This is a genomic window from Gordonia oryzae (assembly GCF_003797185.1).
GTDB lineage: Bacteria > Actinomycetota > Actinomycetes > Mycobacteriales > Mycobacteriaceae > Gordonia > Gordonia oryzae.
Map to the genome: position 1 here is coordinate 230,285 of NZ_RKMH01000001.1, position 57,671 is coordinate 287,955.

At 67.0% G+C, this 57,671-nt stretch carries 51 protein-coding genes and 1 tRNA gene (2 of these 52 running past the window's edge); 31 read left to right on the plus strand and 21 right to left on the minus strand.

The annotated features are described in order from the left end of the window. The 5 genes from sufD to EF294_RS01115 form a co-directional block, all read left to right on the plus strand. A protein-coding gene (gene sufD / locus EF294_RS01095) for a Fe-S cluster assembly protein SufD (protein ID WP_123925171.1) crosses the window boundary here: on the plus strand, window positions 1-767 show its 3' portion. The gene continues 406 nt to the left of window position 1, outside the view; the window shows 767 of its 1,173 coding nt (coding positions 407-1,173); its start codon lies beyond the left edge, outside the window; its stop codon occupies window positions 765-767. Window positions 768-840: 73 nt separating this feature from the next. Continuing rightward, window positions 841-1,614 (plus strand): Fe-S cluster assembly ATPase SufC, encoded by a 774-nt coding sequence (gene sufC, locus EF294_RS01100; RefSeq protein ID WP_123925172.1) that lies wholly within the window; start codon window positions 841-843, stop codon window positions 1,612-1,614. Window positions 1,615-1,651: 37 nt separating this feature from the next. Next, window positions 1,652-2,959 (plus strand): cysteine desulfurase, encoded by a 1,308-nt coding sequence (locus tag EF294_RS01105; protein WP_123925173.1) that lies wholly within the window; start codon window positions 1,652-1,654, stop codon window positions 2,957-2,959. Further along, window positions 2,959-3,441, plus strand: coding sequence for a Fe-S cluster assembly sulfur transfer protein SufU (gene sufU, locus EF294_RS01110; RefSeq protein WP_123925174.1), 483 nt, complete (start codon window positions 2,959-2,961; stop codon window positions 3,439-3,441). The genes EF294_RS01105 and sufU overlap by 1 nt, the downstream gene beginning before the upstream one ends. Then, window positions 3,438-3,827, plus strand: coding sequence for a metal-sulfur cluster assembly factor (locus EF294_RS01115; RefSeq protein WP_123925175.1), 390 nt, complete (start codon window positions 3,438-3,440; stop codon window positions 3,825-3,827). Before sufU ends, EF294_RS01115 begins: the two co-directional genes overlap by 4 nt. Before the next feature lie 554 nt (window positions 3,828-4,381). Here EF294_RS01115 and EF294_RS01125 read toward each other — a convergent pair. Continuing rightward, window positions 4,382-5,533 (minus strand): lycopene cyclase family protein, encoded by a 1,152-nt coding sequence (locus EF294_RS01125; RefSeq protein ID WP_123925176.1) that lies wholly within the window; start codon window positions 5,531-5,533, stop codon window positions 4,382-4,384. A gap of 48 nt (window positions 5,534-5,581) precedes the next feature. Continuing rightward, on the minus strand, window positions 5,582-6,370 hold the full coding sequence (locus EF294_RS01130) for an SDR family oxidoreductase (protein ID WP_123925177.1): 789 nt from the start codon (window positions 6,368-6,370) through the stop codon (window positions 5,582-5,584). 440 nt (window positions 6,371-6,810) lie between these two features. On the opposite strand from EF294_RS01130, the gene EF294_RS01135 reads away from it, so the two are divergent. After that, the gene (locus EF294_RS01135; RefSeq protein WP_123925178.1) at window positions 6,811-8,439 is read left to right on the plus strand and encodes an ABC-F family ATP-binding cassette domain-containing protein; all 1,629 of its coding nucleotides are present in this window, start codon (window positions 6,811-6,813) and stop codon (window positions 8,437-8,439) included. Window positions 8,440-8,481: 42 nt separating this feature from the next. Here the strand turns inward: EF294_RS01135 and EF294_RS01140 are convergent, their stop codons facing one another. The 7 genes from EF294_RS01140 to EF294_RS01170 all read right to left on the minus strand — a co-directional run bounded on the left by EF294_RS01140 (window position 8,482) and on the right by EF294_RS01170 (window position 18,173). Next, window positions 8,482-10,029: an acyl-CoA synthetase gene (locus EF294_RS01140; protein WP_123925179.1), complete on the minus strand. Its 1,548-nt coding sequence runs from the start codon at window positions 10,027-10,029 to the stop codon at window positions 8,482-8,484. Window positions 10,030-10,927: 898 nt separating this feature from the next. After that, the gene (locus EF294_RS01145) at window positions 10,928-11,962 is read right to left on the minus strand and encodes a 3-oxoacyl-ACP synthase III family protein (RefSeq protein ID WP_123925180.1); all 1,035 of its coding nucleotides are present in this window, start codon (window positions 11,960-11,962) and stop codon (window positions 10,928-10,930) included. Further along, window positions 11,959-12,624: an SRPBCC family protein gene (locus EF294_RS01150; protein WP_123925181.1), complete on the minus strand. Its 666-nt coding sequence runs from the start codon at window positions 12,622-12,624 to the stop codon at window positions 11,959-11,961. The genes EF294_RS01145 and EF294_RS01150 overlap by 4 nt, the downstream gene beginning before the upstream one ends. Further along, window positions 12,621-13,025, minus strand: a complete 405-nt coding sequence (locus tag EF294_RS21735; RefSeq protein ID WP_246007596.1) for a hypothetical protein — start codon at window positions 13,023-13,025, stop codon at window positions 12,621-12,623. The genes EF294_RS01150 and EF294_RS21735 overlap by 4 nt, the downstream gene beginning before the upstream one ends. A 5-nt stretch (window positions 13,026-13,030) precedes the next feature. Beyond that, window positions 13,031-14,677, minus strand: a complete 1,647-nt coding sequence (locus tag EF294_RS01160; RefSeq protein ID WP_185090892.1) for a GMC oxidoreductase — start codon at window positions 14,675-14,677, stop codon at window positions 13,031-13,033. A gap of 61 nt (window positions 14,678-14,738) precedes the next feature. Continuing rightward, window positions 14,739-15,341 carry a TetR/AcrR family transcriptional regulator gene (locus tag EF294_RS01165; protein WP_123925182.1) on the minus strand — a complete coding sequence of 201 codons (603 nt, stop codon included), beginning with the start codon at window positions 15,339-15,341 and terminating at the stop codon, window positions 14,739-14,741. 30 nt (window positions 15,342-15,371) lie between these two features. Beyond that, window positions 15,372-18,173 carry an aconitate hydratase gene (locus EF294_RS01170; RefSeq protein ID WP_123925183.1) on the minus strand — a complete coding sequence of 934 codons (2,802 nt, stop codon included), beginning with the start codon at window positions 18,171-18,173 and terminating at the stop codon, window positions 15,372-15,374. Window positions 18,174-18,595: 422 nt separating this feature from the next. Here EF294_RS01170 and EF294_RS01175 point away from each other — a divergent pair, with 422 nt between their 5' ends. From EF294_RS01175 to EF294_RS01210, 8 genes are all read left to right on the plus strand, one after another. Then, the gene (locus EF294_RS01175) at window positions 18,596-19,270 is read left to right on the plus strand and encodes an Rv1476 family membrane protein (protein WP_185090893.1); all 675 of its coding nucleotides are present in this window, start codon (window positions 18,596-18,598) and stop codon (window positions 19,268-19,270) included. Window positions 19,271-19,653: 383 nt separating this feature from the next. Continuing rightward, on the plus strand, window positions 19,654-21,183 hold the full coding sequence (locus EF294_RS01180) for an NlpC/P60 family protein (RefSeq protein WP_123925185.1): 1,530 nt from the start codon (window positions 19,654-19,656) through the stop codon (window positions 21,181-21,183). Between the two features lie 156 nt (window positions 21,184-21,339). After that, on the plus strand, window positions 21,340-22,575 hold the full coding sequence (locus tag EF294_RS01185) for an AAA family ATPase (RefSeq protein ID WP_123925186.1): 1,236 nt from the start codon (window positions 21,340-21,342) through the stop codon (window positions 22,573-22,575). Next, window positions 22,562-23,494 (plus strand): DUF58 domain-containing protein, encoded by a 933-nt coding sequence (locus EF294_RS01190; protein ID WP_123925187.1) that lies wholly within the window; start codon window positions 22,562-22,564, stop codon window positions 23,492-23,494. Before EF294_RS01185 ends, EF294_RS01190 begins: the two co-directional genes overlap by 14 nt. A gap of 7 nt (window positions 23,495-23,501) precedes the next feature. After that, on the plus strand, window positions 23,502-24,479 hold the full coding sequence (locus tag EF294_RS01195; RefSeq protein WP_123925188.1) for a VWA domain-containing protein: 978 nt from the start codon (window positions 23,502-23,504) through the stop codon (window positions 24,477-24,479). Between the two features lie 91 nt (window positions 24,480-24,570). Next, complete coding sequence (gene fabG1, locus EF294_RS01200) at window positions 24,571-25,314, plus strand: 3-oxoacyl-ACP reductase FabG1 (RefSeq protein ID WP_123925189.1); 744 nt, start codon at window positions 24,571-24,573, stop codon at window positions 25,312-25,314. Between the two features lie 73 nt (window positions 25,315-25,387). After that, window positions 25,388-26,221 (plus strand): NADH-dependent enoyl-ACP reductase InhA, encoded by an 834-nt coding sequence (inhA, locus tag EF294_RS01205; RefSeq protein WP_123925190.1) that lies wholly within the window; start codon window positions 25,388-25,390, stop codon window positions 26,219-26,221. Between the two features lie 4 nt (window positions 26,222-26,225). Beyond that, complete coding sequence (locus EF294_RS01210; RefSeq protein ID WP_425459382.1) at window positions 26,226-27,395, plus strand: ferrochelatase; 1,170 nt, start codon at window positions 26,226-26,228, stop codon at window positions 27,393-27,395. A 51-nt stretch (window positions 27,396-27,446) separates the two neighbouring features. Here EF294_RS01210 and EF294_RS01215 read toward each other — a convergent pair whose 3' ends face one another. Beyond that, window positions 27,447-28,241, minus strand: coding sequence for a hypothetical protein (locus EF294_RS01215; protein WP_123925191.1), 795 nt, complete (start codon window positions 28,239-28,241; stop codon window positions 27,447-27,449). A gap of 79 nt (window positions 28,242-28,320) precedes the next feature. Between EF294_RS01215 and EF294_RS01220 the strand changes: the two genes are divergently transcribed. The 3 genes from EF294_RS01220 to EF294_RS01230 all read left to right on the plus strand — a co-directional run bounded on the left by EF294_RS01220 (window position 28,321) and on the right by EF294_RS01230 (window position 30,906). After that, window positions 28,321-29,160 carry a DUF3097 domain-containing protein gene (locus EF294_RS01220; protein WP_123925192.1) on the plus strand — a complete coding sequence of 280 codons (840 nt, stop codon included), beginning with the start codon at window positions 28,321-28,323 and terminating at the stop codon, window positions 29,158-29,160. Between the two features lie 76 nt (window positions 29,161-29,236). Next, complete coding sequence (locus tag EF294_RS01225; protein WP_123925193.1) at window positions 29,237-29,665, plus strand: NfeD family protein; 429 nt, start codon at window positions 29,237-29,239, stop codon at window positions 29,663-29,665. Continuing rightward, window positions 29,653-30,906 carry an SPFH domain-containing protein gene (locus EF294_RS01230; RefSeq protein ID WP_123925328.1) on the plus strand — a complete coding sequence of 418 codons (1,254 nt, stop codon included), beginning with the start codon at window positions 29,653-29,655 and terminating at the stop codon, window positions 30,904-30,906. Before EF294_RS01225 ends, EF294_RS01230 begins: the two co-directional genes overlap by 13 nt. A 37-nt stretch (window positions 30,907-30,943) precedes the next feature. Here EF294_RS01230 and EF294_RS01235 read toward each other — a convergent pair whose 3' ends face one another. The 4 genes from EF294_RS01235 to EF294_RS01250 form a co-directional block, all read right to left on the minus strand. Beyond that, window positions 30,944-32,461, minus strand: coding sequence for an alpha/beta hydrolase (locus EF294_RS01235; protein WP_123925194.1), 1,518 nt, complete (start codon window positions 32,459-32,461; stop codon window positions 30,944-30,946). Between the two features lie 123 nt (window positions 32,462-32,584). Then, window positions 32,585-33,145, minus strand: coding sequence for a hypothetical protein (locus EF294_RS01240; protein ID WP_123925195.1), 561 nt, complete (start codon window positions 33,143-33,145; stop codon window positions 32,585-32,587). Beyond that, window positions 33,142-33,738: a hypothetical protein gene (locus tag EF294_RS01245; protein ID WP_123925196.1), complete on the minus strand. Its 597-nt coding sequence runs from the start codon at window positions 33,736-33,738 to the stop codon at window positions 33,142-33,144. The genes EF294_RS01240 and EF294_RS01245 overlap by 4 nt, the downstream gene beginning before the upstream one ends. 121 nt (window positions 33,739-33,859) lie before the next feature. Then, window positions 33,860-34,525, minus strand: a complete 666-nt coding sequence (locus EF294_RS01250; protein WP_246007597.1) for a TVP38/TMEM64 family protein — start codon at window positions 34,523-34,525, stop codon at window positions 33,860-33,862. Window positions 34,526-34,800: 275 nt separating this feature from the next. Here EF294_RS01250 and EF294_RS01255 point away from each other — a divergent pair, with 275 nt between their 5' ends. From EF294_RS01255 to EF294_RS01270, 4 genes are all read left to right on the plus strand, one after another. Continuing rightward, window positions 34,801-36,738 carry a methylmalonyl-CoA mutase family protein gene (locus tag EF294_RS01255; protein WP_123925198.1) on the plus strand — a complete coding sequence of 646 codons (1,938 nt, stop codon included), beginning with the start codon at window positions 34,801-34,803 and terminating at the stop codon, window positions 36,736-36,738. Further along, window positions 36,735-38,999, plus strand: a complete 2,265-nt coding sequence (scpA, locus tag EF294_RS01260; protein ID WP_123925199.1) for a methylmalonyl-CoA mutase — start codon at window positions 36,735-36,737, stop codon at window positions 38,997-38,999. Before EF294_RS01255 ends, scpA begins: the two co-directional genes overlap by 4 nt. Continuing rightward, window positions 38,996-40,012, plus strand: coding sequence for a methylmalonyl Co-A mutase-associated GTPase MeaB (gene meaB / locus EF294_RS01265; RefSeq protein ID WP_123925200.1), 1,017 nt, complete (start codon window positions 38,996-38,998; stop codon window positions 40,010-40,012). Before scpA ends, meaB begins: the two co-directional genes overlap by 4 nt. Before the next feature lie 264 nt (window positions 40,013-40,276). Beyond that, a complete protein-coding gene (locus EF294_RS01270; protein ID WP_123925201.1) occupies window positions 40,277-40,639 on the plus strand; it encodes a hypothetical protein in 363 nt (120 codons plus the stop codon). Between the two features lie 183 nt (window positions 40,640-40,822). Here the strand turns inward: EF294_RS01270 and EF294_RS01275 are convergent, their stop codons facing one another. Next, window positions 40,823-41,776, minus strand: coding sequence for an LLM class F420-dependent oxidoreductase (locus EF294_RS01275; RefSeq protein ID WP_123925202.1), 954 nt, complete (start codon window positions 41,774-41,776; stop codon window positions 40,823-40,825). A gap of 10 nt (window positions 41,777-41,786) precedes the next feature. Further along, window positions 41,787-42,830 (minus strand): nucleoside hydrolase, encoded by a 1,044-nt coding sequence (locus tag EF294_RS01280; RefSeq protein WP_123925203.1) that lies wholly within the window; start codon window positions 42,828-42,830, stop codon window positions 41,787-41,789. Window positions 42,831-43,295: 465 nt separating this feature from the next. On the opposite strand from EF294_RS01280, the gene EF294_RS21740 reads away from it, so the two are divergent. Beyond that, window positions 43,296-43,829 carry a mechanosensitive ion channel family protein gene (locus EF294_RS21740; RefSeq protein ID WP_246007598.1) on the plus strand — a complete coding sequence of 178 codons (534 nt, stop codon included), beginning with the start codon at window positions 43,296-43,298 and terminating at the stop codon, window positions 43,827-43,829. Here EF294_RS21740 and EF294_RS01290 read toward each other — a convergent pair. Further along, window positions 43,811-43,896: transfer RNA gene (locus EF294_RS01290), tRNA-Leu, on the minus strand. The genes EF294_RS21740 and EF294_RS01290 overlap by 19 nt on opposite strands. Window positions 43,897-43,993: 97 nt before the next feature. Between EF294_RS01290 and EF294_RS01295 the strand changes: the two genes are divergently transcribed. Further along, window positions 43,994-45,340, plus strand: a complete 1,347-nt coding sequence (locus EF294_RS01295) for a M20/M25/M40 family metallo-hydrolase (protein ID WP_123925204.1) — start codon at window positions 43,994-43,996, stop codon at window positions 45,338-45,340. Between the two features lie 54 nt (window positions 45,341-45,394). Next, window positions 45,395-45,940: a YbhB/YbcL family Raf kinase inhibitor-like protein gene (locus tag EF294_RS01300; protein WP_123925205.1), complete on the plus strand. Its 546-nt coding sequence runs from the start codon at window positions 45,395-45,397 to the stop codon at window positions 45,938-45,940. A gap of 70 nt (window positions 45,941-46,010) precedes the next feature. Here EF294_RS01300 and EF294_RS01305 read toward each other — a convergent pair whose 3' ends face one another. From EF294_RS01305 to EF294_RS01315, 3 genes are read right to left on the minus strand one after another with little or no spacing between them, the layout of a single operon-like run. After that, complete coding sequence (locus EF294_RS01305) at window positions 46,011-47,114, minus strand: quinone-dependent dihydroorotate dehydrogenase (protein ID WP_123925206.1); 1,104 nt, start codon at window positions 47,112-47,114, stop codon at window positions 46,011-46,013. Beyond that, window positions 47,108-47,476: a DUF5703 family protein gene (locus tag EF294_RS01310; RefSeq protein WP_123925207.1), complete on the minus strand. Its 369-nt coding sequence runs from the start codon at window positions 47,474-47,476 to the stop codon at window positions 47,108-47,110. The genes EF294_RS01305 and EF294_RS01310 overlap by 7 nt, the downstream gene beginning before the upstream one ends. Then, on the minus strand, window positions 47,473-48,633 hold the full coding sequence (locus EF294_RS01315) for a YncE family protein (protein WP_246007599.1): 1,161 nt from the start codon (window positions 48,631-48,633) through the stop codon (window positions 47,473-47,475). The genes EF294_RS01310 and EF294_RS01315 overlap by 4 nt, the downstream gene beginning before the upstream one ends. Window positions 48,634-48,744: 111 nt before the next feature. On the opposite strand from EF294_RS01315, the gene EF294_RS01320 reads away from it, so the two are divergent. The 6 genes from EF294_RS01320 (at window position 48,745) to EF294_RS01345 (ending at window position 53,895) form a co-directional block, all read left to right on the plus strand. Then, window positions 48,745-49,587 carry an undecaprenyl-diphosphate phosphatase gene (locus EF294_RS01320; protein WP_123925209.1) on the plus strand — a complete coding sequence of 281 codons (843 nt, stop codon included), beginning with the start codon at window positions 48,745-48,747 and terminating at the stop codon, window positions 49,585-49,587. Between the two features lie 116 nt (window positions 49,588-49,703). Continuing rightward, a complete protein-coding gene (locus tag EF294_RS01325) occupies window positions 49,704-50,483 on the plus strand; it encodes an MSMEG_4193 family putative phosphomutase (protein ID WP_123925210.1) in 780 nt (259 codons plus the stop codon). A 27-nt stretch (window positions 50,484-50,510) separates the two neighbouring features. After that, window positions 50,511-51,224, plus strand: coding sequence for a DUF3090 domain-containing protein (locus EF294_RS01330; protein WP_123925211.1), 714 nt, complete (start codon window positions 50,511-50,513; stop codon window positions 51,222-51,224). Window positions 51,225-51,293: 69 nt separating this feature from the next. Then, window positions 51,294-52,163 (plus strand): SCO1664 family protein, encoded by an 870-nt coding sequence (locus EF294_RS01335; protein ID WP_246007600.1) that lies wholly within the window; start codon window positions 51,294-51,296, stop codon window positions 52,161-52,163. A 111-nt stretch (window positions 52,164-52,274) separates the two neighbouring features. After that, the gene (gene mshC / locus EF294_RS01340; protein WP_123925213.1) at window positions 52,275-53,516 is read left to right on the plus strand and encodes a cysteine--1-D-myo-inosityl 2-amino-2-deoxy-alpha-D-glucopyranoside ligase; all 1,242 of its coding nucleotides are present in this window, start codon (window positions 52,275-52,277) and stop codon (window positions 53,514-53,516) included. 70 nt (window positions 53,517-53,586) lie between these two features. Further along, complete coding sequence (locus EF294_RS01345) at window positions 53,587-53,895, plus strand: hypothetical protein (protein ID WP_123925214.1); 309 nt, start codon at window positions 53,587-53,589, stop codon at window positions 53,893-53,895. Window positions 53,896-53,898: 3 nt separating this feature from the next. On the opposite strand, the gene EF294_RS01350 is transcribed toward EF294_RS01345, so the two are convergent. Then, window positions 53,899-54,780, minus strand: a complete 882-nt coding sequence (locus tag EF294_RS01350) for a PAC2 family protein (protein ID WP_123925215.1) — start codon at window positions 54,778-54,780, stop codon at window positions 53,899-53,901. Window positions 54,781-54,830: 50 nt separating this feature from the next. On the opposite strand from EF294_RS01350, the gene metH reads away from it, so the two are divergent. Then, window positions 54,831-57,671, plus strand: partial view of a methionine synthase gene (gene metH, locus EF294_RS01355; protein WP_123925216.1) — the 5' portion only. The gene runs 771 nt beyond the window's last position; only the first 2,841 of its 3,612 coding nucleotides appear in the window; its start codon is at window positions 54,831-54,833; its stop codon lies beyond the right edge, outside the window.

Consider the following 57,671-nt stretch of genomic DNA (forward strand, 5'->3'; position numbering starts at 1 on the left):
TGCAGATTCGGCTCGAACCGTTCGCGCGTGCCGTCGTCGTCCTCGATCAGAAGGGGGGCGGAACGTACGCGGAGAATGTCGAGTTCGTCGTCGGCGACTCTGCTGCACTGACCGTCGTCAACGTTCATGACTGGGCGCACGACGCCGTGCATGTGGCCGCCCACCACCTACGGGTGGGACGTGACGCCACGGTTCGCCACTTTGCGATCAGCCTGGGCGGCAACCTCGTTCGCCTGTCCCCGGTGGTGCACTACGACGCGCCCGGCGGCGACGTCGAGTTGTGGGGTCTGTACTTCGCCGACGCCGGCCAGCACCTCGAACAGCGTCTGCTCGTCGATCACAGCCAGCCCAACTGCCGTTCCCATGTGGTGTACAAGGGCGCGCTGCAAGGGGATGCGACCGATCGGGCGCGGGAGGCGCACACGGTGTGGATCGGCGACGTGCTGATTCGCCCCGAGGCCGAGGGCACCGACACCTTCGAGTTGAACCGCAATCTGGTGCTCACCGACGGCGCGCGCGCCGACTCGGTACCGAACTTGGAGATCGAGACCGGAGAGATCGTTGGCGCCGGACACGCAAGTGCCACCGGCCGATTCGATGACGAGCAACTGTTCTATCTGCAGGCCCGCGGCATTCCCGAGGACCAGGCCCGACGGCTGGTCATCCGCGGATTCTTCGGCGAGATCATCGCCAAGATCGCGGTTCCCGAGCTCCGTGAACGACTCGAAGCGGCTATCGAGGCCGAACTCGAGATCGCCGGCGCCTGACCCGCCGACGCAGAAGCCTCGCACCGGACACTCAGCCCACACGCACCCACAGACACCCAACAAGGAATCAATCGTGAGCACACTGGAAATCCGTGACCTGCACGTCGACGTCGCCCAGAGCGATTCCGACGCCGAACCCATCCACATCCTCAAGGGTGTCGATCTGACCGTCAGTTCGGGTGAGACGCACGCGATCATGGGACCCAACGGATCCGGAAAGTCGACGCTGTCCTACGCCATCGCCGGGCACCCGAAGTACCAGGTGACCCAGGGTTCGATCGCCCTCGATGGCGAGGATGTCCTGCAGATGAGCGTCGACGAACGCGCGCGCGCCGGACTGTTCCTGGCGATGCAATACCCGGTCGAGGTGCCCGGCGTGTCGATGTCGAACTTCCTGCGGACCGCGGTGACCGCGGTGCGCGGTGAGGCCCCCAAGCTGCGCCACTGGGTCAAGGAGACGAAGGAGGCGATGACCGCCCTGGACATCGATCCGTCCTTCTCCGAACGCAGTGTCAACGAGGGCTTCTCCGGTGGCGAGAAGAAGCGCCATGAGATCCTTCAACTCGACCTGCTCAAGCCGAAGTTCGCGATCCTCGACGAGACCGACTCCGGCCTGGATGTCGACGCGTTGCGCGTGGTCAGCGAAGGCGTGAACCGTTACAAGGAGTCCGAGAACGGCGGTATCCTGCTGATCACGCACTACACCCGAATCCTGCGCTACATCACGCCCGATCACGTCCACGTGTTCGTCGGGGGACGCATCGTCGAGTCCGCGGGCCCGGAACTCGCCGACGAACTCGAGGACAACGGCTATGTCCGTTTCACCTCGGCGGCTGCGAGCCGCTGACCCGGTGCACGACGCCGGGTCTGTGAAAGGAGCACTCGTGACTCTCTCCGCAGACGCCGTCGAGACCGGGACCACCGGCCTCGACATCGCCGCGGTGCGTGCGGATTTCCCCATCCTGGCGCGCAACGTCCGCGACGACAAACCGCTGGTGTACCTCGACTCCGGGGCCACCTCGCAACGGCCACTGCAGGTTCTCGACGCCGAGCGTGAGTTCCTGACGACCCGCAACGCCGCGGTCCACCGCGGTGCGCACCAGCTCGCCGAGGAGGCGACCGACGCCTACGAGGCGGCACGGGAGACCATTGCCGGTTTCGTTGGCGCCGCACCCGACGAGATCGTGTTCACCAAGAACGCCACCGAGGCACTGAATCTGGTGACCTACACCCTCGGCGACGACCGCAGCGCAGCGATCCTGGGTGGCCGCGCACTCGGTGAGGGTGACACCGTCGTCGTCACCGAGCTCGAACACCACGCGAATCTCGTTCCCTGGCAAGAACTCTGCCGACGCACCGGTGCCACCCTGAAGTGGTACGGGGTCACCGGCGGGGATTCTGCCGATGCGGGCCGGATCGATCTGGACTCACTGGACCTCGACGAGACCGTCAAGGTGGTGGCGTTCACCCATCAGTCCAACGTGACCGGTGCGGTCGCCGACGTCGCCGAACTGGTGCGCCGGGCGCGTGCGGTCGGCGCGTTGGTGGTCCTCGACGCCTGCCAGTCGGTGCCGCACATGCCGGTCGACTTCACCGCACTCGACGTCGATTTCGCGGCCTTCTCCGGGCACAAGATGTTCGGACCGTCCGGTGTCGGTGTGCTCTACGGCAAGCAGGCGCTGTTGAATGCGCTGCCGCCCTTCCTGACCGGTGGTTCGATGATCGAGACCGTGTCGATGGAGGTGTCGACGTACGCGCCCGCACCGCAACGGTTCGAGGCCGGGGTACCGATGACCTCACAGGTCGTCGGACTCGGCGCGGCGGTCGACTATCTCCGGGGGCTGGGCATGAACGCCGTTGCCGCGCACGAACACTCACTGGTCGAGCGGGCGCTGTCGCAACTCGGCGAGATCGGTGGCCTACGCATCCTCGGCCCAACCACCACCACCGACCGCGGGGGAGCGGTGTCGTTCGTCGTCGACGGAATCCACGCCCACGATCTCGGGCAGATCCTCGACGACGAGGGAGTAGCAATCCGTGTCGGTCACCACTGCGCGTGGCCGCTGCACAAGCGCTTCGGTGTGGCGGCAACCGCACGCGCGTCGTTCGCGGCATACAACACCCTCGACGAGGTCGACGCGCTCGTCGCAGCGATTCGCAAGGCGCAGAACTTCTTCGGGGTGAACAGCTGATGCGCATGGAGCAGATGTATCAGGACGTGATCCTCGATCACTACAAACATCCGCACGGCCGTGGTCTGCGCGAGCCGTTCGGCGCCGAGGTCGCCCACGTCAACCCGACATGCGGGGACGAGGTGACCTTGCGGGTCGCTCTGAGCGACGACGGCACCACCGTCGCCGATGTCTCCTACGACGGACAGGGCTGTTCGATCTCCCAGGCCTCGACGTCGGTGCTCTACGACCAGATAGTCGGGCTGCAGGTGGACCAGGCGCTGGCCACCGTCGACTCGTTCTCCTCGATGATGACCTCGCGTGGCAAGGACGACGGCGATGAGGACGTCATCGGCGACGGCATTGCCTTTGCCGGGGTGAGCAAGTACCCGGCGCGGGTCAAGTGCGCCCTCCTGGGATGGCTGGCGTTCAAGGACGCATTGGCACGATCGGTCGAGGTACTGGAATCGCAGCCAGCATCACAAGGAGCGGAGTCAGCATGAGCATCAATCCCGACGCGGCTGATGTCGAGATCACAGCCGGTGACCCGGCGCCGACCGGCCCGAGTACGTCGCTGCCGCAATTCGACGACGTCGAAGAGGCCATGCGCGATGTCGTCGACCCCGAATTGGGGATCAACGTCGTCGATCTCGGACTCGTCTACGGCATCGAGATCACCGACGACGCCGTCGCGAAACTGGACATGACGCTGACGTCGGCGGCGTGTCCGCTCACCGATGTGATCGAGGATCAGACCCGCGGGGCGCTGGTCAACAGCGGATTGTGCACCGAGGTCGAGATCAACTGGGTCTGGCTGCCGCCGTGGGGCCCGGACAAGATCACCGACGACGGCCGCGAGCAACTGCGCGCCCTCGGGTTCACCGTCTAGGGTGTGTCTCCCAATTCCCTGTGCGGGTCTTGGCGGCCCGATTGCGCCCTGGCCGCGTTGTCGTCGGTCACGATAGCTGCCGCTATCGCTTCCTCCTCCGTTTTGCCGGAACGCAATCGTTCGCGCCAATCCCTCGCAGAAGAATTGGGAGAGACACCCTAGCGGCCGGTGCCCGGACCGGACGGCGATGAGTCCGCATCCACCGAACCCGAGGGACACTTTCGACGGGTACGGCGGTGGCGTCCGCTGCGTCGCGCTGGGCAAAGTGTTCGGTGACGCACTTGGCCTGGCGATGCCACCAGTTGACGAGACCGCGTTGCGCTGTTTCGGGGGTGCGCGGTGTCAGTGGCGCTCTGTACACGCCGCCCGGTCGGTCCTTCTTCGACGGCCTCGACGAACATGCGCTCCTCGCGCGGGCGCGCACTGTGGCCACTGGGTTGTTCGACCGGCTGGCGCCGACCACGCCGACCATCACGGCTAGCATTCTTGGGCGTCCTGACACGCCCGACGAACGGGGAACCGAGGACTCGCGAGAACCAGGACGGTCACGCCAATCAGATGCGGCCGGTCATCGTTCGTCGTACGAGGGTGGTACGGGTGGGCTGATCGAGTGCCGCGAAGACCCGGCGCATCGCGGTAAGGGTGCCCCGAAGGTCGGCGCGTTCGCTCAGATAGCTGCGCTGTGACTCGATCGGCAACGCGAGAAATGCGTCGAAGAACCGGACGGTTTGCACGGGGTCGAGACCCAGCAGCACCGCGGCCCCGCGCAGGCGCAGACGCCACACCTGCTGTGCACGCCACGGCCACAACACTGCCGAGGCGTCTTCGTCGTCGGCGACCGCCCGTGCTGCGGTGTCGGCCCACCGCAGCGCGGTCGCCACGCCGTATCCGGTGGTCGGATTCATGAATCCGCCTGCGGCGCCGAACCGCAGCGGCTCGAGCCGCCACGGGGTGGGTGAGGAGATGAGCACCGGGAACGACACCCGCTCGCGGTGGCGTGCGCGGTCGCCGGTGATGCCGTGGCCGGCCAGCCGGATGGTGAGGCGGTCGGCGAGTTCGGCGACCGGAAGGGCAGGGCGGCCGATCAGACAGGTCTCCTCGAGGAGGATCGCGTCGTCGCCGACGGGTACGGCATAGAGGAACGACGGCGCAGCACCGCGGGGGCACCACGGCGAACCGTGTCGTGGCGCTCGCCAGTCCATGAGGACCGCCTCGGCGCCGTCGAGGACTGGCGCCGCCTCCTCGCGACCGAGCACGATTCCGAACGCCGTCTGGCGCGGGGCCGCCCGGGCCGACGGGCCGTCGGCTGCCGCGCCGCGACAATCGAATACCGTCCCGGCGCGATGGACGGTTCCCTCGTCGGTGATGACCCGATCTGGGGCGACGTGCCGCGCCCGGGCCTCGACGACGTTGACACCGTCGAGGTGCAGGCGGCGTTGCAGCCCGACCGTGTCGAAGACGCTGTAGCCGCGTGGGATGTGACGCCGGTGGACCGCATGGGCGGCCACCGACGCCGTCCGTGCGGCGATCACCGAGTCGTCGAGCCATGCCGGCACCTCGTCGGTCCACGCCGCATATGTCGCGGTCCAGCGTCGTTCGATGCGCGAATCGATCAGCGTCACCGGCACGCCGTGATGGGCGAGCCGATGGGCCAGGGCGCGGCCGGAAGGTCCGGCACCGACCACGATCGCCGCTTGGCCGCTCACCCCAGCCCGCCTCGCCCAAGCACTCTCACACCCGTGCCCGTGCAGCGTTCACACGGTGCCGGTGGCCATGAGGCCACCGTCGATCCGCAGGGTCTCGCCGGTGATCCACGACGAGCCGTCGCCGGCCAGGAACGCCGCCGCGGCGGCGATGTCCTCGGTTTCCCCGAGACGACCGAGTGGGTACCGTGCGACCGCCTTGGCCTCGTTGTCGCCGCTGATGAGCACGTCGGCGAACTTGGTCCGGACGATGGCGGGGGCGATGGCGTTGACCCGGATGCCCGCGGGTCCGAGTTCCCAGGCGAGTTCCTCGGTCAACCTGATCAGCGCCGCCTTGGACGCGCCGTAAGCGGCGATCACGCCGGTCGACCGCAGTCCGGCCACCGACGCCACGTTGATCACCGAGCCTCCGTGCTCGGCCATACCTGCTCGGTAGGCCTCCTGGACGAACCCCAACGCGGCGACCACGTTGGTGTCGAACGTCTTTCGGACGGCGTCGAGATCCGCGTCCATCAGCGGCCCTGCGGTCGGGGCGATCCCGGTGTTGTTGACCAGGATGTGGATCCCGCCGTTCGACACTGCCACGGCCACGGCCTCCGCCCGGTGTGCGGCGTCCCCGGTGTTGCCGGGCGCCGTGGTAACCCGCGAGTTGGGGACCACGGTGCGAATCTGTGCCGCGGCGGCCTCGAGGGCATCGGGCTTGCGGCCGGTGATGACGACGGCGGCTCCGCGACGGGCGAGTTCGGTGGCGATCCCCAATCCGATACCCCGGCTGGAGCCGGTGACGAGAGCGGAACGACCGGTGAGGTCGGGTGCGGGCAATGAAGTGGTGTCGGTCACAGGTGTCACCCTATCTATTTCTCGTCCGTCAGGTTCGCCCCCGGTTCCTGAGCGTATCGGTGTCGCCGGTAGCCACCACAAGTCGATCGGTGGCGGTCTGCAGCGATGCGATGACCGCATCGATCGCGCGTGTCAGCAGCGCCTTGCGGTCGTCGGTGTAGCAGCAGATCAAGACGCAGATGCCGCCATCGTGCGGGTGCGGATCATGCGGGTGCGGTTACCGGGTGTACTCCCTCGAAGTCGGTTGGGTCGGGCTCGCGGGTTCCGTGCCGCGGAGTGCCGGCGGTTCTAAGGGTAGCCTAATTTCGTGAGCTAGGACTGACCGCCACGCTCCAATCGGCCGGCGCAGGTCGTCGCCGCGTTCCTCGCCTCGCATCGCTGACGTCGACGAATGCCGGCGATGCGGCTTTGGTGTCGCTCGGCGATTAGACTGAACCGTCGTGATCACTGCGACCGACCTCGAAGTCCGAGCGGGCGCCCGGACTCTGCTGTCAGCGCCCGGCTCGGCGCTGCGCATCCAACCCGGTGACCGCATCGGGCTGGTCGGACGCAACGGCGCGGGCAAGACGACGACGCTGCGCATCCTGGCCGGGGAGACCGAGCCCTATGCCGGAACCGTCGTGCGCAGTGGCGAGATCGGGTACCTGCCGCAGGACCCCAAGGAGGGTGACCTCGAGGTACTTGCCCGCGATCGGGTGCTTTCGGCGCGCGGGCTCGATTCGATCATGCGTCAGATGGAAAAGCAGCAAGCGTTGATGGCCGAGGCGGCAGACGACAAGGTGCGCGACAAGGCGGTCGCGAAATACGGGCAGCTCGAGGAGCGATTCTCCGCACTCGGCGGTTACGTCGCCGAGTCCGAGGCGGCGCGGATCTGCCATTCGCTCGGACTGCCCGACCGTGTGCTCGGTCAGCCGTTGCGCACCCTGTCCGGCGGCCAGCGACGACGAATCGAGCTGGCGCGTATCCTGTTCGCCGCTTCCGACGGTGCGGGTAAGTCGGACACGACGCTGCTGCTCGACGAGCCGACCAACCACCTCGACGCCGACTCGATCACCTGGTTGCGGGGATTCCTGCAGAACCACGAGGGTGGACTCGTCGTCATCAGCCACGACGTCGAGTTGCTCGCCGACGTGGTGAACCGGGTCTGGTTCCTCGATGCGGTGCGTGGTGAGGCCGACGTCTACAACATGGAGTGGAAGCGCTACCTCGACGCGCGTGCCACCGACGAGCAGCGGCGCAAACGCGAACGTGCGAACGCCGAGAAGAAGGCGTCGGCGCTGCGCACACAGGCCGCCAAACTCGGAGCGAAGGCCACCAAGGCCACCGCAGCGCAGAACATGCTCAAACGCGCCGACCGCATGCTCGACTCCCTCGAGGAGGAGCGGGTGGCCGACAGGACCGCAAAGATCCGTTTCCCGGATCCCGCCACCTGTGGCAAGACGCCGTTGATGGCGTCGGGATTGACCAAGAACTACGGCTCCTTGGAGATCTTCACCGGGGTGGATCTCGCGATCGACAAAGGCAGCCGCGTGGTAATCCTCGGTCTCAATGGAGCCGGTAAGACCACCTTGCTCAAACTGCTCGCCGGGGTCGAGACACCCGATCGGGGTTCGCTGGAACCCGGATACGGGCTCAAGATCGGCTACTTCGCACAGGAACACGACACCCTCGACGACGGGGCGTCGGTGTGGGAGAACATCCGGCACGCCGCCCCGGATGCCGGTGAACAGGACCTTCGCGGCCTGCTCGGTGCGTTCATGTTCTCCGGTGCGCAGCTCGATCAGCCTGCGGGCACGCTGTCCGGCGGTGAAAAGACTCGCCTGACACTGGCCGGTTTGGTGTCCTCGGCGGCCAACGTGTTGCTCCTTGACGAGCCCACCAACAACCTCGACCCGATCTCGCGGGAACAGGTCCTCGACGCCCTGCGCAGCTATAGCGGGGCTGTCGTCCTGGTGACCCACGACCCCGGCGCCGCCGCCGCGCTCGACCCGCAGCGCGTGATCCTGCTACCCGACGGCACCGAGGACCACTGGTCCGAGGAATATCAGGAACTCATCGAACTCGCCTGAGACCGGCCGGGGTCACCCCGACCGATCCCAGACGAACGATTATCAGACGTTCGAGGGCCAATACGCCTTGCGGAGAATGCCTTTCACGAGTTTGCCGGTGGGGGTCCGGGGGAGTTCGTCGACGAAGTCGACCGATCGGGGCACCTTGTAACCCGCGATCTTCTCGCGGGTGAAGTCGAGTAACTCGGTTGCGAGCTCATCGGACGGTGAGAACTCGGGCGCGAGTTGGACACACGCCTTGGCGATCTCGCCGAGTTCGGGATCGGGGACGCCGATCACACCGGCATCGAACACTGCGGGATGGGTGACGAGGACGTTCTCGGCTTCCTGCGGGTAGATGTTGACCCCGCCGGAGATGATCATGAAGGCCTTGCGGTCGGTGAGGTAGAGGTAGCCGTCCTCGTCGACGAAGCCGACGTCGCCGGTGGTCGACCAGTTGTCGTGTGCGGGGTGCCGCGCTTGCGCGGTCTTCTCCGGGTCGTTGTGGTACTCGAAGACGGCCTCCTCGCGCTCGAAGTAGACCAGTCCGACCTCGCCGGTGGGCAGATCGTTGCCGTCCTCGTCGCAGATGTGCACCACGCCGAGTAGTGGCTTTCCCACCGAACCGGGATGATCCAGTGCCTCCTGGGGTCCGATGAACGTGGCTCCGGCCGACTCGGTGGAGGCGTAGTACTCGTGGACTACCGGGCCCCACCACTCGATCATGGCGCGCTTGACCTCGGCCGGGCAGGGCGCAGCGGCGTGAATGGCGACCTTCATGCTCGAGACGTCGTACCGGGAGCGGGCCTCTTCGGGCAATTTCAGCATGCGGATGAACATGGTGGGCACCCACTGGCTGTGGGTGACGTGGTAGGTGTCGATGAGTCGCAGCGCCTCTTCCGGATCGAAGCGGTCCATGAACACCACGGTGCCGCCCACCGAATTGGTGATTCCGCAATACCGCAGTGGCGCAGCGTGATACAGCGGCGCAGGGGAGAGGTAGACGGAGTTCTCGTCGAATGCGTACATCGGGGCGAACACCGCGGTGTAGGCGTCGGGGATCTCGTCGACCTGACCCTGCGGCAGTGGGGTCTGGATTCCCTTGGGCCGTCCGGTGGTTCCCGACGAGTAGAGCATGTCGGTGCCGCGCGGCTGGTCGGTTCGCGGCTGTGACGATGCGCTCGCGAGGACCTTCTCGTACGAGTCGAAGTCGGGCAGTTCGCCACCCCAGACGAGTCGGTGCCCGGGTGCGGCGAGGGCGGGGAGTTCACCCGCACGCTCGAGGGCGTGCGCCACCGAGGCCCCCGCAAAGACCACCTGCGTGTTGGAGTCGGAGAGAATGTAATTGGTCTCCTCGGCTGTCAGGTGATGGTTGATCGCGGTCACGTACATGCCGCTGCGCAGCGCTGCCCAGTAGACCTCGAAGATGTGCAGGTCGTTCTCGGAGACCACGGCGATTGCATCCCCGGGCTTGAGGCCGAGGGATTGGAGATGATTGGCCAGGCGAGTGGAGTTCTCGTCGAGTTCTCGGTAGGTCAACTGCTCGCTGGTCGAGGCGCGGATGACGGCGGGCTTGTCGGGGGTACGGGCGGCGAAGACTCCAGGGAACACGATCTCTCCTCATCGGCGATGACAACTGTCAGCAAGGTTATACCGAGCGCTCACTCGGTAAGGGAAATCTGTCCGGATGGCGCGAATCCGGTTATCGTCGTCACCTACCATTCGAGGTCCGCCTTCGGGGCGCGCCGGTGGAGCACGTCGACGGGGTCGAGGTGCCGCTGCTGCCACGAGCCCCGCTGATGCGTCTGTGTTGCTCGCCGATGGCGGAGGTGGTGCCGACGATCATTGACGATCTGTGGCACCAGAGCCCGCCACGGAAGATCGCGGGAACCCCGCAGTCTCACGTGTCGACACGTCGCGGCGTTCTCGAGTCGGCTGACGCACAGAAGTCGCCGGAAGCGTTCCCCACCGGAAGCGGTCACCGTTTCGTTCATCCCTGGCGATGCGGTGGATGCCAATATCTATGCCGGACAAGCGCAGCGTGAGAACCCGCTGCACGAGTCCGGTGGCGCCGAGGTGCACGCTGTCGACGACCAACCTCGCCGCGACGGGTGCCAGTGGCGACCACGAGTCGGTCTTCGCCGAGTTGTCCGCCCTCCTGCGTGCCGATCCGCTGTGGGAGATGCGCTGTGGGAGATGCGCTGTGGGAGATGCGCTGGGAACAGCTCGCTTCGACGCAGTACGGGCGCGGGTCGGCAGGCGCAGCCAGTGGAGAAGCCTGCGGACTGCGCGCGGCGTGCCCGCCGACATCGAGGGGGTCACCGAGCATCCGGGCGACCGTCGGCGTGAAACGGCGTCGTGTGCAGGCCGCCCGATCACATCGGGTGGGGAGTGCGAATCCGTCGAAGGTCGTTGCGGAAGTAGCGATGGCCGGTGTCGGACACCGCCGCGATCGCCATCACCACCGAAGACGGGGGCGGCAGGTGTGACTCGTTGAGATCGCGGCGGATCACGAGCGGCCCGACCACCGCACGGCGGTCGCGGCGGCGAAATCGCCGGCGTGAGCGAAGGCCGCCATCATGATCACATCCGAGTCGCGTAGGCGGCCACTGTCGATCAGTGCGTCGAGTGTCATCGGGATGCCCACGGCGAACAGGTTGCCGCACTCATCGAAGGTGTCGGGATGCCGCTCGGCCGGAAGTTCCAGAGCTTCACGCCAATTGCGTAGAAAAATCCGGTTGGGTTGGTTGGTGATCAACCAGTCGAGATCGCGGGGCCGGATGTCGATGGCCGTGGCAGCATCGATCGTCACCTCAGGGACGAGCCGATTGCCTCGAGTGAGCACCTTGGTGATCTTGGACTCGGTGAAGCCGACGTGGATCTGCCCGGGTCCCGATTCCCAATACTTGCGGGCCGGTTCGGACACCGCGGTCATGTCCGCCGAATACTCACCGTACGAGCGGCACAGCGTGGTCAGTATTGGATTGGCACCGTCGCCGAGCATCAGGGTCGCGACCGCCGCGCCGTCGCCGGGGATGGCGGCCTGCGCCTTGGTGCGTACCTGCTCCTGGGTGAAGATCTGTCCGGCACTGTTCTGGGCCAGGGCGAGCAGTGCTGTGCCACCGCCGCGGGCGCGCAGCAGCGCTCCGCCGACCTCAATCATGTGCAGGAACGCCGCGCATCCACCGTTGTGCACATCGAGGACCGTGGCGGGGTGCAGCCCCAGACGGTGGGCCAGTTCGCCCGCGCATCCGCGTACCGGAACCTCGGGCAGTTGGCTGTGGGTCACCACGATGTCGACGTCGTCGAGATGACCGGCGCCGTGACGCGCGATGAGGCGTTGTGCCGCAGCCACCATCATGTCGGCGTTGGACTCGTCGGCCCCGGCGTGATGGCGATGGGCCGGTGCGCGGAACATGACGTTGTCGGCGAGCTCGTCATCCTGCGCGAACTGCGCGAAATAGGCAGCCGATACCCGATTCTCGGGTCGATAGGTGGCGATGTCGCCCAGGCACAGTCCGCCGGGGAGGTCGGCGGCGATCATGAGGTCATCCACTCCGGGGTCAGCGGCAGGCCGATGCGATGGCGGTGTTCGGCAATGGCGGTCAGGTTGTCGAGTTCGATCTGGTGGCCGGCGGCAAACATGTCCCACAGATCGCCGACCCACTCCTCGCGACCGGCCGGAACGGTGTCGGGGAAGGGGTTGCGGTCGTAGAACGGATGCCGGCAATTTGTCCACAGCACGACTGATCCCGGCCGGTTCAGCACGAGTTGAGCGTCGACGACCCGCATCAGATAGATCATCCACAGGTGATCGGGTTGGTCCCAGGCACAGTGGTAGTCGACGGTCATCGCGCCTGGGTCGGCGATGGTGCGGACATAGATGGCGGTGTCGGTGTTGAGGCGGTCGGTACCGACCCACAGCTCGGCGGTCTCGGTTTGGCGCAGATCCCTTGTGCTGTAGGTCCATTCCTCCAGCGACCTGGTGTCGCAGAGCCACTCGAACAGCTCTCGCGGAGGTGCGTCGACGTATCCGTGCACGGTGCAGAACTCGCCATAGATCTGATCGTGCGGATACACCGACCGCACCCGGTCGACAATCATCGGGGTGCTCTGTGCACGCGAATGCGTCTCGACCCGGATGACGCCGGGTAATGGCTCGGAGGGATCGAGGTCGGAGAGAGCGCCGGTGGGATCGGTGGTCATCGGAGTCCTCTGGCTAGTGGATGACACGGCGGGGTCGCGTCGGGATCGGTGTCGACGACGAGGCACGCGGGACCGGGCCGGGTGAGTACGTCACTGGTGGCGGCGTCGAGGTCGCGCGGATCGGTGACCCTCCGAACCCGCAGGTCGGGAAACATCGCTGCGAGACCGACGGCGATGTCGGTGGGACCGAAGGCGTTGAGCCCCGGCGTGTCCGGGGAGCACATCTGTGTCCGGGTGCCACACATGCCGTGGCCAGAACGCGTCAGGCCGACGCGAACGGCCGCGTCGAAGAGTTCCTCGATGTTCGCCTCGCGCACGCCGAAGGTCGACGTGATTCCTGCGGCGTGCAGGCGCTCGACGATGTGGTCGGCGACCTTGGGGTCCCGACATCGAGTGGTCATTGCGGTCAGCGGGTGCTCAGGAAACGATCCAAGGTGCGTTCGGCGAGTGCGGTGATGGTCAACGACGGATTGACCAATCCCACCGCGCCCGGCGCGAACGAGCCGTCGACGACATAGAGGTTGTCATAACCGCGGATGCGGCCGTCGGCGTCGGCGGCCTGCCCGACAACGACCCCGCCGAGCCCGTGGAATGTTGCGCCGGAACCGAATCCGGAGCGCCGGTCGTAGATCGGGATGCCGTTTGCCGGGTGGCCGAACCGCGTCTCGGTCCGCTCATGGAAATGCTGGGCGAAGGCGATCGCCTGCCGGTCCAGGACGCTGGAACCTTCGGCGTACGGGTAGTTCAGCTGCGTCGCGCCGGTGGAGTGGTCGTAGTCAATGGTGCCGCGCTCGTCGGTGAGCACCTGGATCAGGTGCGTGGTCGCCAACGAGCCCGCTGGTGCGGGGAAGGGGCTGGCCTGATAGATCATCGTGGCCGGTCCACCGGGCATCCGGTCCTCACGGATGCGGGCATAGCCAGGACCGCCCTGGATCGGCCCGTGCTGGTCACGGAGCGCGGTGCGCACGATCAGGAAGTCGCCGTTGCCGCCGAAGCCGTTGCCAATCTTGGGTGACAGCCGGGAGAGCGTGCCCTGTGCGCGGGCCCGCACCAACAGCGAGGTGGTGTGGTAGGAGCCGGCGGCCATGAAGAGGTAATCCGCTTCGGCGGTCACGATCCGCACCGTGCGCCGCGCGTCATCGATCAGTCGGGCCCGCACGACATAACCGGGCCGCCGTGAGCGTTCCCGGATCTCGAAGACCTCGTGCATGGGTTTGATCGTCACAAATCCGGTCCGCTCGGCGGCCGGCAGGTAGTTGTGATCGACGGAGTTCTTGGCGCCGCTGTTGACGCCGTAGGACAAATCGCCGATCGAGACGCCGGGCTTGGCGCGTCCGGCAAGCTCGGCGCGCACCCGATCCCAGTCGATGGCGTACTCCACGAATTGCGGTGCGATTCCGTATCGTTCGAGGATTTTCAACCAGGAACGCGCGCCCACGTAATTGGGGTGGGCGAGGATGTCGTCGGGTAGGCCCGAGGTGTTCAACATCTTCCGGGCGCGGGGGAAATACTCGGCGGCGAGTTCGTCGTAGCCCATTCCACCGGGGAAAACGGTCTCGAAATCGGCCTTGTCGGGCTGGAGGGTGAACGCGCCGAACACCAGGGACCCGCCGCCGACGCCTGCGCCGTGCACCGACTCGATGCCGTTGCCGCGGATGGTGTCGAGAACGCCCGGATAACGCTGGGTGGGTACCCGGCCGACGCTCGAGATCCCGGCGGTGTCATCGAACCAGGCGGCGCGCCGGTCTGGCCGGTCGAAGGTCGCGAAGGTATTACCGTCGGGTCGGATCGGCCACCGCCGCCCCCGCTCGAACACCGTGGTCGTAATTCCGGCCTCGCCCAGACGAAGTGCGGCCACCGCACCGCCGAAGCCGCTTCCGATCACAATCGCGGTGGCGCCGCTAGTAGGGGCTCCAGGTGCGGCCGATGCCGGTGTCCCCGACGGGAAACCGAGGCCGGCGGGCCCGAGCACGGCGGCGCCGAGAGCCCCGGCCCCGGCGCCGCGCAGCAAGGATCGTCGGCTGATCGCAGCCGAAGGCGAATCTGAACGCATACTGTGAAGATAGCCACAAACTTCGGGTAGGCACACTTTTGCCAATCGAGGGTGATCTACATCACAGGGTGGTGTTGCTGGTGGAGTCCGCGGGAGCGCCCCGCGCCATGCGGACCGACTCCTCGACGAGGTCGAGTACATCGTGGAGATCGTCGGTGGGCTGACCGGTTGCCAGCCGGGTGATGAGACCGTCCAGCACGAGGTCGAGATATTTCACCAGGACCTCCGTGGGCACATCGTCACGAAGCCGGCCAGAGGCCCGCCCGCGTTCGAGTCGGGCGAGCGTGGCCTTCTCCACATCCGCCGAGTGTGACATCCAGGCATCACGAAAACTCTTGTCCGTCCGTAACTTTCGTGCGATCTCCAGGCGCGTGCCGAGCCAGTTGAAATCCTGCGGGCGGGCCAGAACATCGCGCATCACCTGCACGAGGCCCTGTTCGGCGGCCACGTCGGCCATGCGCTCGGCGTCCTCGGACGCCAATGCCAGGAACAGTGCTTCCTTGTCGCGGAAGTGGTGGAAGATCGCACCGCGGGACAGTCCCGTCGATTCCTCGATGCGTTTGACGGTGGCACCGTCGTATCCGTACTCGGCGAAACAATGCCGCGCGCCGTCGAGGATCTCCCGACGACGCGCGGCAAGTCGGTCATCGCTGACCTTGGGCACTTGAGTGCTCCTTGTTCTCGAGCGGGTGCCTCAGCCCTTGATCATGTTCCGCAGCACGTACTGCAGGATGCCGCCGTTGCGGTAATAGTCGGCCTCACCGGGGGTATCGATGCGCACCTTGGCGTCGAACTCGATCGCCGAGCCGTCCTCCTTGGTGGCCGTGACGTGCACGGTCTCCGGGGTGTTACCGGAGTTCAATGCCTCGATGCCGGTGATGTCGAACGTCTCAGTGCCGTCGAGCCCGAGTGACTTGTGCGACTCGCCCTCGGGGAACTGGAGCGGGATGACACCCATTCCGATCAGATTCGAGCGGTGGATGCGCTCGAAGCTCTCGGTGATGACGGCCTTGACGCCCAACAGGCGGGTGCCCTTGGCCGCCCAGTCACGCGAGCTGCCGGTGCCGTACTCCTTGCCGCCGAGGACCACCAGCGGGGTGCCCTGCGCGGCGTAATTCTGTGCGGCGTCGTAGATGAACGACTGCGGTCCGCCCTCCTGGGTGAAGTCGCGGGTGTAGCCGCCGGTGACGTCGACGAGCTGATTGGCCAGGCGGATGTTGCCGAAAGTCGAGCGGATCATCACCTCGTGGTTGCCACGACGGGCGCCCAGCGAGTTGTAATCCTTGCGTGCGACACCGTGCGCGTCGAGGTACTGCGCGGCCGGCGTACCCGGCTTGATGGTCGAGGCGGGGGAGATGTGGTCGGTCGTGACCGAATCACCCAGCTTGGCCAGCACACGAGCGCCCTTGATGTCGGTGACAGGCTCCGGCTCGGGGGTCATGCCCTCGAAGTAGGGGGGCTTGCGCACATAGGTCGACTCGTCGTCCCATTCGAAGGTCTTGCCGTCCGGGGTCGGCAGGTTCTGCCAGCGTTCGTCACCCTTGAACACGTCGGCGTAGTCCTCGGCGTATTGCTCGGCCGAGATGGAGCTCGCGATGGTCTCGGCGATCTCTTCGTTGGTCGGCCAGATGTCGGCGAGGAAGACGTCGTTTCCGTCCTGGTCCTGACCCAACGGATCGGACTCGAAATCGAAATCCATCGTTCCGGCCAGCGCGTAGGCGATGACCAGTGGCGGCGACGCGAGGTAGTTCATCTTGACGTCGGGGTTGATGCGGCCCTCGAAGTTGCGGTTGCCCGAGAGCACCGCGGTCGCCGTGAGGTCGTTGTCGTTGATCGCCTTGGAGATCTCCTCGGGCAGCGGGCCCGAGTTGCCGATGCAGGTGGTGCAGCCGTAGCCGACGAGGAAGAAGCCTAGCTTCTCCAGGTACGGCCACAGGCCCGCCTTGTCGTAGTACCCGGTCACGACCTGCGATCCGGGTGCCATCGAGGTCTTGACCCACGGCTTGGAGGTCAGGCCCTTGTCCACGGCCTTCTTCGCGAGCAGGCCCGCACCGAGCATCACCGACGGGTTGGAGGTGTTGGTGCAGCTGGTGATCGAGGCGATCGTGACGATGCCGTGGTCGAGGATCATCTTTCCGCGCTCGGCAGACTCCACCAACACCGGCTTCGAAGGTCGACCCTCGGCCCCCTTGGAGGCGTTGTGGGCGGTCTCGTCGGAGAACGACAGCTTGGCCGCGTCTGGGGCGGTCGAGGGCGAATCCGAGGCGGAGACGTTCTCCTCGTCGACACCGTTGAGCTGCGGGGTGTTGCCCTCTTCGACGTAGTTGTGGATGTCCTTGCGGAAAGCGTTCTTGGCGTCCCACAGCTCGATACGGTCCTGCGGGCGCTTGGGGCCCGCGATCGACGGGACGACAGTCGACAAGTCGAGCTCCATGTACTCCGAGTACTGGGCCTCCGGCGCGTCCTGCTCCAGCCACATGCCCTGTTCCTTGGCGTACGCCTCGACGAGCGCGAGTGTCTCGGCGGACCGGCCGGTGAGCTTGAGGTAGTTGATGGTCTCACCGTCGATCGGGAAGATCGCGCAGGTCGAACCGAATTCCGGGCTCATGTTGCCGATGGTGGCGCGGTTGGCCAGCGGCACCTCGGCGACGCCGTTGCCGTAGAACTCGACGAACTTGCCGACCACGCCGTGCTTACGCAGCATGTCGGTGATGGTCAGCACCACGTCGGTGGCGGTCACTCCGGGCTTGGCGGCACCGGTGAGTTTGAATCCGACGACACGGGGGATGAGCATCGAGACCGGCTGGCCGAGCATCGCGGCCTCCGCCTCGATTCCGCCGACGCCCCAGCCGAGGACGCCGAGGCCGTTCTCCATGGTGGTGTGTGAGTCGGTGCCGATGCAGGTGTCGGGGTAGGCGATCCCGTCGCGCACCATGACCGAACGGGCGAGGTGCTCGATGTTGACCTGGTGCACGATGCCGGTGCCCGGCGGCACGACGCGGAAATCGTCGAATGCGCGCTGACCCCAGCGGAGGAACTTGTAGCGCTCCTCGTTGCGCTGGTATTCGATCTCGACGTTGCGTTCGAGCGCCTGGGCGTTGCCGAAGGCCTCGATGATGACCGAGTGGTCGATGACCATCTCGGCGGGCGCGAGCGGGTTGACCTTCTCCGGGTCGCCGCCGAGTTCCTTGACGGCGTCGCGCATGGTCGTCAGGTCCACCACGCAGGGCACGCCGGTGAAATCCTGCATGATCACACGCGCGGGGGTGAACTGGATCTCGATGCTCGGCTCGGCCGAGGGATCCCACTGCGCGATCGCGTTGATGTGCTCGGTGGTGATGTTCGCGCCGTCCTCGGTGCGCAGCAGGTTCTCGGCGAGGACCTTGAGAGCGTAGGGAAGCTTGTCGGTGCCCTCGACCGCGCTGAGCCGGTAGATCTCGTAGGAGTTGTCGCCCACCTCGAGGGTGCCGCGCGCGCCGAACGAATTGATACTCACGTGTAATCCACTCTCCTCTGGCCGGCGGGCTGCGCCGGCGTGTGCGTGCTGTCCCGGGCGACGGTCTCCGGGACGGCTGCGTACTTCATCGGCGAACTGACCGGCTCGTCGACTCTGACCATCCACCCGACGGGCTGCGTCGGGGTCGTGCTCGATGCTTCATCCAGCGACGTTTCATCCAGCGACCGCGGGGTTTTCCGCGGTGACGTAATCCAGCCTAACAGTACGGTCGTACTGCTAACAAGGACCGTCCATCGGCGAGTGCGACCCGGACCCCCAGATGCTCACGACTCCCTCATTCTGTCGTACCGTTCTGATCGGGGTTCGGTGAGCATCCACCGACGAACGCACATTTAATGATCGCGAAACGTGGTGGCCACCGTGACCCGTGCGCGCCATCGAGGTTCGAGGAAGCGGAGACGATGAATCCTGGTCCGGTCACCGACGGCACCCAGATACTCGCCGCTCCTGCGCCGACCGTTCTCGCGGCGCCCGCCTCCGCGTATGACAGCCAGGGTGTCACTGCCACGACCGCCCCCGGTGGGGTCGACCTGACCGCTATCGCCGCCGACCTCCGCGACGATCACGTCTACAGCGAGGATCCCGCGCAGATCGGAGCCCTCAGGCAGGTGGTGGCGCATGCCCAGGCCGACGGTCACGACATTAATCTGGTGGTACTCAAGCAGCAGATGCCCACGTTCACGATGTATCGCGACATCGCCACCGAACTGCAGCAACATGTCGGCGGGACAGTACTGGTCTTCGGTCCCAATTCGGTGGGCAGTGCGTCGCCGGAGTTCAGTCGGGTCAACCTCGAAGACGCCACCGACAATCTGACGCTGTCGAATCCGCCGCAGGCCGCACAGCAAATGGTCGATGCGATCACCAAGCCCGGCGTCGACTGGACGCTGGTCACGATTGTGCTGATCGCCGTCGTCACGATCGGAGCGATCGTCGGCCGCGTCCGGAGTCTTCGGCGTCGGGACCGCGGTGCGCAGACGTCGGCAGCAGATTTCAGTCACGGCGTCGGTGAGGAACCCGCGGCGGACGTGACGTCGCCCTCCGGAGCTGCGCCCGGCTCGGGAAACGACTCTTAGGAAGGTCTGCGGGATCCTGCACACGGTGGCCGAGCTGTATCCGGCCGATCTTCGTCGCCGTTCTCGCGGACGGTCTCGGGATCCCCTGAAGGGTTGACGCTTCTGCGCCGGCATCCGTTGCCAATTCGATATCAACCCAACCTGTCGGACTTTGAGCAGTTCACAGCATCGGCGCAGGTAATCACGTCTTTGTAATTCGTTGCACCCGTTTTCTCCTGTGGCAAATGTGACGTACGGTTCCAATGTCACGTGTGGTGTACATGTCCATCAATGCGCCACATGTGATGCGTGTTGCATCGTCGGCGTCGTGCGCCGCGCGGGGTTGCAGACGCTGTTCGTGCCACGGATGACCACATCCGCTGACAGACGGCGAGGGAGTGCCAGTGAGGCGAGTGACCACAGGAGTGGGCCGCAGGGCGGCGCGCCGATGGGCGTCGTTGGCGACGGCGCTCGTCGCGGCGACCGTCGGCCTGGTTGCCGTGATGGGTCCGGCTGCGGCCGCACCGACCACCTCGCGCGCCCCGAGTTCGTCGGTATCGGCGCTGATCAATGAGATCGCCCAGGTCAACCAGAATCTCAGCGACCTCGACAGCGCGGTCGCCGCTCGGCAGGAGGCGGCCAACCACGCCGTCGTCGACTATCAGAACGCCGTCGCTGCACAGCGTCTCGCCGCCGTGGCCGCCGACGACGCCCAACAATCATTGGGTCGTGCCACCCGCGCCACCGAGTCCGCTCAACGTGCGTTCGACCAGTTCGTCCGGTCGGTCTATCGCACCGGGGGGAACGAGGGCACGCTGACCGAGTACCTCTCGTCGTCGGATCCGCAGAAGGTGCTCGACCGGGTCACCGTCATCAATCAACTCGGCCGCGACCAACAGCAGACCATCCGGCGCTTGCAGGTGGCGCGCAATCAGCAGGCCAACCAGGTGGCGGCACTACAGGCGACCAAGCGCCAGACCGCCTACGCGGCGCACAGCGCCCAGACCCGCCGCGACGATGCCCTTGCGGCGGTGTCGGCGGCTCGCGGCGCGATCGCCGACCAGCAACGCACACGAGCCACCCTGGTCCAGCAACGCAACATGGTCCAGTCCCAGCTCGACAAACTGCGTGGGACGGCGCGACCGACGCAGGTCGACGCCCCGGCTCCCGCGGATCTGCTGACCGGGTTGTTCCGCAATCTGCCCGGTCAGGCGCAGCCCGGCCCGGTGTCGATCAGCCCCACCCAGGCGGCCGGTGACAACGACGCCATGCAGGTCGCCGCCGAAGCTGCGGCTCGGCTGGCCCTTGATGTGACGCAGAAGGTCCTGTCCGGGCTCGTGGGCCAGCAACAGGTGCCGCATTCGCAATTGCTCGACGAACTCGGACTCGGCGGAGCGGGGCTGGGCAGCGACGGTGGAGACACACTCGGTGCGCGCCTGGGGACGGGCAGCCTTGGGCAGCTCTTCGGCAGCTCGGGCGGAGGTGGCGGGGTCGTCCGCCCGGGCCTGCGCGGCCCGCAGGCCGTCGAGATCGTCGTCAACCGCGCACTGTCGCAGTTGAACGTGCCCTACGCGTGGGGCGGCGGTGATGCCAATGGGCCGACCCAGGGCATCCGCGACGGCGGCGTGGCAGACAGCTACGGCGACTACAACAAGATCGGGTTCGACTGCTCGGGTCTGATGGTCTACGCCTTCGCCGGCGTCGGAATCGAGCTGCCGCACTACACCGGCTATCAGTACACGTCGGGGCCGCAGTTTCCATTGGCACAGATGCAGCGTGGCGACATGATCTTCTACGGCCCCAACGCCAGTGAGCACGTCGCCCTCTACCTCGGCGACGGAAAGATGGTCGAGGCGCCGCAGTCTGGCGATGTGGTGAAGGTGTCGCCGGTGCGTACCGACGGCGCGATGCCCAACGTCGTCCGCCTCCTCTGAGCAAGGTGGGGCTGCGGGCTCTTGGTCGTCATCCGACGCACCGGCGTCGGCGACGCCCGCGCCCTTCGTGGCATGTTCTCAGTCGGCGCCGCTAGGCTGGCAACGACGCGAGCGGGGTAGCGCCGTCGCCGGATCAGCAACGACAGGAGCAAAGGGTTGACCTCACATTCCACGGTCGAGTCGACGCCGCCGGGGGCCGGCGCTGCGGGCTTCGAACTGAGCGACGCCGACGTCAAGCTGGTGGAACGGGCGATCTACGAGGTCAAGCGGGTCATCGTCGGTCAGGACCAGCTCGTCGAACGCATTCTCGTGGGCCTGCTCGCCCGCGGCCACATTCTGCTCGAGGGTGTTCCCGGAGTCGCCAAGACCCTCGCGGTCGAGACCTTCGCCAAGGTGATCGGCGGCAGTTTCTCCCGGGTCCAGTTCACCCCCGACCTCGTCCCGACCGACCTCATCGGCACACGGATCTATCGCCAGGGACGCGAGGAGTTCGACACCGAACTCGGTCCCGTGGTCGCGAACTTCCTGCTCGCCGACGAGATCAATCGCGCGCCCGCCAAGGTCCAGTCGGCACTGCTCGAGGTGATGGCCGAGCGGCACGTCTCGATCGGTGGAACGACCTATCCGATGCCTGATCCGTTCCTGGTCATGGCGACCCAGAATCCGATCGAGAACGAGGGCGTCTACCCCCTGCCCGAGGCGCAGCGCGACCGGTTCCTGTTCAAGGTGCTCGTCGACTATCCGTCGGTGGAGGAAGAACGCGAGATCGTTTATCGGATGGGCAATGTCGCCCCCGAGGCGTCGCAGATCCTCGATCCCGCGGCGACCATCCGGCTGCAGCGGACCGCCGCCAACGTCTTCGTGCACCACGCCCTGGTCGACTACGTCGTACGTGTCATCAACGCCACGCGCCGCCCGGCCGACCTCGGACTGACCGATGCCGGGCGCTGGCTCTCCTACGGCGCCTCGCCGCGCGCGACCCTCGGTATCGTCGCCGCAGCCCGGGCACTGGCGCTCGTGCGCGGTCGCGACTACGTCATCCCGCAGGACATCGTCGAGATCATCCCGGATGTGCTGCGGCACCGTCTGGTCCTCAGCTACGACGCGCTGGCCGACGAGATCACCGCGGACACGGTGATCACGCGCATTCTGCAGACCGTCGGTCTGCCGCAGGTCGGCGCACAACCGATGGCCGCCCCGTACCCGTCCGACCTGCAACCGGGACTTCAGCAACCCGGACCCCAGCAGCCCGGACCCCAGCAGCCGGGTCATGAGCACGCCAACCCGCCGGAACCGCAGGTCGGTGCACCGTCGAGCGTTGGTCAGCAGATCACTGCCCAGAATGGTCTGCATGTACCCAACCAGGCGACCGCGAACTATGGCGGCCAATAGCGATCTGCCGTCGCTCGGGGCGGGATTGCTCGAGGAGCCGCAGCTCACTGCGGCGCTGAAGACGCTCGAGATCGCGGTGCGGCGCAAACTCGATGGTGTGCTGCAGGGCGAGCACCTCGGCCTCATCCCCGGGCCCGGTTCGGAGCCTGGGGAGGCGCGGCCTTATCAGCCCGGCGATGACATCCGCCGCATGGAATGGTCAGTGACCGCACGCACCACGCAGCCGCACGTTCGTCAGATGGTCGCCGACCGCGAGCTCGAGACGTGGCTCGTGGTCGACGCCTCGGCGAGCCTCGACTTCGGCACCGTCAACTGCACCAAACGGGAACTAGCGGTCGCGGCGGCGGCCGCGATCGTCCATCTGACCTCCGGTGGCGGCAACAGGCACGGGGCGATCGTGGTGACCGGTGACCAGGTCGTGCGCGTCCCGGCGCGGGCCGGACGAGTGCACGCGCAACAGGTGTTGACAACGATCGCCACCACCACCCGCGGCGCTCCCGGTGTCCGTGGCGACCTCGACGCGGGTATCGAGGCGCTCCGTCGTCCGCAACGACGCCATGGTCTGGCCGTGGTGATCAGTGATTTCCTCGGACCGATCACGTGGGAGCGGTCCCTGCGGGCGATTGCGGCCCACCATGACCTCCTTGCCGTCGAGGTACTCGATCCGCGCGATGTGGAACTGCCACCGATCGGTGAGGTGCGCCTGGCCGACGCCGAGTCCGGCGAGGTGCGTGAGGTGACCATCACCGACCGCCTCCGCCACGATTTCTCGGTGGCGGCCCAGGCACATCAGGACAAGGTTGCACGCACCGTCCGCACTTGCGGCGGTCCGGTGTTGTCGCTGCGTACCGACCGGGACTGGCTCACCGACGTCGTGAAATTCGTCGGTCGCCGCCGCCGCGCGGCCGGGGTCCGGTGATCACGGAGTGTTCTCCAACCCCTGGTGGCTGTTGCTCGCCCTGCTGGTGGCCGTCGTCGTCGCCTGCTACGTCTACATCCTCCGGACTCGTCGCAGGCGAACCCTACAGTTCGCCAACACCGAGGTCCTCGATCGGGTCACCGCGCCTGACGGTCGCTGGACACGATGGGCCCGGCACGCCCCGATCGCCCTATTGATCGTCGCATTGCTCCTACTTGTCGTCGCCGCGGCCGGACCGCAGGCCGATCGAAAGGTGCCGCGCAACAAGGCCACCGTCATGCTGGTGATGGACGTGTCGAAATCCATGGAGTCCACCGACGTCGCGCCGACCCGGCTCAAGGCGGCGCAGGCCGCGGCGAAGAAGTTCGCCGACGATCTCACCGACGGCATCAACCTGGGCCTGATCTCGTTCGCCGGGACGGCGTCGAACCTGGTCACGCCCACACCGGATCACGGCGCGACCAAAGCTGCCGTCGATAAGCTGCAACTTGCCACCAAGACCGCTACCGGCGAGGGCATCTTCGCCGCCATCCAGCAGATTCAGACGCTCAACGCCGTCCTCGGCGGTGACTCCGGCGCGCCACCGGCACGCATCGTGTTGCTCTCCGATGGCAAGGAGACAGTGCCCGACGACCCGGACGACCCGCGTGGCGCCTTCACCGCGGCCCGTAAGGCCAAGGAGGAGAAGATCCCGGTGTCCACGATCTCCTTCGGTACCGCGGCCGGCGTCGTGAATCTCGACGGCGATCAGGTACCGGTGCCTGTTGACGATGACACCCTGCGTCAGATCGCCAACCTCTCCGGCGGCCGGTTCTTCACCGCGTCGACTCTTGACGAGCTCAACAAGGTCTACGAATCGCTGCAGAAGGATATCGGCTATGAGATCCGTAGGGGCGACAACTCGCGACCCTGGATCATTTCCGGCACGATCCTCGCGATCGCCGCGGTCATCGGTTCGCTGGTCATCAACCAACGTCTGCCGTAGTCGGTGCACCGGCGGAGTCGTCGGTGTGTGCGTGCGCGCCCAGGGCAGACCTGACGGCACGTGCCGCCGATCCAACCGATAGGTTTGGCGCATGGCTGATAGCAACGAAACGACCGACGCCGGTCGGGTCTCACGATCGGTACTGGTCACCGGCGGCAACCGTGGAATCGGTCTGGCCGTCGCCAAGCGACTTCTCGCCGACGGGCACAAGGTCGCGGTGACCCATCGCGGTTCCGGGGTGCCCGACGGGCTGTTCGGGGTCGTCTGCGATGTGACCGACACCGAATCGGTGGACCGGGCGTTCGCCGAGATCGCCGAGCACCAGGGGCCCGTCGAGGTGGTTGTGTCCAACGCCGGCATCAACGAGGACACGCTGCTCATGCGGATGAGCGTGGAGAGCTTCGAGAAGGTCATCAACGCCAACCTGACCGGGGCGTTCCGGGTGACCAAGGCGGCCACCCGGGACATGCTGCGTAAGCGGTGGGGACGATTCATCTACCTCGGCTCGGTCGTCGGTCTGATGGGTACTCCCGGCCAGGCCAACTACGCCTCGTCGAAGGCCGGTGTGATCGGGCTCGCCCGGTCGGTGACCCGCGAACTCGGCGGCCGCAACATCACCGCCAACGTCGTCGCACCCGGGCTCATCGACACCGACATGACCCGAGCGCTGCCCGAGGAGTACACCAAGACCGCGGTGGATCAGGCGATCCCGGCCAAACGGATGGGACAGCCCGAGGAGGTTGCCGCGGTGGTGTCGTTCCTGGCCTCCGACGACTCGTCCTATGTCACCGGCAACGTGATCAACGTCGACGGTGGCCTCGGCATGGGCCACTAGACTTGTTAGATCCGTTCTCCCGCCATCGATTTTCTCCATTCCCCCGACCCCGCACAGCAGAGGAGTTCTCGCCGTGAGCGGAATCCTGGACGGCAAGACCGTCCTCGTCACCGGCATCATCACCGATGCCTCCATCGCTTTCCATACCGCCAAGGTCGCCCAGGAGCAGGGCGCTAAGGTCATCATCACCGGGATCCCAGAGCGGTTGCGGCTGATCGACCGCATTGCCAAGCGGCTACCGCAGGAGGTGCCGGCGGCGATCCCGCTCGACGTCACCGACGAGGAGTCGCTCGCCGCTCTCGCGGACAAGGTCGGTGAACTCGCGCCCGAGGGGGTCGACGGAGTGGTGCACTCCATCGCTTTCGCTCCCAAAACGCTGATGGGTCCCGACGCCGTGCCGTTCCTCGACGGCCCGGGCCCCGATGTGTCCAGGGCCTTCGAGATCTCGGCATGGAGTTATGCGTCGCTCGCGCGCGCGGTGCTGCCGGTGATGAACGAACGTGGCTCGATCGTCGGCATGGACTTCGATCCGCGGACCGCGATGCCCGACTACAACTGGATGGGTGTGGCCAAGGCCGCCCTGGAGTCGGTGAACCGTTACGTGGCGCGCGAGGTCGGCTACGCCAAGCGGATCCGGTCCAACCTGGTGGCGGCCGGTCCCATCAAAACGCTTGCTGCCAAGGCGATTTCGGGGACAGCCACCGATGACGCCAAGAAGCTGAACATGCTCAACGAGTACTGGAACGGCGCGTCGCCGATCGGCTGGGACGTCAACGATCCGGGCGTGGTGGGCACCAGTGTGTGCGCCCTGCTCTCGGACTACCTGCCGGGCACCACCGGGTCGATCGTCTACGTCGACGGCGGGGCGAGCCACAACACCTGGTTCCCTGCGGACTTCATCAAGTGAGCGTGTGCCGGTGACCGTCGCGCCCGAAAGCGGGGACATCGATCCCACCGGCGATAGCCGAGAGTGTGATCGCACCGGCGGCGGCCGGCAGTTTGACGCTGTGCTGTTTCTGTCCTTCGGTGGGCCCGACGGGCCCGACGACGTGATCCCCTTCCTGGAGAACGTCACCCGGGGGCGCGGTGTGCCCAGGAAGCGCCTCGAGGAGGTGGCGCAGCATTATCTGCATTTCGGTGGTGTATCACCGATCAACCGGCTCAATCTCGAGATGATCGAGGCCCTGCGCGGCGAACTGGACCGTCGCGGGCGCAAGGGGTTGCCGGTCTTCTTCGGTAACCGCAACTGGCATCCGATGATCGCCGACACCGTCACCGAGATGTACGACGCGGGTCATCGGCGGATTCTTGTATTCCCGACGTCGGCCTGGGGTGGCTATTCCGGTTGTCGGCAATACCACGAAGACATCGAGCACGCGGTGACCGAGCTGACACTGCGCCGGCCCGCGGCGGCATCGTCGGATCCCGTCCTGCTGCGCAAACTCCCCCAGTATTGGGACCATCCGGCGATGGTGGCGGCCGGCCGTGACGCGGTCGCGCGTGCGGCGGCCCTCCTCCCGCCCTCCTCCCGCCCGCCGCGTCTGGTGTGCACGGCGCATTCGGTGCCCAGCGCCGCCGACGCGAACTCCGGGCCCGCCGCCGACGGCGGGCGCATGTACTCGTATCAGGTGGCTCGTGCGGCCGAGATGGTTGCGCGGGCAGCCGGTTTCGACGACCACGACCAGGTGTGGCAGTCGCGCTCCGGGCCGCCACAGGTGCCCTGGTTGAGCCCGGACATCTGCGACCATCTCGAAACACTGGCCGCACAGGGCATCACGCAGGTCATCGTCTACCCGGTGGGATTCATCTCCGACCATCTCGAGGTGATCTGGGACCTCGACAACGAGGCGGCCGATACCGCGCGGCGTCTGGGAATGGATTACGTCCGCGCCGACACCGTGGGCACCGACGCGCGTTTCGTGGCCCTGATCGCCGATCTCGTCGACGACCACCTTGTCGACGACCGCTATACCGGTGCTGCGAATGCTCCGGCGGGCGAGTCGCCGATGGGGTGCGGGGACAACGGGGCGGTCTGCCGTGACCGCTGCTGTGTGCCGGTGCCCCGTCCGACCCGCAGCTGACGATGCGGAGCGATCACCCTCATCAGGGGATGTGAATCGTCGGCGCACCGATCACCATGTGGTGCCGAGGAATTCGGTGATGATCCGGTTCACTGCGGCGGCGCGCGCGGCATGGGCGAGTCTCACCAGCCGCCGAAGCTCCCCATCGCCGGAGGACCACTGTGCGGCGGTTGCCCCGAATCCGGCTCCGGCCTCGCCGGCGAGAATCGCGATCGACTCGACCTGTGCCGCGGTCTCGATCATGCGTGTCGCACGCATATCGTCGTGTGGTGGCACCTCGACAAGGTGGCGGTGGGTCTGTGCGCGCAGCGTTCCGCGCAGATCGACCGGCATCGTCGCCGTCCGGCCGCCGATCTTCGTGATCAGCTCGGCTGTCGTCGAGATCGACTGTCGCAGTTCGTATTCGATGTCACCGGCGAGTACGGTTGCCCCGCTCGGCACCTCCGATCGATAGCGCATCGCCCGCCACCGGCAGGAGCCGTCGTGTTCGGTCGGGATCAGTGCCAGCGGCGTCGCTGCGCCGTCGTCGATCAGCAGAACCTCGCCGGCGGCGAAGGCTGCAGTAGTGGCCTCGTCGGGCGGAAGGCCCTGCGGGTCACCGGCGCTGGGGAGGCGGATCGAGATACGCCCGGCGTCGCGGAGCAGGGAGAGCAGTCCCAGAACGCCGGCCGCGATGGAGTCGGGCGTGCCCGGCCGGTCGTCGAGGAGGATGTGCCGATCGGCGGATCCGGCGAGGGTGTCGACGACGTCGTCGGGAGAGCAGCGCCCGGCGATCCACGCAGCAGACCACGCGCCCAGGGCGCTGGCCGGCCAGGCGCGGTGCAGAACCTGATCGATACTGGTCATAGGTCGTCCACGATACCTTCCGGTTCGCACATCGGCGCTCGGCGTGGCTTTCGCCGGTCTGGGGCGGGAGTTGGTTAGCGTGACGGGTGTGACCGACGATCGTTATGGACGAGATGTACTGGCGGCGCCGCGCCGCGCCGCGCCGCGGCCCCCCGAGGTGGCCGCAGAGCGAGACCTGGTCGTTGAGGATGCGGCAAGCGGCTTCTGCGGCGCCGTCGTCGGACTCGAGAAGAGCTACGCCGGCGACCTGGTACGGCTCGAGGACCGGCACGGGCGGACGCGGGTCTTCGTCATGCATCCCGCGGCCTTCCTCATTGACGGTGCGCCGGTGACCCTGGTTCGACCGCGCACCCGGGGTCCGGTCGCGGTGCAGCGCACCGCGTCGGGATCGCGGGTGGCACCCGCGACGCGTGCCCGCACGGCCCGGGCAAGCCGGATCTTCGTCGAGGGCGTGCACGACGCCACTCTTCTCGAACGCGTCTGGGGGTCGGATCTGCGCGCGGAGGGGGTGGTGGTCGTGGGGCTCGACGGCCTCGACAACCTCGAGGCCGTGCTCGCCGAGTTCGGGCCTGCCGCCCATCGCCGAGCGGGTGTGCTGGTCGACCACCTCGTTGCCGGTTCCAAGGAGGAGCGCCTCACCACGGCGCTGGGGGAGCACGTCCTCGTTCGCGGGCATCGGTTCATCGATGTCTGGGAAGCGGTGAAACCGGCTTCCGTCGGTATCCGGGCCTGGCCGACGGTGCCGCGCGGGGAGGAGTGGAAGACCGGGGTGTGTGCCCGATTGGGCTGGGGCACACCGCAAGACGGCTGGCGACGGGTGCTGTCGAAGGTCACCGATTTCCGCGACCTCGAGGTGGATCTGTTGCGCTCGGTCGAGGAACTCATCGACTTCGTGACCGCCGCGGACGGCGACGGCTGAGTCGGCGATCGCTCCGGGGACTCGGGTGCGGTCCGGATCGCCGCTGCCCCGGTGGTGATTCTGGCAGACTGGACCCATGAGCGCGCTGGTCTGGCTGGTGGCCGTGATCGTGCTGCTGATCGGAGAGATGGTCAGCGGGGATCTGGTGTTGCTCATGCTCGGTGGTGGCGCTCTCGCCGCCACGGGTGTGGATTTCTTTGTCTCACCGCCCATCTGGGTGGACGTGGTGGTGTTCGCGGTGGTCGCGATCGCGTTGTTGGCAGTCGTGCGGCCGGTGGCCAAGCGGCATCTGATGTCTCGACCTGCGTTGTTGACCAACGTCGAGGCGCTGGAGGGAAAGCGCGCCACGGTCCTCGCGTCGGTCGACGAACACCGCGGCCGGGTGAAGATCGACGGTGAGGAGTGGTCCGCCCGCGCGAGGACCCCCGGCGATCATTTCGAACCGGGCGAACAGGTGACCGTGTGGCAGATCGACGGCGCGACCGCCGTCGTATGGAAGGGGTGAGGGTCGTGGAGTACATCGGCGTGGTGGTGGCCGTCCTGGTGATCGTGTTGGTGGCGGTCACCCTCGCGAAATCGGTGGCCCTCATCCCGCAGGCGGAGGCGGCGGTGATCGAGCGCCTCGGGCGCTACACCCGTACCGTGTCGGGGCAGTTGACCCTGCTGGTGCCATTCATCGACCGGATCCGGGCGCGCGTCGACATCCGCGAACGCGTGGTGTCCTTCCCCCCGCAGCCGGTCATCACCGAGGATAACCTCACCCTGTCGATCGACACCGTCGTCTACTTCCAGGTCACCAATCCGCGGTCGGCGGTCTACGAGATCGACGACTACCTTGCCGGCGTCGAGCAACTGACGATCACCACACTGCGCAACGTGGTCGGTGGTATGACCCTGGAAGAAACACTGACGTCGCGAGACTCGATCAACGGCCAATTACGCGGCGTACTCGACGAAGCCACCGGGCGATGGGGACTCCGCGTGGCGCGCGTCGAGCTCAAGTCGATCATGCCGCCGCCGTCGATCCAGGAATCGATGGAAAAGCAGATGAAGGCCGACCGTGAGAAGCGCGCGACCATTCTGGCCGCGGAGGGACAGCGCGAGTCGGCGATCAAGACCGCCGAGGGCGCCAAGCAGAGCCAGATTCTGTCCGCCGAGGGTGCCAAGCAGGCCGCGATTCTCTCCGCCGAGGCCGAGCGGCAGTCCCGCATCCTGCGTGCCCAGGGCGATCGCGCGGCGACCTACCTCAAGGCGCAGGGTGAGGCCAAGGCGATCCAGAAGACCTTCGCCGCGGTCAAGGCGAGCAAGCCGACACCGGAGATCCTCGCCTACCAGTACCTGCAACAAATCCCCGAGATGGCCAAGGGCGAAGGCAGCAAGGTGTGGGTGTTGCCGACCGACTTCGGTTCGGCCCTCCAGGGATTCGCGAAGTCGTTCGGCGTCAGGGGCGACGACGGGGTGTTCCGGTACGAGCCCGCCGACGACATCCCGGCCGACGTCGATGAATCCGACACCGAGGGCTGGTTCGACATGACCACCGACCCGCGGGTGGCGCGTGCGGTCGCCGAGGCCGAGGCTGTTGCCCGCCAGCCCGTCGAGCCCGATGCGCCGCTGCGGGCGGCCACTCGTCACGCCATCACCACCGACACCACCTCGCCGGGAGCGCTCGATGCGGGGTCGGAATTCTTGGCGGCACCCGCGGTTGAATCGGCCGCCCCGATCGACGCCGACGAGCCGAGCTCGTAGGTCTGCGTCGTCGTCCGACTCCACCCCGGGCGCGCTCTCACACCGGTGGCGAGGAGGAAGGCGCGGACATCGCGTTCACCGACGCCGGCGGGGCACTCGGAACGCTGCCCGAGGGCGCGTGTGTCGTGGTCGCCGCGACCGGACCGGCGTCGGGAACCCCGATCTCGGCGGCCATGGTGGGCAGCGCGTCGATGAAGGCCTGCTCGGCGAATTGCCATGTGTGCCCGCCCGATTGCAGATGGATCGAACAGGTGATGCCCACTTTCTCGCCGTCGGCGCACAGCGTTCGTGCCGCAGTCAGCTCCGACCCCGGGGTGATGTGCCCACCGCCGTCACGGCCACCGAGTCCGGTGCCGCCCTGTCCCTGACCCCACTTGCCTTGACCCCGGCCACCCTGTCCCGGGCGGTGCCCGCGGTGCTGGCCCGGACCGCCGGGACCCCGTCGGCCGCCGGAGGATTCGTCGAACCACCCCGAGACCCCGGTATAGCGACCGTGGCGCGCCATGACTGTCGCCGGGTCGAAGCTGGCGTCGGCCGTGGTGCTGCCGCCGAAGAGCCGGCTGACCGTCTGGCTCGTGGTCCCGGAGTTGGGGGCGGCGTCGCCGGCGATGTCCTCGAACGAGGTGAATTCATCGGGGTGCATGGTCGCCAGGTCTACCGCGCAGGTGCCGCCCATCGACCAGCCGACCACACCCCAGTTGGCGGCTGCAGGCGATGCGTGGAACTGCGAGATCACCGCCGGACGGACCTCGTCGGTCAGATGTGTGGCGACGTTGCCGCGGGGCCCGTTGACGCATTCGGTGTCGTTGTTGAAGCTTCCGCCCACATCCGGGAACACCAGGATCGGAGCCTGTCCGTGATGCGTCCGCGCGTAGACGTCGATGATCTGGACGGCATGTCCGGTGCGCATCCAGTCGGCGGGGGTGTTGAATTCGCCGCTGATCATCATCACGACCGGAAGGGTCGGCGGGGTGGGGCCGGCGAACCACGCGGGTGGCAAGTAGACGTATTCGGTGCGATGGGCGAAATCGCTTCGCGCCGAACCGGTGTCGATGGAGACCACTTTGCCGGTGGTCTGCACGGTGTGGCGATCGGCGGCCAGTGTCGAGTTGTCGATCTGGTCGGGTAGTGGTCCGGCGGTCACTTGCACCCACGCCTCCTGCACGGTCGGAAAGTAGCCGACCCACTGGTTCACACTGAGCGCGGCCGCCGAGAGCACGGCGACCACCGACAACACCGATGCCACCCGGCGCCACCACTGAGTGCGTCGTGCACCGACGACGACCAGCGCTACCGCGGCACCCAGCGCTCCGATCCAGCACCACAAGAGCTGCGGTGCGGGGTCGGAGGACATACCCTCTGAGGACCAGTATTCGTATGCGGCCCACACCGTCAGTGCGCCGACCCCGACGCTCACCGGAATCCAGAGCAGCCACCATCGTCGCGACCGGCGTGCGATGACCAGGGCCAAGAGGACGATGGCGACGATCTCGATGGTCAGCGGTAACCAGCCGTCGAGCAACGAGACGCCGTGTCCGTACGTGTGCGAACCCACTCGCGCCAGTATTCGTCCCGGATCTGGCACCTCGCTGTCAATCAGCGCAGAGTCCGCTCAGCGCTTGATGTTTCGGGCTCGAGAAACCGGCCAGCCCGACTTATCGGACCGTGCCGGCCGCGGTCACACGGCCAGAAGGTGCCCCACCCCGGCCATTCCGCACGCCCAGAGCACCGAGGCGAAGGTGCCCATGATGAACTGCTCGCTGGCATGCGGCGCGCGTAGTTCCGGAAACCGGGCCAGGCTCTTGACTGCGAGGATGATCGCCAGGCCCTCCGGCCAACCGAGCAGCAAGGTTCCGACGACGGCGAGCCGTTCGAGGTATCCGATGACCCGCCCACCACGTAGTGGCCCTGCCTCGGGCTCGTCCGGCCCACCCGCGGGCGGTGCGGCGCTCACCGGGGCACCGGTGACGCCTCCGGCGATGAGTACCGATCGGACGATGGCGCCGCCAGCGGTGACCGCGGCTGTGGTGGCCGCGAGGGATCCCATGACGGATAAGGCATGGGTGGTCGGTGCGGTACCCAACCACGCGCAGAGTGCGGTGACCGCGGCGAGCAGCAACGAGACGACGCTCGACGCCGGATCGATCCACTCGCGGTTGCCGAGCCGACGGTGCAGCGCCATCGCCGCCCCGGGGAGCGCGGCGATCACGATGAGCACGCTGATGGCGGTGACCGTCATCGGGGGTCCGCCACGGGTCTGTCGGCGCGGGTGAGGAGGTCGACGACGAGATCTCGCGTGGGCGATTCCAGTTCCCAGCGCGCCGCCCGCAATCGCTGTGACATCGCCTGCGGGGTGATGCCGAGCTCGTCGGCCGCCGCGGTCTGGCGCAGGCCACCGCGGACCAGCGACACCGCCTCCCGGCCCGCGGCCGAGCGGGTGGTCACGATCTCGGTGAGCAGACGCAGAGCGATGTCGGCGTGCTCGGCCCGCCGGGACGCTCCGCGCACCGCCAGCGGCGGCCGCGCGGCCTTGGCTTCCTCGACCGCGACCCGCGCATATTCGAACGCCGCACCGCGGCCCGCCCGGGTCTGTGCAGGGAGCGGTGTCTCGACGTCGCCGATCCCGATGCCGATGCTCCAATGGCCCTCGTCGGCCAGCAGCAGGGTGACGGAGACGACGGCATCCGGGTCGGTGAGTACGGCCTGGACCTCGTCGCCTGCGGTGCGGTCGAAGGGCCGGAGAACAGGGGTGTCGGCGACGGCGGTGAGCAGGTCGGGAACACGGTCGCGGTCCGTCCGGCTCCGGCGCTGGTCGATCGTCATCACGAACACAGCAGATCACCCGCCACCGACAGTGCGGTTGCGGCAACGTCGCGCGACCTGTGCTGCCTCATGGTTCAAGTATGAGGACTTGTCATCGACATATCAAGCAAAATGGCTTGATTTGGATACATCAAGGTTGAGAAGTTGATGATCGAAGCGGTGCGCGCACATCGACGACGAGCCCGATGACCCCGATCGCGAAGAACGTGGCGCTCAGGCCCAGCAACCACGGATTTTCTTGACCGGTCAGTGCGTCGCCGAGCAGCACGACCGCAACGGTCCCTGGGGCCATACATGTCACACTCGCCAGCAGGTAGGGGCCGGTACGCACCGAGGAGAGCCCCGCGCAGTAGTTCAGCAGCCAGAACGGACAGACCGGGATCAGTCGCAGCGACCCCACGGCAAGCCAGCCGCGCGCGGCCAGCCGGTGCTCGATCGCTCGCATCACCGGCCGCTGCAGGAATGGCTGAATTCGGGACAGCCCGACACCACGTGCCACTCGAAACGCCAGGTACGCCGCCAGGGTTGCCGAGATCATCGCGCCGATCACGCCGACGACGGGACCGAAGAAGATCCCCGACATGACGGTAAAGATGGTGCGGGGGATCGGTAGTGCCGTGCACACCACGTAGGCGCCGAAGAACACCCAGACAAAGGCCGGCCCGAGTGTCTCGCCCCAAGCCCGCACGCTGCCGACCGACGGAAGGGGAATGAGATAGGAGGCGGCCAGCACGGCGCACACCGCGACAAGCCCGAGTGCCGCGTTGCCGATTCTGCGGCGCGACTGGGTGGTCATCGCATCTCGGGGCCGGCCCGGCGATCCCGGCGAAGTGGGCGGCTCGGACGAGGTGGGCGTCAGGGACTCGCCGGAACCTCTGCGATCGTCACGCACCGCTTCACTCTAGGGCGGTCCGTGACAGGCCCTTGCGTGATCAGCCGGGAGGGTCTGCCCGCCCGAGGCCGTACGTGGCATACGTCACGACACGGGCCTACTGTGCGGTACCGAGCGAGCGATCGGCTAAGGTCAACTACGCTCTCGACCGAGCGCATGATGGAGGTGTGTGCAGCACGATGCCCGAGCACAGCGAACAGCCCGAGCAGTCCCGACAGGCGCTCGACGAGGCATATGAGACATGGTCGCGGGCCGCGGCCGGGGTGCTCGCCAAGTCGCGGCGCATCGAGATCGACGATCTTCCCGACACCCCCGAGGCACTGCTGTCCACGCAGACCCGGGACGGGCTGACCGTCCGCCCGCTCTACACGCGCCGAGACGAGACCGCAGAACCCGGTGTCCCAGGTGGCTTCCCCTACGTCCGCGGGGCCGACCCGCACCGCGACGTTCTCACCGGCTGGCGGGTGACCGAACGATTCGGCGACGATCCGGCATCGGCCCAACAGGTCAACACCGAGATCCTCGAGGCGATGAACAACGGGACCAGCGGCCTGTGGGTGGCCGTCGGAGGTGCTCTGTCCGCCTCTGACCTCGCCACCGCGCTGTCCGGTGTTTACCTGGATTTGGTGCCGATCACCCTCGACGCCGGCGCCTCGGGTATCGAGGCCGCACGCGCCCTGCTCGCCGTCCGCGGCGGTGCGCCCGCGGGCGCGGACACCGCCGCACCGACCGCGGCGACGACGCTGTCCCTCGGGCTCTCACCGCTGACCGCTGCTTACTCGGGTCGGCCCACGGTGGCACCCGAGGCGGCCACCGAACTCGCGGTGGAGGTCGCGCGGGCACACGGCGCCGCGGTTCGCGCCCTGCGGGTCGACGGCACCGACTTCGCCACCGCCGGCGCCGACAACGGACTTGAATTGGCCCTGTCGGTGGCGGCCGCGGTGGCGCATCTGCGTGATCTCACCGCGGCCGGACTCGACCCCGCGGCCGCGCTGGAACAGCTCACCTTCGCCGTTTCGGTCGCCGACGATCAGTTCGCTGGTATCGCGAAACTGCGTGCGCTGCGGCGTGTCTGGGCTCGGGTGGCCGAGGTGATCGGTGCGCCGGCCTCGGGCGGCGCATTGACCCATGCGGTCACCGACCTGTCGATGTACAGCCAGCGTGATCCGTGGGTGAACATGCTGCGCAGCACCATCGCCGCCTTCGGTGCCGGCGTCGGCGGTGCCGACCAGGTCACCGTCCTGCGTTACGACGCGGCGTTACCCGCCGACGCGCGTACCTCCGGAGTCGCGTTCTCCCGGCGGATCGCCCGCAACACCCAGCTGTTACTCCTCGAGGAGTCCAACATCGGACGGGTGCTCGATCCGGCCGGCGGATCGTGGTTCGTCGAGTCGCTTACCGACGACCTCGCCGCGAACGCATGGGCGGTCTTCGGCGACATCGAGAAGCAGGGCGGGTATCGCGCCGCCCTCGACTCGGGGTGGATCGCCGAGCGAGTCGCCGAGTCGTTGCAGACCCGGGACGTGGAAGTGGCCCATCGTCGTGAATCGGTGACCGGAGTCAACGAGTTCCCGAATCTCGCCGAGAAGCCGATCACGGGCGCCCCGGCCACGACGACAGACCTCGTCGGCGCGACCCCACGGCTGGCACGTGTCGGACGCGCCTTCGAGCAGTTGCGCGATCGCTCCGACGCCCATGTCGCCGACACCGGCGCCCGGCCGCGAATCCTGTTGCTGCCGTTGGGAAGTGTCGCCGAGCACAACGGACGCACCACGTTCGTCGCGAATCTTCTCGCGGCGGGCGGGATCGAGGCGGTGAACCCCGGCCCGCTCGACGCGTCGACCATCGGAACCACGATCACCGAGATCGGCACGCCGATCGCCGTCCTGTGCGGCACCAAGGCGCGCTACGCCGAGGACGGTCCGGCGGCGCTGGCCGCCGCGCGGGCAGCGGGTCTGGCGCACGTGCTGCTCGCCGGGCCAGAAAAAGAATGGCCCACAGGTGACGACCGCCCCGACGGCTCGCTGCGGGTGGGCATCGACGCGGTGGCCACCCTCACCGACCTCGTCGACCGGCTCGTCCCCTCCGTCCCCGCCACCTCGGGAGCCAGCGCATGACCAACACCGAACAGACAACCGCGATACCGAGTTTCGCCGACGTCGAGCTCGCCGTCGAGGTGCCGGCGGTACCGGCCGACGCGGCCGCGCAGGTGATCGGAAACCTCTCCGCCGCCCACGGCTACAGCACCGAGCAGGTCACCTGGAGCACCCCCGAGCAGATCGACGTCACGCCGGTCTACACCCGAGCCGATCGCGACGCGGTGACCACCGACGACGCACACCCGTATCCGCTGGATTCGGTGCCCGGTGCCGCGCCGTTCATCCGCGGCCCGTATCCGACGATGTACGTCAACCAGCCGTGGACCATCCGCCAGTACGCGGGCTTCTCCACCGCGGCGGAATCCAACGCCTTCTACCGCCGCAACCTGGCGGCCGGGCAGAAGGGCCTGTCGGTGGCCTTCGACCTGGCCACCCACCGCGGCTACGATTCCGACCATCCACGCGTCGCCGGTGACGTCGGCATGGCGGGCGTGGCGATCGACTCCATACTCGACATGCGTCAGCTCTTCGACGGCATCGACCTCGGCAGCGTGTCGGTGTCGATGACGATGAACGGTGCGGTGCTGCCCATCCTGGCGTTGTATGTCGTTGCCGCAGAGGAACAGGGCGTACCGCCGGAGAAGCTGGCGGGGACCATCCAGAACGACATCCTCAAGGAGTTCATGGTCCGCAACACCTACATCTATCCGCCCAAGCCGTCGATGCGGATCATCTCCAACATCTTCGAGTACACCAGCCAGAAGATGCCGCGGTTCAACTCGATCTCGATCTCCGGCTATCACATCCAGGAGGCCGGGGCCACCGCCGATCTCGAGCTCGCCTACACCCTCGCCGACGGTGTGGAGTACATCCGCGCCGGTCTCGACGCTGGGCTCGACATCGACAAGTTCGCCCCGCGGCTCTCGTTCTTCTGGGGCATCGGGATGAACTTTTTCATGGAGGTCGCCAAGCTGCGCGCCGCGCGGCTGCTCTGGAGTGAACTCGTCGCCCAGTTCGATCCGAAGAACCCGAAATCGTTGTCGCTGCGCACACATTCGCAGACCTCGGGGTGGTCGTTGACCGCCCAGGACGTGTTCAACAACGTCGCCCGCACCTGCGTCGAGGCGATGGCGGCCACCCAAGGCCACACCCAGTCGTTGCACACCAACGCCCTCGACGAGGCGATCGCCCTACCGACGGATTTCTCCGCCCGCATCGCCCGCAACACCCAGCTGCTGCTGCAGCAGGAATCGGGTACCACACGCCCGATCGATCCGTGGGCGGGCAGTAACTACGTCGAGTGGCTGACCCATCAGCTCGCACAGAAGGCCCGCGAGCACATCGCCGAGGTCGAGGCGACCGGCGGTATGACGCAGGCGATCAACGAGGGTCTGCCGAAGTTGCGGATCGAGGAGGCCGCCGCCCGCACGCAGGCGCGCATCGACTCCGGTCAGCAGCCGCTCATCGGGGTCAACAAGTACCGCGTCGAGGACGACGAGGAGATCGAGGTCCTCAAGGTCGAAAACTCCAAGGTGCGCACCGAACAACTCGAGAAGCTCGATCAGCTTCGTGTGGGCCGGGATTCGGCGGCGGTGGAGGCGGCCCTGGCCGATCTGACGCGCGCCGCGGCCAGCGACGACGGCGGCATGGAGAACAACCTGATGGCACTGGCCATTGAGGCAGCCCGGCAGCAGGCGACCGTTGGTGAGATCTCCGCGGCACTGGAAAAGGTCTATGGTCGCCATCAGGCAGAGATCAAGACCATCAGCGGGGTGTATCGACATGAGGTGGGTGCGGTGACCGGCGTCGAGGCGGCCACGGAAATTGTCGAGCAGTTCGCCGAGGCAGAGGGCCGGCGTCCGCGCGTGCTGGTCGCGAAGATGGGCCAGGACGGACACGACCGCGGGCAGAAGGTGATCGCAACAGCATTCGCCGACCTCGGCTTCGACGTCGACGTGGGCCCGCTGTTCGCCACCCCCGAGGAGGTGGCCACGCAGGCCGCCGACAACGACGTCCACGTCGTCGGTGTGTCCTCGCTGGCGGCCGGGCATCTGACGCTGGTGCCCGCGCTGCGCAAGGCGCTCGAGGAGGTCGGCCGCCCCGACATCATGATCGTCGTCGGTGGGGTGATCCCGCCCGGTGATTTCGAGGAGCTCTACCAGGCAGGCGCCGCGGCGATCTTCCCGCCGGGTACCGTCATCGCCGACTCGGCGGTCGAACTCGTCGGCAAGCTCGCCGAAAATCTGGGGCTCGAACTCGCCGGAGTCGCTTCCGAGTGACCGACCAGAGCGACACGGGGGCAGCGATACGCCGACGAGTCGACGTCGATGCGCTCGCCGAGGCCATCCTCGCCGATCGCCGTGCGGATCTCGCCCGCGCGATCACCCTCGTGGAATCGCGTAGGCCCGACCACCGCGCTGCGGCGCAAGAGTTACTCCTGCGTCTGACTCCACACTCGGGCAAGTCGTTTCGGGTCGGCATCACCGGCGTACCGGGGGTCGGCAAATCGACCACCATCGAGGCCCTTGGACTACACCTCATCGAGCGGGGGCACAAGGTCGCGGTGCTCGCCGTCGACCCGTCCTCCACCCGCACCGGCGGGTCGATCCTCGGTGACAAGACCCGGATGGGCCGGTTGTCGATGGACAAGCGTGCCTATATCCGGCCGTCACCGACGTCGGGCACGCTCGGCGGGGTCGCCAAGGCCACCCGCGAGTCGATTGTTCTCGTCGAGGCGGCGGGTTTCGACGTCGTGCTGGTGGAGACCGTCGGCGTCGGCCAGTCGGAGGTCGCGGTGGCCAACATGGTCGATACGTTCTCGTTCTTGACCCTGGCCCGCACCGGGGATTCGTTGCAGGGCATCAAGAAGGGCGTCCTCGAGCTCGCCGACGTGATCATCGTCAACAAGGCCGACGGCAACCATCTGACCGAGGCGAACGCGGCCGCCCGCGAGCTGAAGAATGCGCTTCGGCTGATCTATCCGCACGACGCGCTGTGGTTTCCCCCAGTGCAGACGATGAGCGCGCTGGAGAACACCGGCGTCGACCAGTACTGGGCGGCGGTGGAACGTCATCGCGAGACATTGCTCGCCGCAGGTGAATTCGAGGTCCGACGCAATCGTCAGCAGATTGAGTGGATGTGGGAGATGGCGCGCGAGACCGTGCTCGCACGACTCGCCGATTCCCCGGAGGTCAAGGCGGTACGCGCCGAGGTCGAGCAGCAGGTGCGCGAGGCCACGCTGACCCCGGCGCTCGGCGCGCAGCACATCATCGAAGCCTTCGACCACCGCTGACCCGACACCCCGAACGCGTACCGACGCCGCGCCTTCGAGGTGCGACGCCGGCATACTTCAGCGGGTCGGTTGCGCGCGCGATAGGTTGGTGGCGACCGGTGTCGCCGCCGAGGTGGCTGCGTTAGTTCGGCAAGAAGTCCGAGGCGCAGGTGCATGCCGACCTCGCCAGATTGGTGATGTCCCAGCTGATCACAGCCCCCTACGCGAATCGGATCTTCGATCCCGGTGCCGACGACGACTACTTCGCGCTGCAACCCGCCTGGCGTGAGCGCATCCCGACCTACCGCCGCGGCAACGCACTACTGGGCCATCAATGCAGAACTCGTCAGCGAGCTAAACCGGCGCGAATCCACCGAACGGGTCGACGGGCACCGACGGTTGTTCCTCCACGGTTGCACCGGGAAGCTCGACATCGCCGGGACCGACGATGCGGCCCGTCTGCGGGTGATGCGTCGGATGAACGGTGAGAAGCCCGAGATCCTTTGTGATGTACTGGTATTCGCCAGTGGCTTCGAGTCGACACCGATCAGCGATTTACTCGCCGACGTCGGCCGTTTCTGCCATGCCGATGTCCATGGCGACCGGCACTCGACCGCAGCTACCGGCCGCGCGCCGATGAAGAGGTGACCAGCGTCATCGACACGCGGTGCAACTCTGGGCACATCCACAGGCGGGCCGCGATTGTCCTGTCCACCGTCGCCGGCGGCTCAGGGGAGATCGTCGAAAGGCTGTCGGCTCGCGTGGGTGCGCTGAACGGAACCGGGCGGCGGGCCGCGGTACTGTCGCGGCGCGGATCGGCGGTTCCTGCCGCTAGCGGTTGATCAGCGGTGCGAGGGTCCGACCGAGCAGGTCGACACGGCCGGGGATATGGCCGTTGGCGGGTGCGTTCACCGTGACCCCGTCGATCCCCGTGTCCACCAGTGCCGAGAAGCGTTGCGCGACCTCCTCCGGCGAGCCGATGATCGCGCCGCCGCGGCGTGCTTGTGCCCGCGGGTTGCGGGCAACATAGGCGTCGAACTCCTGCTCCGCCTGCTCGTGGGTCGGTGCCACGCACGCCGAGGTCTGCAGCGTCACGACAATCTCGGAGCGATCGCGGCCGAGGCGCTCGCAGTGGTGGGCGAGGGCGTCGAGTTTGCGGCCGATCTCGTCGGCCCCGCAGATGAGGTTCGATTCGTCGGCGTACTGGGCGACCATCCGCAGTGTCTTGCGCTCACCACCACCGCCGATCATCACCGGGATCCGACCGAGCGGGACGGGGGAGTTCACGGCGTCGTCAACCTGGTACCACTTGCCCGCCAGGGTCGGCCGCTCACCGCGCAGCATGGGCAGGATGATCTGCAGCGCCTCCTCGAGTTTCTCGAACCGATCGGTGAACGTACCGAACTCGTACCCGAGCGAGTCGTGTTCGAGCTCGAACCAACCCGCGCCGATGCCGAGTTGGGCGCGGCCCGCCGAAACCACATCGAGGGCGGTGACGATCTTGGCGAGCAGAGTGGGATTGCGATAGGTGTTGCCGGTGACGAGAGCCGATAGCCGTACCCGCGAGGTGTGCTGGGCCAGCGCAGCGAGCAGTGTGTAGCACTCGATCATCGGTTCGTCGGGTTCACCGAGCATCGGGAGTTGATAGAAGTGGTCCATCACCAGCACGGTGTCGAAGCCGGAGTTCTCCGCCTCGACGGCCTGCGCGGTGATCGTGGGGAAGAGTTGATCGGGCGCGGTGTCGGGATAGGTGAAGTTCGGGATCTGGTATCCGAGGCGGGTCACCGCTCCAACGCTACGCTCCCGCGGCCGGGTTGCCCACGCGTCGGGCGAGCGTCGCGACCGTCTCGATGAGGTCGTCGAAGACACGATCGACGTCGGTGGTCGAGGCCACCCGCACATTCGGTGTGCCACCCCACATCCCGCGTTCGTCGGCGACCGTCGTGCCGCGCGTCAGGGTGCCGGTGAGTTCGACCGCGACCCGGGCCGGCCGGGTGTGTACCCACGACGGATCCAGCGCCACCATCGCCGCGAACGGGTCGTGTAGGTGGGCGATGTAGCCCTCATCGTGAGCATGGTGGAACTCCAGATAGAAACGCAGCGCGTCCATCACATGCCGGATGATCACGTTGGTCGCCACCGACCGCATACCCGGCTCGTCGGCGGGATCCGGGCACTCCAGCGGGGTGCTCCCGGCCGCGGCGGCCAGACGCACCGTGTGATCGGGGGTCAGGGCGATGGATTCGGTGAGATCGAGCGGGCACACGATCGGTTGCGGCGCCCCGTCGGTGCCGAACGCCGCGAAGACCTCGGCCGCGGCCTCCGGATCGACGGCGACATTCCATTCCGAGGTCGGCGTGGTGTTGCCGTGCACGTGGAACGCCCCACCCATGATCACCAGTCGTCGCAGCCGCAGCGGCAGGTCGCGGTCGCGACGGATCGCGGTGGCCAGCGAGGTCATCGGACCCGTCACGAGTCCGACGAGCTCGCCATCATGTGCAGCGGCCGCTTGCACCCACGCGTCTGCGGCGTCGAGACCGGCGACGGCCTGCGTCGGGGTCGGCAGCTCGGCATAGCCCACCCCGAGCGGCCCATGGGTATCCTCGGTGGTCATCAGGTCGGCAACCAGAGGGCCGGGTGCCCCCTGATGAACCGCTACGTCCTCGCGACCGCAGAGCGTGAGCCACGCGAGGTTGTTGGTGGCGACCACATCGGCCGGTACATTGCCGGCCGTACTTGCGATCCCGACGAGATCGACGTCGTCGCGGGCGAGTAGATAGAGCAGGGCGAGCGAGTCGTCGATCCCGGTATCGCAGTCGAAGAACACACGGTGGGTCACCGCACCAGTCTCGCACCTACTGGTGCGCACCCGCCCGTTCCGGTGTGTCCACCGCCGTTGCGCAGCGGGTTCGACGGATCGTGGGATGTCCATACCGGTGGAGCATGGATCTTTCCACTCTCGGCGCGGCCGATGGCCCCATCACGCAGCCCGCCGTCGAATCTGGCGACACAACCGAATGCGTCTGGTGGAACAGCCCATTCGTATCGTCTGCCACCTCGTCAGCGCGCTGATCGTGCGGTGAATCGCCCGTCGCCTCATCGATCGGGACACCCCCGAGAACCCCGACGCCGCCGACTGCAAGGCGCCTGCCCTGATCCGGCATCTGCGCGAACGTGCGCCAACCGAGACGAGGCCCGGTGGCGGCGAAAGCGACTGTGTCGCAGCGTCGTTATCAGCTGGCCCGCACCATCGGTTCGGCGCTGAAGTCGACGGTGTCGATCATCGTGCCGGCCTGGGCGGACCGTGGCGATCCTGTCGGTGCCCGGCGACATCGCAACGCCGTTCATCGCCTCGGCCGCCGGGGTGCTCGGCCGGCCGTCGGGTTCGGGGGCGCAGAACCTGCTGCGGGACTTCGGGACCGGCGTGTCCCTGCTCCTCGAGACCCGTACGGTGTCAGTGACATCGTGGATCTCGGTGAGGCGGGCGGTCGGCGCGGTCGCAAGCGTCGGCGTGCGCATCACCACCGGGCGCGAGGGAAACGGTACCTTCTGGCACTTCCGCAACGGGGAGATCGCCCGCGTGGGCAAGATGAACCGGGAGTATGCCGTGGCCCGGGTCGAGGTCCCGGTGCCACTGCGCGTCGATCTCGATCGCACGCGGATGCGCGGGGCGCAGGCGTCGCGTCGGATTGGGCGGTGCTGCACCAGCCTGATGTCGGGGCCGGACCCTCGTCGGCGCCGACGCCGACGGTTGAGTAGATGCCACAGAACCAGACGAGGTCCCCGGGAAAATTCCCCGAGGACCTCGTCTGGTGTGGGTGTCCGAGGGGGGACTTGAACCCCCACGCCCGTTAATAGGGCACTAGCACCTCAAGCTAGCGCGTCTGCCATTCCGCCACTCGGACTTAATTGTCAACCCGGCGTGCGAGGCAACCTCTCACACCGGCGGCGATAACACTAACCGAGGTTGCCCCGGTATCCCAAATCCCGTAGGAGTGAGGGGTGACCGAAGAGTCGAACACCCCGCGCGCCGTCGACGAGGTCGTCGACCTCGTGAGCACCTTGATCCGTTTCGACACCAGCAACACCGGAGAGCTGGAGACCACCCGAGGCGAGGAGGAATGCGCCACATGGGTGGCGTCGATGCTTGAGGAGGTGGGCTACACCACCGAGTACGTGGAGTCCGGTCAACCCGGTCGCGGCAACGTCTTCGCCCGACTGCCCGGCTCCCCGGACTCCGATCGCGGAGCTCTGCTGATTCACGGCCACCTCGACGTGGTGCCCGCCGAACCGGCCGACTGGAGCGTGCACCCCTTTTCCGGCACCGTCAAGGACGGCTACATCTGGGGCCGCGGCGCGGTCGACATGAAGAACATGGTCGGCATGGCACTTGCGCTCGCGCGACAGTTCCGGCGTGCGGGCACGACACCGCCACGCGAGTTGGTCTTCGCCTTCCTCGCCGACGAGGAGGCAGGCGGAACCTGGGGAGCGCACTGGCTCGTCGAACATCGGCCCGATCTGTTCGAGGGCGTCACCGAGGCCGTCGGAGAGGTCGGTGGGTATTCGTTGACGGTCGACCGGACCGACGGCACCGAACGGCGGCTGTATCTGGTGGAGACCGCCGAGAAGGGGCTGGCGTGGATGCGGCTGACCGCCGACGCCACCGCCGGCCACGGATCCTTCTTGCACGCCGACAACGCCGTCACCGAGGTGGCCGAGGCGGTCGCCCGCATTGGCCGGCACACCTTTCCGCTCGTGGTGAGTGAATCGGTCGCCGAGTTCTTGGCCGCGGTGTCCGAGGAGACCGGTCTGGATCTTCGTCCGGACGCGCCCGATCTGGAGACCTCACTGTTCAAACTGGGCAGCCTGGCCCGGATCCTTGGTGCGACATTGCGGGACACGGCCAACCCGACGATGCTGCGGGCCGGATACAAGGCCAACGTGATCCCGCAGAAGGCCGAGGCGGTCGTCGACTGCCGCATCCTGCCCGGCCGGCAGAAGGAGTTCGAGGCCGAGATCGATCGACTCATCGGGCCCAATGTCACCCGGGAGTGGATCACCCACCTCGACTCCTACGAGACCACCTTCGACGGCGACCTCGTCGACGCGATGAACGCGGCGATCCTCGCCCATGATCCGGGCGCACGGACCGTGCCGTACATGATGTCCGGCGGCACCGACGCCAAGGCGTTCGCGAAACTCGGCGTCCGGTGCTTCGGTTTTGCTCCACTGCAGTTGCCCCGCGAACTGGATTTCGCCGCCCTGTTCCATGGTGTCGACGAGCGGGTGCCGGTGGATTCGGTCGTGTTCGGCACCAAGGTGCTCGAACACTTCTTGCTCCACAGCTAGTGTGCGCGCATACAGTGGGTCGGGAAGCGCGCCGACCACGAGAAAGGTGATCCGATGTCGAACGTCGATCCGTACGAGTCGTTACCCGCACTGCCCGGTTTCGAGGTGAGTTCCACTAGCTTCGACGATGGTGCGCCGCTGGCCAATCCACAGGTGAGCGGCCTGATGGGAGCAGGCGGTCAGGATTCGTCGCCGCAGCTGAGCTGGTCCGGATTCCCCAGCGACACCAAGAGTTTCGCGGTCACCGTATACGACCCCGACGCGCCGACCGCGTCGGGATTCTGGCACTGGGCGGTCGCCGACATCCCGGTGTCGGTGACGAGCCTGCCCGAGGGCGCCGGTGACGACGACGGGTCCGGTCTGCCTGCCGGGGCGGTGACGCTGGCCAACGACGCGTCGTTGCGCCGATTCGTCGGAGCCGCACCCCCTCCCGGCCACGGTGCGCACCGCTACTTCGTAGTCGTGCACGCCGTCGACGTAGAGTCCCTCGGTCTGCCCGATGGTGCCACACCGGCCTACCTCGGGTTCACTCTGTTCTCTCACGCCATCGCGCGGGCCACTCTCGTCGGCACCTACGAGCAGCCCGCAGAGCGTCTGTGACGCAGAAGACCTGTGACACAGAAGATCTCTGAAACCGCGCGGATGCGTGATGTGCGGTCGGTGCCGGCGCTCAATGACGGGTGTCGGCACCGACCGCCGCAGCGAGGTTCGGGTATCCGCCCGCTCGTAGGCGGTCGGCGATCCCGGCGTTGATTCCCGCGACCCACACCGGGCCCCCATAGATGAACGGGGTGTAGGCCTGGAGGAGGTCGGCGCCGGCCAAGATGCGTTCCCACGCCTGGTCGACGGTGTCGATGCCGCCGACGCTGATCAGCGAGATGCGGCCTCCCACACGGCCGTACAGTCGGCGGAGCACCTCAAGAGACCGTGCGGTCAGTGGTGCCCCGGATAGTCCGCCCGCGCCCATTGCCTCGATCTCGGCGGTCGGTGTGCGCAGGCCCTGTCTCCCGATGGTGGTGTTGGTGGCGACGATCCCGGCGAGTCCGAGTTCGACGGCCAGGTCGGCGACGGCGTCGATATCGGTGTCGGCGAGGTCGGGGGCGATCTTCACCAGTACCGGCACTGTGACCTCCTCCAGTACCGCTGCGAGGATCGGGCGCAGCGAGTCGACGGCCTGGAGGTCGCGGAGTCCGGGGGTGTTCGGAGAGCTGACGTTGACCACCATGAAGTCTGCGTGTGGTCCGAGAAGCCTTGCGGAGAGCCGATAGTCGTCGACGGCCTCGTCGACGGGCACCACCTTGGTCTTGCCGATGTTGGCTCCGATAGGGACGCGCACCGGCCCGGGGCGGGCCGCTCGCAGGTTCTCGGCGGCGACCTCGGCACCGGGATTATTGAAGCCCATCCGGTTGATCAGCGCGCGATCGCGTGGCAGTCGGAACAGCCGCGGAGCGGGATTGCCCGGCTGTGCCCGACCGGTAATGGTGCCGATTTCGGCATAGCCGAAACCCAGCTGCCCCCAGGCATTCACGGCGGTGGCCGACTTGTCGAAGCCGGCGGCCAGGCCCAGCGGGGCGGGGAAGTCGACGCCGAACACTTGTTGCCGAAGGATCGGGTCGTGGCGAGCGAGCACACGCGCCGACAGTGCGCGCAGGGCGGGCACGCGCATGGTCGTGGCGATGGTGGCCGAGACGATGCGATGGATGCGTTCGGGCGGAAGCAGGAACATCAGGCGCAGCAGTGGCGGATAGAGCGCCCGATTCAGGCGGGTTAGCATGCTCGGGCACCGCCCTCGTGGTGCACCTGCTCTGATTGTGAATCGCTGGGGGACAAGTCATTCCGAATAATCTCGGTGCAGGTATCGGGGCCGTGCGCGCGCGCCGAACGCCGACGTTTCAGCAGCACCTTGCGGGTGCCATCGGTATACAGCCGCACCCGCGACAGCTCCCACCCGCCGAATTCGGCCTCCAACGACAACCGCATCGACGCAGTGACGCGGGTGACGTCCGGGGGTAGTCGTACCAACAAGCACTCGTAGTCCTCGGAGGTGACCTCCCAGCCGCGCGGATAGCGTGCGCCGTTGCGCACGCCCGCGCGTCCCGATCCGACGGATACCTGCCCCGTCCGCCTCGTCGTCATCGGGCGGCGCCGGTGGTCGCCGGAGCGGTGGGCGTCACCGGCGCACCGCCGGTCTGTGCAGCTGTCGTGACCACCTGGATTCCTCCGTCTCGAGCCGAGAGCACGAACACCGATCCGCTCTCGTCGTCGACGACGATCGCATCCGGTTGGGCGACCGCGGCGAACCGATGCTTCTCGGTCGGTTCGCCGGTGGCGAGGTCATAGGCCACCACTTCGTTGTTGCCCGTCGTCGAGACCCACAGGAGATTGCGGGCGTCGTCGTAGTCTACGGCGTAAGGGCCGTCGGACACCGGATAGCGGAACCGCATCAGCAGTGGTGATCCGAAGAACCCGACGATCTCGTCGTCGCGGGTGTTGGCCACGAGTACGCGTCCGTAGTGGTCGACGGCGGAGTTGGTGGCACCGTTTCCGGCCCGAAGGGCCGGTCCGAGATCACCGCTATCCAGGTCGACGGGGGTCACTGAGGATTGCGCGCGGTCGAGCACCACGACCTGCTCGGCGGGTGCATCGGCGCCCGGTGGCGCGACGGTGATGTCGTCGACACGGACGAATCCGGCGATGTCGCGGTGCTGGGCCAGATCGCGATCGAGGACGAGCACGTGGCCGTTGTCGGTGCCGACCAGGGTGCGACCGTCGGGGGTGCGGGCCAGGGCGCTGGGGTTCGCGGTGTGCAGAACCTCGCTGCGCACCTGGCCGTCGCGGCCGATGCGCACCACGTGGCCCGGCCCGACACCGATGAAACCGCCGTCACCAGCGCCCACGAGGTGGGTGAGTGCGGGGGTCGCGACTGATGTCGCTGCGGGAAGTGCCGCGGGAGTCGACGACGCGGCCGCGGTCATGGCCGACTCGTCGAAGCGCAGGACGGCGGTACCGCCGGGACCGATCACCGCAAGGCGCCCGTCCGACAGAGCCGGCGACGAGGATCCGGCGGGGGTGGGGACGATCACGCCGGCGGGCGTGCGTGGTGCACCCGGTGGTGCGGGACTCGCGGAGGCCGGGGTGACAGTGGGCACATCTGTGGGGGTCTGCGAACCGCTGGAGGAGTTGCATCCCGCGACGACGAGTGCGGCCGCGGCGAGCGGGACGAGCAGACCGATGGTCCGGCGAGCGCTGGTGCGGGCCGTGGTGCGGGAGTGACTGGCAGACATGCCACCCATCTTGCACACATCCCTACCGGGTCGGGTCGCCGCGGGTCGGCAGCGGCGCCGCATACCCGACGGTTCTCGGTGTCGAGGGGATCGGACACATCCCGAGTAGCATCGACCGCCGTGACCGACACCATGACGTGGGCCCAGTCGATCGTCCTCGGCGCCATCCAGGGCCTCACCGAGTTTTTGCCGATCTCGTCCTCGGGACACCTGCGCATCGCCTCGGAATTGATGTTCGGGGAGGACGCCGGGGCGTCGTTCACCGCGGTGACTCAGCTGGGCACCGAGGCCGCGGTGCTCGTCTTCTTCGCCCGTGACATCGCCCGGATCGTGCTCGCCTGGTTCCGAGGATTATTCGCCCGCGATGAGCGGGGGCTCGACTACCGCGTTGGGTGGTATGTGATCCTCGCGACGATCCCGATCGGTCTGATCGGTTTCCTGCTCAAGGACGAGATCCGCTCGGCGGCCCGCAATCTGTGGCTGGTCGCGACGGTGCTGATCCTGTTCTCGGGGGTGTTCTGGCTGGCCGAACGCTTCGCGACCCAACGCCGCTCGATGGAGCAACTGACCCTGCGTGACGGAATGGTCATGGGTCTGGCGCAGTGTCTGGCGCTGGTTCCGGGAGTTTCCCGGTCGGGAGCGACGGCCAGCGTGGGCCTGTTCCTCGGGCTCGAACGCGAGGTCGCGTTCCGCTTCTCGTTCCTGCTCGCCATTCCTGCGGTGCTGGCGTCGGGACTGTTCAGCATCCCCGACGCCATCCATCCGACCGGTGGTGGGATGGAGGCCACAGGTGCGCAGTTGGTGGTGGCCACCCTCGTGGCGTTCGTGCTGGGTTATGTCTCGATCGCGTGGTTGTTGCGCTTCGTCAGCGACCACTCGATGAACTGGTTCGGCGGTTATCGGGTCATCGTGGGTCTCGTCGTGATGGGCCTGTTGGCCAGCGGTGTCATCGACGCCACATGACCCGGTGTCATCGACGCCACATGACCCGGTGTCATCGACGCCACATGAACCGGGAGGGTCAGCTCGCCCACCGGTACCGATGTGCTGTGTTTTCTGCGGATGCATAAGGTTGGGGCATGACCGTGATCCTCGTGCGCCACGGACGTTCCACGGCCAACACCTCCGGGGTGCTCGCGGGGCGCACTCCCGGCGTGTCCCTCGACGACAAGGGCCGGGGGCAAGCCGCCGCACTCGTCGACCGTCTGCAGCCGTATCTGGCCGCGATCACCGTGGTAGCCCGGTCACCACTGCAGCGGTGCGCGGAGACGATGGGACCGCTGGTGGCCGCTCTGGCCGACGCGGGACTCGATGTGCCGGAAATCGTCGTCGACGATCTCGCGGAGGTCGACTACGGTGCGTGGACAAACCGTACGATCGCGGAGTTGCGCAAGGAGCCACTGTGGACGACAGTTCAGCAGCATCCTTCCGCGGCCGTCTTTCCCGACGGTGAGGGACTGGCCACGGTGCAGGCACGGGCGGTCGCGGCGGTTCGTGCTCTCGACCGCGAGTTCGGCGGATCGGACGGCGCCGGGGTGTGGGTGGCCTGTTCGCACGGCGATGTGATCAAGGCGATCGTCGCCGACGCCATGGGGATGCATCTCGATTCGTTCCAACGCATCGTCGTCGAGCCCGCCTCGGTGAGCATCATCCGCTATGGCGATACTCGGCCCTACGTGCACACGGTGAACTCGACGACGACCTTGTCGGTGCCAATCCGGCCACCGGCGTCCATCGATGCGGTCGTCGGCGGCGACACCGGTTCCGACGACGAGAACCCGACACCATCTGTCGGGCCCGGCGACAACGAACCGCAGCCCGAGTCGCCGGTGGCCGCGGGGACCGGCCGGCACGGATAATGACCACACAGCGTAAGGAGGTGGGTGATGTCACGAGCGATACACGTGTTTCGCAGTCCTGACCGATTCGTCGCGGGTACCGTCGGGCAGCCCGGTGACCGCACGTTCTACCTCCAGGCCGTGCACGAGGCGCGCATCATCAGCGTCGTCCTGGAGAAGCAGCAGGTCCAGATACTCGCCGAACGGATCGGCGCCCTGCTCGAGGAGATCCATCGGCGTTTCGGGACCCCTATTCCGCCGGAGGCCGAGCAGGTCAACGACCTCAGTCCGCTCGTCATGCCCGTCGATGCCGAGTTCCGGGTCGGCACCATGGGTTTGGGGTGGGACGCCGAGTCCGAGGCGGTCGTCGTGGAATTGCTCGCCATCACCGAGGGTGAATTCGACGAGAGCGTCGTCCTCGACGACACCGACGAGGGCCCAGACGCGGTGCGCGTGTTCCTGACGACACGCGCCGCCCGTGAGTTCGCCGCCCGGTCCACCCGGGTGATCTCGGCGGGCCGACCCCCGTGCCCGCTCTGTGGCGAACCGCTCGACGACCAGGGGCATCTCTGTGTACGGACCAACGGCTACAAGCGTGACGCCGAACTGAGCAAGTCGCTGGACTTCATCGATCCGGAGGTGCTCAACGGGCTCACCGACGGTCCGCTGCTGCTCGGTGACGAGGAGAACCCGGCGTCCGATGATTCGCGCGGGGAGAGCAGCGACGATCCCGACGCAGGTCCGCAGGGGGGCTCCCGATGACCGCGGCGACGGTGCTGTGACCGACCACCAGAGCTTGGCCTCGCCGTGAGCATCGGGGGTGCTTCCGATGTGCCGCAACCCGATTCGTGCCCGGAGTCGGGGGACGACGATACCGACGACGTCGCCGCGGATGCCGTGCTGCGCGTCGGTGAACTCACGATCATCGGCCGCATCCAGACGGCCAGCAATGCGACCCTGGTGTGCGACGCCGTCGTCGGTGATCGCGCGGTCCGATGCGTCTACAAACCGGTGCGCGGCGAGATCCCGCTGTGGGACTTCCCCGATGGCACCCTGGCCGGACGAGAGGTGGCGTCCTACCTGGTCTCGCGGGCGCTGCGCTGGGACGTCATTCCGACGACGGTGCTGCGCGATGGACCGCTCGGGGTGGGGATGGTGCAACGGTGGATCGAGACCCCGGAACCGGAACCCGAGGATCTCGAATTGCCGGCTGCGAGGATCGATCTGGTGGACCTTTGTCCGGTCGGCGCGGTGCCCGACGGATATCTGTCCATCCTGCGTGCCCTGGATGGGCGTGGAGAACCGGTCGAGCTGGTACACGCCGACGATCCGCGCCTGCGGCGCGTGGCGGTGCTCGACGTGCTCCTCAACAATGCCGACCGCAAGGGCGGACACGTGCTCGAAGGACTCGACGGCGGGGTCTACGGCGTTGATCACGGCATCTGCCTGCACAGCGAGGACAAGCTGCGCACGGTGTTGTGGGGTTGGGCGGGCGAACCCGTTCCGGCGGATCTTCTCGCCGATGTCGTCGAGTTCGTCGGGGAACTGGAAACCACGTCGTCGACGTTGCGTGCCGAGCTGGCCCGGCACATCACCGTCGACGAGATCGACGCGCTGACCATCCGCGCATTGGTACTCGCCGAGTCCGAGACCATGCCGCTACCGCCGGGCCATCGGCCCATTCCCTGGCCCCCGTTTTGACCCGTCGGCGCTCACCCACGCGTGTGCGCTCCACGCGGCGCCACACCTCCGGCGTCGAAGGCCTGCGGCCCCCATCCGTGGTCCCTCGCGCGGCCGCCATACAGTGGACGCATGCATTCGTGGCCCGATCCCGCGGTTCCCGCCGTTCCCGGCGCCGGACCCGCGCTCCGACTCTTCGACACCGCGGGCGCGGCGGTCCGCCCCGTCTCCCCGGGCCCGACGGCCACCATGTACGTGTGCGGAATCACCCCGTACGACGCCACCCATCTGGGCCACGCCGCAACGTATCTGGCCTTCGACATGGTCAATCGCGTCCTGCGTGATCAGGGTCACGACGTGCACTACGTGCAGAACATCACCGACGTCGACGACCCGCTCTTCGAGCGCGCCGAACGCGACGGGGTGGACTGGCGAGACCTCGGCAGCGAGCAGATTCAGCTGTTCCGCGACGACATGACCGCGCTACGGGTGCTCCCACCTCGCGACTACATCGGCGCGATGGAATCAGTCGGCGAGGTCGTGGAGATGGTCGGCACACTCCTGGCCTCGGGGGCGGCCTACGTGGTCGATGATCCCGAGTACCCCGACGTCTACTTTCGCATCGACGCCACCGAGCAATTCGGCTACGAGTCGGGATACGACCGGGAGACGATGCTGAGGTTGTTCGCCGAACGTGGGGGGGACCCGGATCGCGCGGGTAAACGGGATCGGCTCGATGCGTTGCTGTGGCGTGCCGAACGACCTGGCGAGCCCGGCTGGGATGCGCCGTTCGGGCGTGGACGGCCCGGTTGGCACATCGAGTGTTCGGCGATCGCACTGAACCGGCTCGGCAGCGAGTTCGACATCCAGGGCGGCGGCAACGACCTGATCTTCCCGCATCACGAGTTCTCTGCCGCGCACGGTGAGGCATTGACCGGATCGCGGCGCTTCGCACGGCATTACGTCCACACCGGCATGGTCGGACTCGACGGTGAGAAGATGTCCAAGAGCCGCGGCAATCTCGTTTTCGTCTCACGGTTGCGCTCGCAGGGTGTCGACCCGGCCGCGATCCGGCTTGCGTTGCTCGCCGATCATTATCGCGGCGAGCGGATGTGGACCGATGACGTCCTGACGACCGGCACCGAGCGGCTCGCGCGCTGGCGACACGCCGTGGCATGCGGCCGTGGCCCCGATGCGATGCCGGTGGTGGAGCGGATTCGCGTGCATCTCGCCGACGATCTCGACACCCCGAAGGCCCTCGACGCGGTCGACGGTTGGTGTCGTGACGTGGAGCAGGGGATCGGCAGGGACACCGCGGCGCCGGATGCACTCGCCACCGCGGTCGACGCGCTGCTCGGTGTGAGCCTGCTCTGACTGCTCCGCCCGACCTGTCCAAGGCGACCTCGGCTGGTTACCGCGCCGGCCGGGTGAGTAAGGTTTGCGCGTGGCTCGTGTGCAGGAGATCAATCCCGACACCGCAACCGGGGTGTGGACCGTGCAAACCCGGACGTCGACCTACCTCCTCGACTTCGATGAGATGACCCTGCTGCGCGCGCCCGGTGTGGGCAGCACCGACAGCGAGGAGTGGGCGGTGAGCACCCTGCGCCGTGACTCCGAAGACATCCCGCTGCTCGGGGTGAAGTCCTGCCGGGTGGGGGAATCCGCACAGTTCTGGGTCCGCGCCGCCGACGACCCCGACGTCCGGACGTGGCGGATCACCACTCCGGTCGTGTCGATCGAACGGATCGGCTGAGCCTCAGCCGCCGAACGATCCAGGCCCTCCGCGTCTTTTGAGGTACCGCTCGAACTCCGCGGCCAGGGCGTCCCCGTCGATCTTGGCCATCACCTCATCGGTGTCGATCTCGGCGTCTCCACGCTCCTCGAGCCCCCGGACGTAGTCGGCGATCTCCTCGTCGTCCTCGGTCATCTCGGTGACCGCCTGCTCCCACTCCTCGGCCTGCTCGGGCAGTATGCCCAGCGGCACCTCGATGTCGAGCACCTCCTCGACACGGTTCAGCAGCGCGACTGTCGCCTTCGGATTCGGCGGGGTGGAGACGTAATGGGGGACCGCCGCCCAGAATGCCACCGCAGGCAGTCCGGCCTGTACGAACAGGTCCTGCAGCACCCCGGTGATGCCGGTGGGTCCCTCATAGCGGCTCTCGGTGAGGTTGTACCGGGCGGCCGCCTCACTGCTATAGGCACTGCCGGTGACCGGCACCGGTCGAGTATGCGGGGTGTCGGCGAGCAGAGCGCCGAGCATCACGGTGGTCTCCACGTCCAGGGCTTCGGCGCAGGCGACGATCTCGGCGCAGAAACCACGCCACCGCATGTTGGGTTCGATACCGCGCACGAGTACAATGTCCCGGTTGGCCCCTTGCGGGCGGCAGTAGGAAATGGACGTGGTCGGCCAGTCGATTCGACGGGTCACCCCGTCGATCTGTTTGATCGTCGGACGGTTCACCTGGAAGTCGTAGTAGTCGTCGGAGTCGATCTCCGCGAGCGGACTCGCGTCCCACATGAGCGCAAGGTGCTCCACGGCGCTGCTCGCGGCATCGCCGGCATCGTTCCAGCCCTCGAAGGCGGCCAGCAGGATGGGTTTGCGCAAGCGGGGAAGGTTCGACATCTGCTCGGCGTTCACTGATCCAGCCTACGACCGAACCCTAGAGAGAGCGAACTACTCTGAACACCATGTCGTCGCACACGCCGAACCCGGGAAACCACGACACCACCTTCCTCTCGGCCATGGCGCGCCGTGTGTTGGTCGGCGACGGCGCGATGGGGACAATGCTGCAGGCAGCCGAGTTGACACTCGACGATTTCGCAGGTCTCGAGGGTTGTAACGAGATCCTCAACGACACCCGGCCCGACGTCCTCGAGCAGATCCATCGGGCCTACTTCGAGGCCGGTGCCGATGCGGTGGAAACCAATACCTTCGGTTGCAACCTGTCCAATCTGGGCGACTATGACATCGCCGACCGCATCCGTGAACTGTCCTACAAGGGAACGGCGATCGCGCGGGGGGTCGCCGACGAGATGGGCCCCTCGGCCGACGGAACGGCCCGATTCGTTCTCGGATCCATCGGTCCGGGAACCAAACTACCGAGTCTCGGGCACACCACCTTCGGCGTGATCCGCGACGCCTACTTCGAGTGTGTCGCCGGTATGCTCGATGGTGGCGCAGACGCCGTCCTCATCGAGACCTCGCAGGATCTTTTGCAGGTCAAGGCAGCAGTGGTGGCCGCACGTGCGGCAATGGACGAACGCGGCCGACGGATTCCGATCATTTCCCACGTCACCGTGGAGACCACCGGGACAATGCTGCTCGGCTCCGAGATCGGCGCGGCGCTGGCCGCCATCGAGCCGCTCGGGGTCGACATGATCGGACTGAACTGCGCGACCGGGCCCGCGGAGATGAGCGAGCATCTGCGGTACCTGTCCCGCCACGCCCGGATCCCGGTGTCGGTGATGCCCAACGCGGGGCTGCCACAGCTGGGGCCCAACGGTGCCGAGTATCCGCTGCGGCCCGACGAATTGGCTTCGGCGCTCAGCGCTTTCGTCGGTGAGTTCGGATTGGCCTTCGTCGGTGGCTGCTGCGGCACCACCCCCGAACACATCCGTCAGGTGGCCGCCGCGGTCGCCGAGACCGCCAAGGCCGATCGCGCACCGGAACACATCTCGGAGACGTCTTCGCTCTACTCCGCGGTTCCGTTCGATCAGGACGCCAGCTTCCTGGTGATCGGTGAACGCACGAATTCCAACGGCTCCAAGGCATTCCGTGAGGCGATGCTCGCCGCGGACTATCAGCGCTGCCTCGACATCGCCAAGGAGCAGACCCGCGACGGCGCACACATGCTCGACCTCAATGTCGACTACGTGGGCCGTGACGGTGCGGCGGACATGACCGCCCTGGCGAGTCGCTTCGCGACCTCGTCGACGCTGCCCATCATGCTGGATTCGACCGAACCGGAGGTCATCCGCGCCGGGCTAGAGGCGCTCGGTGGCCGATGCGCGGTCAACTCGGTGAACTACGAGGACGGCGACGGGCCGGAGTCGAGGTTCTCGCGCATCATGTCATTGGTCGTCGAGCACGGTGCCGCGGTGGTTGCGTTGACCATCGATGAGGAGGGGCAGGCGCGAACCGCGGACTGGAAGATCCGTGTCGCGCAGCGCCTGATCGCCGACATCACGGGCAACTGGGGCCTCGCCGAGGAGGACATCATCCTCGACACCCTCACCTTCCCGATCTCGACGGGGCAGGAGGAGGTGCGCCGCGACGGCATCGAGACCATCGAGGCGATCCGCCGACTGCACGAGGCGCATCCCGACGTCCACTTCACCTTGGGGATTTCGAACATCTCCTTCGGTTTGAACCCGGCGGCTCGGCAGGTGCTCAACTCGGTGTTCCTGCACGAATGCGTGCAGGCCGGACTCGACACGGCGATCGTGCACGCGTCGAAGATCCTGCCGATGAACAAGATTCCCGACGAACAGCGCGACGTCGCACTCGACGTGGTCTACGACCGTCGCGGGGTGGCGGGCATACGCAGTGCGGGCAGCGAGGACTACGACCCGCTGCAGAAGCTGATGGAGTTGTTCGAGGGCGTCTCTGCGGCCTCTGCCCGCGAGTCGCGCGCGCAGGAGCTTGCACGTCTCCCGCTGTTCGAGCGGCTCGAGCGGCGCATCGTCGACGGGGAACGCAACGGTCTGGAGGCCGATCTCGACGAGGCGATGACCCAGAAGCCTCCACTGGAGATCATCAACGAGACGTTGCTGTCGGGGATGAAGACCGTCGGTGAGTTGTTCGGCTCGGGTCAGATGCAGCTGCCGTTCGTGTTGCAGTCCGCAGAGGTGATGAAATCATCAGTGGCACATCTGGAACCGCATATGGAGGCCACCGGCGAGGACGGCAAGGGTCGCATCGTGCTGGCCACCGTCAAGGGCGATGTGCACGACATCGGCAAAAATCTCGTCGACATCATCCTGTCCAACAACGGGTACGAGGTCGTCAACATTGGTATCAAACAACCGATCTCGACGATCCTCGAGGTCGCCGAGGACAAGCGCGCCGACGTGATCGGCATGTCGGGCCTGTTGGTCAAGTCGACGGTGGTGATGAAGGAGAACCTCGAGGAGATCAACGCCCGCGGGCTCGCCGAGAACTACCCCGTGCTCCTCGGCGGTGCCGCCCTGACCCGCGCCTACGTCGAGAACGACCTTTCCGACACCTACGAGGGTCAGGTCCATTACGCGCGGGATGCCTTCGAGGGCCTGCGGTTGATGGACGAGATCATGGCGCTCAAACGCGGCGGTGGGGCGGTCCCGGAGAGCGCTGATTCCCTCGCCGCGGCGAAAAAGGCAGCTGAACGCAAGGCGCGACACGAACGATCACAGCGGATCGCCGCCAAACGCAAGGCTGCCGAGACGCCTGTCGAGGTGCCCGCACGCTCGGATGTCATCGCTGACAACGAGATCCCGACCCCGCCGTTCTGGGGTACCCGGATCATCAAGGGAATCCCGGTCGCGGATTAC

Bases quoted from the DNA above. Each gene is read 5' to 3' on its own strand.
- EF294_RS21735 (WP_246007596.1), bottom strand. From the start codon at position 13,025: ATGACCACTCGATGTCGGGACCCCAAGGTCGCCGACCACATCGTCGAG.
- EF294_RS01160 (WP_185090892.1), bottom strand. From the start codon at position 14,677: ATGCGTTCAGATTCGCCTTCGGCTGCGATCAGCCGACGATCCTTGCTG.
- EF294_RS01175 (WP_185090893.1), top strand. From the start codon at position 18,596: ATGAATCCTGGTCCGGTCACCGACGGCACCCAGATACTCGCCGCTCCT.
- EF294_RS01150 (WP_123925181.1), bottom strand. From the start codon at position 12,624: ATGACCACCGATCCCACCGGCGCTCTCTCCGACCTCGATCCCTCCGAG.
- EF294_RS01330 (WP_123925211.1), top strand. From the start codon at position 50,511: ATGTCACGAGCGATACACGTGTTTCGCAGTCCTGACCGATTCGTCGCG.
- EF294_RS01305 (WP_123925206.1), bottom strand. From the start codon at position 47,114: ATGCTAACCCGCCTGAATCGGGCGCTCTATCCGCCACTGCTGCGCCTG.
- EF294_RS01240 (WP_123925195.1), bottom strand. From the start codon at position 33,145: ATGACGGTCACCGCCATCAGCGTGCTCATCGTGATCGCCGCGCTCCCC.
- EF294_RS01310 (WP_123925207.1), bottom strand. From the start codon at position 47,476: ATGACGACGAGGCGGACGGGGCAGGTATCCGTCGGATCGGGACGCGCG.
- scpA (WP_123925199.1), top strand. From the start codon at position 36,735: ATGACCAACACCGAACAGACAACCGCGATACCGAGTTTCGCCGACGTC.
- EF294_RS01215 (WP_123925191.1), bottom strand. From the start codon at position 28,241: ATGACCAGTATCGATCAGGTTCTGCACCGCGCCTGGCCGGCCAGCGCC.
- sufU (WP_123925174.1), top strand. From the start codon at position 2,959: ATGCGCATGGAGCAGATGTATCAGGACGTGATCCTCGATCACTACAAA.
- EF294_RS01115 (WP_123925175.1), top strand. From the start codon at position 3,438: ATGAGCATCAATCCCGACGCGGCTGATGTCGAGATCACAGCCGGTGAC.
- mshC (WP_123925213.1), top strand. From the start codon at position 52,275: ATGCATTCGTGGCCCGATCCCGCGGTTCCCGCCGTTCCCGGCGCCGGA.
- EF294_RS01315 (WP_246007599.1), bottom strand. From the start codon at position 48,633: ATGGGTGGCATGTCTGCCAGTCACTCCCGCACCACGGCCCGCACCAGC.
- EF294_RS01230 (WP_123925328.1), top strand. From the start codon at position 29,653: ATGGAAGGGGTGAGGGTCGTGGAGTACATCGGCGTGGTGGTGGCCGTC.
- EF294_RS01190 (WP_123925187.1), top strand. From the start codon at position 22,562: ATGGCGGCCAATAGCGATCTGCCGTCGCTCGGGGCGGGATTGCTCGAG.
- EF294_RS01325 (WP_123925210.1), top strand. From the start codon at position 49,704: ATGACCGTGATCCTCGTGCGCCACGGACGTTCCACGGCCAACACCTCC.
- EF294_RS01225 (WP_123925193.1), top strand. From the start codon at position 29,237: ATGAGCGCGCTGGTCTGGCTGGTGGCCGTGATCGTGCTGCTGATCGGA.
- EF294_RS01300 (WP_123925205.1), top strand. From the start codon at position 45,395: ATGTCGAACGTCGATCCGTACGAGTCGTTACCCGCACTGCCCGGTTTC.
- EF294_RS01145 (WP_123925180.1), bottom strand. From the start codon at position 11,962: ATGATCGCCGCCGACCTCCCCGGCGGACTGTGCCTGGGCGACATCGCC.
- fabG1 (WP_123925189.1), top strand. From the start codon at position 24,571: ATGGCTGATAGCAACGAAACGACCGACGCCGGTCGGGTCTCACGATCG.
- EF294_RS01250 (WP_246007597.1), bottom strand. From the start codon at position 34,525: ATGACCACCCAGTCGCGCCGCAGAATCGGCAACGCGGCACTCGGGCTT.
- EF294_RS01255 (WP_123925198.1), top strand. From the start codon at position 34,801: ATGCCCGAGCACAGCGAACAGCCCGAGCAGTCCCGACAGGCGCTCGAC.